The sequence below is a fragment of the Catenulispora rubra genome (assembly GCF_015356825.1).
In the GTDB taxonomy this organism is placed as follows: Bacteria; Actinomycetota; Actinomycetes; order Streptomycetales; family Catenulisporaceae; genus Catenulispora; species Catenulispora rubra.
Genome location: NZ_JAACYW010000078.1, coordinates 1 through 40,675, shown reverse-complemented (window position 1 = coordinate 40,675; position 40,675 = coordinate 1). Strand labels below are relative to the sequence as shown.

Below are 40,675 nucleotides of genomic sequence, written 5' to 3'. Positions count from 1 at the left end.
GATACATCTGGACTGCGCGTTCCCGCAACTCCGGCGGGTACTTCCTCGGCGGTGCCATCGGATCGGTTCCTCTCACGGGATCAATCACCACATGATCTTGAACCTCCGGCAACTCGGGGGACACTCAGAACAACGACCGGCCCACCGGACAAGACGAGTCCTGCATGACCGATCAGGTTCGCGATGAACCGGCGGGATGCGTCCTGGACTTGGCGAGCGACCAGGCTCATCGCTCTGCGTGCCAGGTTAGCCCGGGGCCGTCACACCGAGACCGACGTGCTGACGTATCAGAGCGGCGCCGGTGCGGCACGGACGGATCGCGTCCGCGAGATGAGCATGAAACCAGTGTTCTGATGTCACTCATTTCCAGCTCGCGCCAGCTGAAGGTCGTGCTCAGGGTACAGCTGAAAAATAGCCTGCCGCCACGCGCCTGTTCGGAGGTCGGGAGCCATCCACTGAAATATCTGTAACCACTATGACTATTACCCATGGGCCGCTACTGTGAGTTGGAAAACGAAACCCACTGGGAGGCGGACGTGGTACACACCTCTGATCAAAGCGGTCAGCCCAGGCGACGGACGCTGCCGTCGAAGTTGGCCGAGCACCCCTCGGTCCAGGCCGTTCTCGCGCGACGTGACGCTGAGGAAGCCGCGTCGAATCCGCCGGCCGTCATCGACGCAGCTTGGCTGCGCGAGCTGTGCCTGCGTGCCGGTGCCGACGACGCCGCCGCGGTGAGCCTGGACCACCCGGATCTCGCGGGAGAGCGGGCATACGCGATCGAGGCCATGCCGGGCAGCCGAACCCTGATCTCGCTCGTCGTGCGGATGAACCGGGAGAGCTATCGCTCCACGGCGCGCAGTGTGGCCAACCACGAGTTCCATCTGGCCGACGACGAGGTCAATCACGCCGCACGGATGATAGCTCAAGGTCTTGAGGACGCCGGGTACCGCGCCTTGAACCCGGCTGCGGGCTTTCCACAGGAGATGGACCGCTTTCCCGGCCGCATCTGGGTAGTCGCGCACAAGACGGTAGCGGTGGCGGCAGGCCTGGGCGTGATGGGCATCAATCGCAACGTGATCCATCCGAAGTACGGCAACTTCATACTGCTCGCGACCGTACTAGTCGACGCCGAGGTCTCCGACTACGCCGAGCCGCTGGACTACAGCCCTTGCGTGGACTGCAAACTGTGCGTAGCCGCGTGCCCGGTCGGCGCGATCGGCAAGGAGGGGGATTTCGACTTCTTCGCCTGCATGACGCACAACTACCGCGAGTTCATGAGCGGCTTCACTGAGTGGGCGCAGACGGTCGCCGATGCCGAGGACGCCAGCGATTTCAGGGCACAGGTCACGGATTCGGAGAACGCTTCGATGTGGCAGAGCCTGGCGTTCCGTCCCAGTTACAAGTCAGGTTACTGCCTGGCGGTGTGCCCGGCGGGAGAGGATGTCCTCGGGCCGTACCTGGAGGATCGCAAGCAGTATATGGATACTGTGCTCCGCCCCCTACAGGACAAGCAGGAGACGCTTTACGTCCTTCCCGGCTCACACGCCCAGGAGTACGCTCAGCGCCGCTACCCGCACAAGCCGGTGAAGGAAGTGTCAGGGGGCTGGCAGCCTCCCGTCCCGAAGCGCGAAGGCGACAGCTGAGGACTCTTGCAACGTCTGTGGATGCCTCGTGCGCGGCGAGCGAGCCTGGGTCGCTCGCGCCACCGCGGTACCCGCAGGCGGGCTCCGCGGCTCGCGAGTGACCGCACTCGTGATGGAGCATGGCGGCAGGCCCGTCGACGGCCCACTTCGCGCCCGCCCATCAGGCAGATCATCCGGGAACAGTTCGCGCCCCGCCTGGCGAGGTGCTACTCCGGGCGTGGCAGGCGCTGCCAGTAAAGATGTCGTTCGACGACCCGGGCCGCCTTCGGTATATGGAGCCCGCTGGCGAAGACCGTCCGGAGCGCCGCCGCCATCGGGCAGCACTTCCAGCAGCGAAGCGCTCAACTGCACGCGTGGCCGGCGCGCCTCGACGCTCGTATCGAGATCACCGCCTTGTCCTGTGCCTGCAGACGAAGAGCAGACCCGGTCGGTCGAGCTCACGCATCGGCCCGCGGCGGATCGATGAGTACTGAGATGCTCGCGCCGATCGACAGCAGTGCCCGGTCCTCCCGCAGGGACAGCGAGATGACGAATGCGCCCTGGATCATGGCGAGCAGAGCGTCCGCGAGTTCCTCGGCGGAGCGATCCCGCCGGACGTCGCCGCGCTCCTGCCCCTCTTCGAGCACGTCGCGAAGCCGGAGGTGCCAGTCGTGCAGATTGGTGGCGAGTTGTTCGCGAAAGCTCTCGATTTCCACCGACAGCTCGGTCGAGAACTTCCCCGCAAGGCACGCGAGCCTGTAGCCCGACCTTATGAACGTCTGGACCATCTCGTCGTAATACCCGGTGAGCTTCTCACTCGTGGACAGATCCTCCTTGGCCGTCCACGCGCCGAGCAGGTTGACCTGGAACTCTATGTACCGCGCCAACACCGCCTTGCCGAAGGCCTCTTTGGACCCGAAGTGGTAGTAGAACGATCCCTTCGGCACGCCCGACGCCTCCAGGATCGCGTCAACCGTCGTGCCGTGATAGCCGTGCGCATAGAAGAGCTTCATACCCTGCCTGAGCAGGCGTTCCTTATGAGGAATGGGCCCCGTCCGCTGCTCGCTCACCGCTGCTCCTGCCGATCTCGGGGCGCGTCGCACGTTTTTCCCGAAGGCCGAGTCTAACCGCGGACCCCGGGACGGGACGGCCGTTGAAGTTACTTGACGGTACGGTCTAGACGATTTAGTCTACCGTGCACCGGGGTTTACCTCCAGTCAATGAGGACCTAGGGAGAAGCGCGTGAGTGAGATCAAATACGCGGCATCGGGCGATGTCGTAGTGCTGTCCCTCGATAATCCGCCGACGAACCTGTTCGACGACGGGATCGTCGCGGGGCTGCGATCGGGACTTCACCGAGCCCGTGAGGAAGGCGCACGGGCGGTCGTGATTCAGGCCGAGGGGCAGCTGTTCTCGGGTGGTGCGGACATCCACCTGTTCGCCGACCGCTCGACCGTGTCGGCGCGGGAGATGTTCGAAGGCGCCATGAAGGTGATCGCGGACATCGAGGACGCGCCGTTCCCGGTGATCGCCGCGGTGCACGGCCTGTGCCTGGCCGCAGGTCTGGAGATCGCGCTCGCGTCGGATCTGATCATCGCGGCGGAGGGCACGGAGTTCGCCCAGGTCGAAGCCCGCATCGGGGCGACCACGTTCCTGGGCGGCGCCTATCGGCTGGCGGAGCGCTGCGGCTCGGCTCGCGCCCTTGAGATCGTCTTCGGCGGCGAGCAGTACACCGCCGAGACCTTCGAGCGCTGGAACATCATCAACCGCATCGTGCCCGCGGAGAATCTGCGCGAGGAGGCCCTGGCCTGGGCGCAGCGCCTCGCGGCCGGCCCGACCCGGGCGCACGCCGCCAGCAAGCGGATGGTGCAGCACTCGCTCGCGCACGGCCCGCGTGAAGCGGACCGTTTCGTGCTCGATGCCGCCACCCCGCTCTTCGAGTCGCACGACATGCAGTACGCGGTGAAACTCCTGCTGGAGAAGGGCACTCGAAGGTTCTTCGCGGAGTATGACAACGTCGTCTTCGAAGGCAAGTGAGTCTGCCATGTCTTCGAACGGTGCATTTCAGTTCGGGGCGATTCCCGACACTCTGCCGCAGCTGTTCGCGCAGCAGTCAGCTGCCAAGCCGTCTGCCCCGGCGATTTCGTGGAAGCGGTCTGACGGCGCTCAGGCCACGCTGAACTGGGCGGATTACCGAGAGCTCGTCCTCAACGTGGCTGCCGGATTCCTTCGCCTGGGGCTCGAAGCCGGCGACACCGTCGCCATACTCGCTGGGAACCGGGTCGAGCATCTCGCGGCCGACCTTGCGGCGTCGCACTGTGCGGCCGCGTCCGTCAGCGTCTATCAGACTCTCGCGCCGGACCAGCTCAACCACGTCATCGGAGACGCCGCACCACGCATCATCGTCGTGGAACCGGACGCCGTCGGTCGTATCGCAGGACTTGAGTGGGTCATCGAGAACAAGCCGGCGTTGATCACGCTCGGTACCGAGCAGAGCGTGCTGCCCACGGACGAGTCGGGCATCGGCGTTCCGACGTCGTGGGCCGAACTACTGGCCGAGGGCGCAGCGCATTTCGCGCTCCTGCGCGACGAGATCGACAAGCGCATCAGCACGCTGAGACCCGACGATCCGATCACGTACATCTACACCTCGGGCACAACCGGCCCTTCGAAGGGCGTCATCCTTACCCACCGCAATGTGTTGTGGGATGCCATGGCGATGGCGCGTGCAGCCGCGTTCACCTACGAATACCGGGTTGTCGCGGCGCTCCCCATGGCTCACGTGGCCGAGCGTTTGTGGAGTGTCTACGTCGGGATCTGGGTCGGCGGCCACGTCTACTGCTGTCCGGACTCTCGTGAGCTGGTCGACGCTGTCCAGCGGCATCGCCCGAGCTTCTTCATGTCGGTACCCAGGGTTTGGGAGAAGCTGGCCGACGGCGCGCGGATGTTGATGGGCTCACCTGCGTTCGCCGACCGGGCCGAGGAGCTGGCTGAAGATCGGAAGATTCTCGCTGAGGAATGGCGACTGCGTATCGACGACGCGCAGGTGCCGGCGAAAGTGCGCACCTCTGCGGAGCTCGCCCGCGAAGGGATCGTCCGTGAGGTCGGGGCGATGCTCGGGCTCGATCGGGTGCAGCTGGCCTGCGTCGGTGCGGCCCCTATGCGCGAGGACGTCGACGAGTTCCTCGCCTCGATCGGCATCTACATCCACCACGGGTACGGCCTGACCGAAACCGGGGGCGTAGCCGTCTCCGACCGGCTCGGCGGCCAGCGTCGCGGTTCGGTGGGGTTGCCGGCCTACGGCTTCGAGGTGCGTATCGCCGATGACGGCGAGATCCAGCTCAAGGGCCCGTCGAACAGCTCCGGCTACCGCAACCTGGAGCAGGCGACGGCGGAGCTGTACACACCGGACGGCTGGCTGCGCACCGGAGACGTCGGGCATCTCGACGAGGCGGGCCGGTTGTACATCACGGACCGGAAGAAGGAGATCATGGTCAGCGCGGCGGGCAAGAACATCGCCCCGACCGCGGTCGAGTCGCTGGTCTCCGGCCGGGAATTCCTCGACCAGGCGATGATCGTCGGCGAGGGCCGTTCGTACGTCGTCGCCCTTCTCACCATCGATCCCGTTGCGCTCCAGGCGTTCAGTGCTGCCAACGGTATCGAGGAGACCTCGACCGAGGAACTGGTGAGGCACCCCGTGGTGCTGGCTCGCGTGCAATCCATCGTGGATGCGGCGAACGCACGCCTGTCCCGGCCCGAACAGATCAAACACTTCGCCCTGCTCTCGGCGCCCTGGCGCGTCGAGTCGGGCGAGCTCACCCCGACACTCAAGCTGCGCCGCAAGGTGATCACCGAGCTTTGCGCGCAGAAGATCGAGGCCTTATACGCGCGCCCGGCGGCGGCGCGAAGCCAGATAGGAGACGACGACTGATGTTCCCCGACCTCTTTTCCGTCCAGGGCAAGACCGCCTTGGTCACCGGCGGCAGCAGCGGCATCGGCTATATGATCGCCGAAGGACTGGTCCGTGCTGGCGCTCACGTGTACATCTCTTCGCGCAAGGCCGAGGCCTGCGCGGCCGCCGAGAAGGAACTGTCACAGTACGGCGAGGTCACCGCGCTGCCGGCCGATGTGAGCGCCCAGGAGAACGGCCGCGCGCTGATCCGGGAGATCGCCGACCGGGAGTCCGGCAGGCTGCACATCCTGGTCAACAACGCCGGAGCCACCTGGGGCGCGCCGTTCGACGAGTTCCCGGCCAAGGGCTGGGACAAGGTGCTCGACCTGAACGTCAAGGCGCCGTTCTTCCTCGCCCAAGCCGCCCGGCCGCTGCTGGAGGCTGCGTCCGTCGAGGACGACCCTTCCCGGATCATCAACATCGGTTCTGTCGACGGCATCGTCGTACCGGGATTCGGCAACTTCTCCTACGCCGCGTCAAAGGCCGCGATTCACCACGTCACCAGGCACCTCGCGGCAGAACTCTCGCCGAAGATCCTGGTCAACGCGATCGCCCCGGGACCCTTCCCCACCAAGATGATGGAAGCGCCGCTGCAGGAGATCGGAGACAAGCTCATCGCCAAGAGCCCGGTCAAGCGGCTCGGGCGGCCCGAGGACGCTGCCGGCGCGGTCGTCTTCCTCTCGTCGCGTGCGTCGAACTACATCACCGGTGCCGTCCTGCCCCTCGACGGCGGGCTGAGCACAACGATCGCCATCGACCTCGAGGGTGTGTAGCCATGTCCGATTACAAGGCTCCCATCGGGGAGTACGACTTCCTGCTGCGTCACCTGGTCGACGCTGAGCACGTTCTGTCCGTGACCACCGGCGGAGAGGTCAGTGTCGACGACGTGCGCGAGCTGCTCGGGCACGCCGGAACGTTCGCCGCCGAGGTGCTCGACCCGCTCAATGCGATCGGCGATCGCGCAGGCAACCGGCTCCACGAAGGCGACGTCGTCACCGCCCCCGGTTTCGTCGACGCCTACAAGGCTTTCGCCAAGGGTGGGTGGGTAGGCCTCGGGCTGCCGAAAACGATTGGCGGCGAGGGTCTGCCGGCTGTTGCCACCAGTGCGTTCAACGAGATCTGGGGTGCGACGAACATGGCGTTCTCGCTCGGCCCCGGGCTTTCGGTAGGAGCTGCCTACGCGCTCTTCACCGCAGCCTCCGACGAGGTGAAGCAGACATATCTGCCGAAGCTCGTCTCGGGCGAGTGGACCGGCACGATGAACCTCACCGAACCCCAGTCCGGCACCGACCTGGCCGGAATCCGCACGATAGCGCGGCGACGTGAAGACGGCAGTTGGACGGTGAAGGGGCAGAAGATCTTCATCACCTGGGGCGATCACGACCTGACCGACAACATCGTTCATCTCGTCCTCGCTCGCACTGAGGGCGCGCCCGAAGGCTTGGGCGGCCTGTCGCTCTTCGTCGTTCCGAAGTACATCCCCAGTGCGGACGGGGAGTTGCGCGAGCGCAACGCGGTGAAGACCGTCTCGCTTGAACACAAGCTCGGCATCCACGCCAGCCCGACCTGTGTGCTCGAATACGAGGACGCGTCCGGATGGCTGGTCGGCGCCGAGCACCAGGGCCTGATGGCGATGTTCGTGATGATGAACGTCGCTCGGGTGGGTGTCTCGACCCAGGGGCTCGGCGTGGCCGATCGGGCCTTCCAACGCGCAGAGGCGTACGCGGCCGTACGCGTCCAGGGTAAGGTCGCCGGACGCGAGCCCGACGCCCCGATCGCCGAGCACCCCGACGTTCGCCGCCTGCTGATCTCGATGCGCAGCACGATCACCGCCATGCGTGCATTGCTCGTCCAGGTCAGCGCATGGCTCGACCTGGCCATCGCCGAACGTTCCGCGGCGGATCACGAGCTCGCCGAGTTCTTCGTGCCGATCCTGAAGGGTTGGCTGACCGAGAACTCCGTGCAGCTGACCTCGGATGCGATTCAGGTGCACGGCGGCATGGGCTTCATCGAGGAGGCCGGCGCCGCCCAGTACCTGCGGGACGTGCGAATCCTGCCGATCTACGAGGGCACCACCGCGATCCAGGCCAACGACCTGACGCGCCGCAAACTCGCACGCGACGGCGGCGCCGCGGCAATAGCCGCGTACGCGCTGGTCGAGGAATCCATCGCGCCGCTGCGCGGGCATGAGCACCCGGTCGCTCAGCGTACGGCTGACCGTCTTGAACGTGCTCTGGCGTCCGCGAGGTCTGCAACCGAGACGCTCATCCGGCAGGCCGAGGACAACCCTCGCGACATGCTCGCCGGTGGTGTCCCGTACCTGATGCAGTGGGGCATCCTCGCGGGCGGGTGGATGCATGCCCGCATCCTCGCCGCCGTGCTCGATGAACCGGACAACGCCGACACCGCACGCCGCATCATGGACGCCGACTTCTACGGCGCCCATCAGTTGAGCCGGATCCCGTCGCTGACCGAGGCAATCGAAGCCGGAGAGATCACATGAGTACGTTGAGCATCGACGTCTATACCAGCCCGCTGCGCGAGCTGCCGAACGGCGGGTTCTTCTCGCCGACGACATCCACCCTGTTCGTCGGTCCGACCGAGGCCGTGCTCGTGGACACCCAGTTCATGGCTGATGACGTGGCCGAGCTGATCCGGTCGATCGAGGCCTCCAGGAGCAGGCTGACGACGATCTACATCACGCACGCGCACGCCGACCACTACTTCGGCCTCGACCTGCTTCTCGAGCACTTCCCCGAGGCTCGCGCGGTCGCGCTGCCGTCGGTGGCGGCCGCGATCCGGGCCACGCATGAGGAGAACCGCAAGCAGTTTCGCGAGTTCTTCGGCGGCGCCGCACTGGACGACACCGCAGTCCCGGAAGCCCTCGACGGCGACACGATCCCGATCGACGGCGAGGAGCTCAAAGCGATCGAGGTGGGTCAGGCCGACATCTCCCCGACTGCGATCCTCTGGGCCCCCTCGATCGCCGCGGTCGTCGCCGGTGACGCGATCTACAACGGCGTGAACCCGTTCCTCGCGGTCTCCGGCCCCCGGGAATGGCTCAAGTGGATCGAGAGCGTCGAGAAGATCGCGGCGCTGAATCCGCGCATCGTCGTCGCCGGCCACAAGCGGCCGGAGGCTCCGGACAACGATCCGACTCTGACCATCGAGCACACGCACGCCTACATCAAGACGTTCATCGAGGAGCTCGAGGCGAGCAATGACTCCCGGGATCTGGTGGCGCGCATGCAGGCTCACTACCCCGACCACTTGAACCCCAGCGCTCTCGTCCTGTCTGCCGTGACCGCGTGGAAGCGAAAGAAGGCGAATCACCATGGCTGAAGCGGTCATCGTCTCCACCGCACGTTCCCCGATCGGCCGAGCCTACAAGGGCACGATGACCGAGGCGCGCATCGAGGACTTGTCTGTGCAGATGCTCAACGCTGCGCTGGACAAGGTACCCGACCTCGACCCGAAGACCATCGACGACCTGATCCTCGGCTGCGGACAACCGGCCGGCGAGGCGGGCAACAACCTCGCCCGCGTGGTCGCGGTCGCGGCAGGGCTCGACGAGGTGCCCGGCACCACCGTCAACCGCTACTGCTCCTCGAGCCTGCAGACCACTCGAATGGCCTTCCACGCCATCAAGGCGGGCGAGGGCGAGGTGTTCCTGTCGATGGGCGCGGAGACCGTCAGCCGCTTCGGCAACGGATACGCCGACGGCTGGCCGAACGTAGACGTCCGTAGCCCGCTGTTCAGCGAGGCGCTGGCCCGCACCGACCGGCGCGCCGAGAGCGGCGCGGAAGCGTGGCACGACCCTCGCAAGGACGGCCTGCTGCCCGACGTGTTCATTCAGATGGGCCAGACTGCTGAGAACGTCACCCAGCTGACCGGCATCAGCCGCCAGGAGCAGGACGAGTTCGGCGTCCGGTCGCAGAACCTCGCGGAGAAGGCCATCGCGAACGGCTTCTGGGAACGCGACATCACCCCGATCAAGCTGCCAGACGGCACCGTGATCAGCAAGGACGACGGCCCGCGCCCCGGAACCACCTACGAGAAGGTGGCCGCGCTCCCGCCGGTCTTCCGCCCGGACGGAGTGGTCACCGCAGGCAACTCCTGCCCGCTGAACGACGGCGCCGCCGCGCTCGTGATCATGTCCGACACCAAGGCGCGTGAACTCGCACTGACCCCGCTGGCCCGCATCGTGGCCACAGGCGTGACCGGCCTGTCTCCGGAGATCATGGGCCTCGGTCCGATCGGCGCGACTCAGCGCGCGCTGAAGAACGCCGGAATGTCGATCGGCGACATCGACCTCGTCGAGATCAACGAGGCCTTCGCCGTCCAGGTGATCGCGTCCTCCCGCGAGCTCGGCATCCCGATGGACAAGATCAACGTCAACGGCGGTGCCATCGCCGTCGGCCATCCCTTCGGCATGACCGGTGCCCGCATCACCAGCACCCTGATCAACTCTCTCCAGTTCCACGACAAGCAGTTCGGCCTGGAGACAATGTGCGTCGGCGGCGGTCAGGGCATGGCCCTGATCCTCGAGCGGCTGAGCTGAGGAGCACTGCGATGACTGAAGCACCTGTCCCGCGGACCGCGATCGTCACCGGCGCCGCGCGCGGTATCGGCGCCGGAGTCGCCGAGCGACTGGCCGCCGACGGATTCCAGGTCGCCGTGATCGACCTGGACGAGGCCGCCTGCAAGCCCGTCGTCGAGCGCATCGAGGCCGCCGGCGGGCGCGCCCTCGCCATCGGCGCCGACGTCTCCGACGAGCAGGCTGTCGAGGCCGCCGTCGCGCGCATCGCCGAAGAACTCGGTGCGCCGACCGTGTTGGTCAACAACGCCGGCGTGCTCCGCGACAACCTGCTGTTCAAGATGAGTGTGTCCGACTGGGACACGGTGATGAACGTGCACCTGCGCGGCGCATTCCTGGTCAGCAAGGCTGCCCAGAAGTACATGACCGAGGCCGGCTGGGGCCGGATCGTGAACACCTCCAGTGAATCCGCCCTCGGCAACCGCGGCCAGGCCAACTACTCCGCCGCCAAGGCCGGTCTGCAGGGGTTCACCAAGACCCTCGCCATCGAACTCGGCAAGTTCGGCGTCACGGTCAACGCGGTCGCTCCGGGCTTCATCGCCACGGACATGACCGCTGCGACCGCCGAACGCATGGGCATCGGTTTCGAGGAACTCAAGGACGGCGCGGCGCAGATGATCCCGGTGCGCCGGGTCGGCACGCCCGCCGACGTGGCCGCGGTCGTCTCGTTCTTCGTGCGCGAGGATGCCTCGTTCGTCAGCGGCCAGATCGTGTACGTTGCCGGCGGACCGAAGGGCTGAGAACCGTGAGCACCAAGACATACACAGGGCTGGACGAGATCGAGAAGGCCGTCGGCACCGTCATCGGCGTCAGCGGCTGGCATACGATCACGCAGGACCACATTGACCGGTTCGCCGATGTGACCGGCGACGACCAGTGGATCCACGTCGACGTCGAGCGCGCCAAGCAGGGCCCGTACGGCAACACCGTCGCACACGGATACCTCGTGCTCTCCCTGGTCCCGATGCTGATGTACGAGGCCGCACAATTCGAGGGCCTCCAGGCCGGGATCAACTACGGCAGCAACAAGGTCCGCTACCCGGCCCCGACGCCGGTCGACTCGAGGGTACGAGGCGAGATCTTCCTCGCCGACTTCAAGCGCACAGACCTTGGCGCTCAGGTCACGTTCCGCGTGACCATCACCCGCGAGGGCGGCGACAAGCCGGTCTGCGTGGCCGAGGCCGTCTCAATCTTGATCGGATGACGCGATGACCGAGTTCGAATACACAACGCTCAACGTCCGCCGAGAGGGCGCGGTCCTGGTCATCGGCCTGAACCGGCCCAACAAGCGCAACGCATTCGACCCGACGATGCTGAACGAACTCGCCGCCGCCTACGGCGCATTCGATCGAGACGAGTCGCTGCGTGCTGCGGTGCTCTACGGAGAAGGCAAGCAATTCACCTCGGGGCTCGACCTGCTGGCTGTCGCGCCGGCCCTGCAGCAGGGCACGTCGCTGGTGTCGGACAGCGGCATCAACCCCTGGCAGGTCGAAGGCACCCGCCTGTCGAAGCCGCTGGTCGCGGCGATCAACGGGTCGTGCCTGACCCTCGGGATCGAGCTCGCGCTCGCCGCCGACATCGTCGTCGCCGAGGAATCCGCCTCCTTCGCGCAACTCGAAGTCTCCCGCGCGATCTTCCCCTTCGGCGGCGCTACCCTGCGCTTCCCGAAGGCGGTCGGCTGGGGAAACGCGATGCGCTGGATGTTGACCGCGGAGCCGTTCGACGCGTCCGAGGCGCTGCGCATCGGCCTGGTTCAGGAGATCGTACCCGATGGGACACACGTCGAGCGCGCCATCCAGATCGCCCAGCTGATCGCGCGCCAGGCACCGCTCGGCATCCAGGCTACGCTGGCGAATGCGCGCCTGGCTGAGCGGGAAAGCGAGGCGGCTGCGGAAGCCGAGCTCATCCCGACCGTTCAGAAGCTGCTCGCCAGCGACGACGCACGGATCGGACTGGAAGCCTTCATCAACCGCACCAGCGCCGACTTCGTCGGCCACTGAGGCCGCGGCCGTCGTGGTCGCGTGCGCGCGCTCGACCGCGGTCGCGGCGAGGCCGCGCGCCTGGTCGCAGTGACCTCGTACTCGTCCGCGATCACAAGGGAGTGCGCGGCGAGGCCGAAGCAGCGCCCCTGATACCGGCACCGCCCGCACGCACTCCCTCTGCGGGGCACAGACCTAGGGTTGCCCAGCCAGCCCGACGCGCCCGAGCTCATCGAACTGCGAACACGCATCATCTTCCAGTGCCTTGTCGCCGACTACCGGGCGCTCAACGCGTTCGAGTTCGCCTACAACTCGGAACTCAGCGGCCTCGAACTGGCCCTGGGCGCCTGGGCCCAAAAGCCTCCGCGCGGGTCTGGATGGGCCGCTCCAACACCGCGATGCCAAGACAGGGACGGCCGGCCCTGATCCGGGCGGACCTATCGTCTCTTCTGCCCCGATCGGGTGCGCCGCTCAATCGCGGAGAGATGACTTGAGCAAGATCGGGGTCATGTCCGCGCCATCGATCGCCTTGCCACAGTGGGTGCAGGCGGTCTCGATTTCCAGCTCATGACCGCAGCTGTGCCGGACCTGCATCGCGGGCTGGTCGACTACGTATTTGTCTCCCCACGCACGCAATGTCGCCATGACCGGAAGCAGATCGCGGCCGGCCGCGGTCAGGTGGTATTCGAAGCGCGGCGGGTGCTCGTTGTACAGGCGCCGCTCGATCACTCCGGCCTCTTCGAGGTTGCGCAGCCGGCTGGTCAGGATGTCGCGTGACGCGCCGGTGTACGCCGCGATCTTGGCGAAGGTGTGGACGCCGTAGCCCATCTCGCGGATCGCCAGGAGCGACCAGCGCTCGCCCAAGATGTCGAGAGCGGCGGCCACCGAGCAGGGGCGCGGGCGCAGAGGCTGCTCGCGCATGAGGCTCATCGACGCGCTATCCGCGTCCAGGCGAGCCTGCGCCGACCCACTGGCCGCGGGTCGAGCGAAGGGTTCCCCCGTCGTGGCTGTTTCCCGCGTCGCTGTCGTGTTCGGCTCGCGTGCTGCCTCCATGCTCCGTCTCCTCGATCCGAGTCAGTTGGGTAACACTACCAACTAATGCTAGCATCCTGAAAGTGAGTAGGAAAAGACAACTCGCTCGACTGGGAGAAGCTTCATGACAATCCAGGACAGGTCTGTCGGCCGTCCGGAGCCGCAGCCCGCGATCGTGGCCGCCGCCGGCGCCGCCGAGGAGCAGCGCTTCCATCCGCATCCGACGCTCGTGCTGCTGCTGGGCAGCTTCGGTGTGTTCTTGGTGTTCCTAGACGGAACGATCGTGAACATCGCCTTCGAGACGATCAGCCACAGCTTCCACACCACCACCGGCCGCCTTTCCTGGGTGCTGAACGCTTACAGCCTGGTGTTCGCGGCGATGCTCATCCCGGCCGGACGGATCGCCGACCGGTATGGGCGCAAGCGCATGTTCATTACCGGGCTTGCTGGATTCGCCGTAATGAGCGCGTTGTGCGGCATCGCCGGGGACCCCAATGTGCTGATCGCCGGGCGAGCCCTGCAGGCGGCTTTCGCAGCCCTGGTCGTGCCGACGTCCCTGGCTTTGATCCTGCCCGAATTCCCGGGCATCCGCCGTCACGTGGCAGTCGGCACCTGGGGGGCGATGGGCGCGGCGGCGGCCGCCACGGGCCCGACGATCGGCGCGCTGCTGATCGAGTACGCCTCCTGGCGCTGGATCTTCCTGGTCAACGTGCCGATCGCGGCGCTGGTCATCGTCTTCGGCTCGCGCATCCTGCACGAGGCGCGCGAGCCGAAGTCCTCAGGCATGCCCGACCCGCTCGGCATCCTCCTGGTCGCCGCCATACCTGCGGCGCTGAGCTACTCGATCGTCGAGGGACCCACCCGAGGCTGGTCCGATCCGGCGATCGTCGTCGGCTTCGTGCTCGCTGCGGTTCTTCTTCCGCTCTTCCTGTGGCGGACCGCGCGGGCCTCCGATCCGGTGATGGACCTCGGCCTCTTCCGCGACCGGCAGTTCAGCTTGGTCAACGTGGCCACCACGCTGTTCGCGACCGCGTTTTACGGGATGCTGCTGAGCAACGTCGTCTTCCTGCAGACCGTCTGGCACTACTCTGTGCTGCGCGCCGCGCTGGCCAGCGCTCCCGGGCCCATACTGGTGGCGCTGCTGGCCCGTACCACCAGCAAACTCGCCGGACGGATCGGGCACCGGCCAGTATTGATCACGGGCGCCGTCCTGTGGGCATCGGGTGCCGTCGGCTACGCGCTGTGGACCGGCACAAAGCCGGAGTGGTGGGCTCACTGGCTGATATTCAACCTGTTGGTCGGCCTGGGCATCAGCATGTCGTTGCCGGTCCAGTCCGCCGCGTCCGTCTCGACGCTTCCGCCCGCCCGCTACGCCCTGGGCTCGGCCATTAACACGAGCTTCCGACAGCTCGGCGCCGTCCTCGGCATCAGCTTGTTCGTCGCGGTCCTCGGCACCCCGGCGCCCAGCAAGGTGCTGCAGTCCTTCCAGCACGGCTGGTGGCTGTTCGCCGCCCTGAGCCTGGCTAGCGGTGCGATACTGCTGCTCCCGGGTTTCAGGCGGAAGGATTCGTCGGCCACTCCGTCGGCCTCCGGCCGCCGCTGACCGCAAAGGATCCGGTCAGCGCGGCGTGCGGGAGAGAAAACCTCAGCCGCGCTGAATAAGCCGAGTCAGTTGTTCCCATCGTGCGCGGACTCACGCGACAGGTCGGCCGCCAGCTTCAACTCGAGGCTGCCGCGGCCGACCGTTTCTCCGCACACGATGCATCGCAGAGCGGCCAAGACAGAGCGGCCAAGACAGTGCCGCCGCAGCCAGCGTGCAGCGTCAGGCGGGGCGGCCCGTCGGGTCCGCGGTGGTACCGATGGCCTCACCCCATAAATGTGATTGGCAAGGGTGTCAGCTCTGGCCCCGTATCGGTGAGTATGTACTCGAGCCACCCGGGGCGTTCCGGGTCCGGTCGGCGGGCGAGGATCCCCTCGTCGCACAACCTGCACAGCCAGGTGGCGAACACCTCGATGGCGATACCCAGGCTCTTCTGGAAGTCGCCGAACCACCGCAGTCCGACGACGGCACCGCGCATGATCCGCAGCGTGCAGCGCTCGCCCATCACTTCCATGAAAGTCCACCCGACCGGCGAGGCCGGAAGCGGCACGACCGGACTGCGGTTGGAGCACGTCTATCGCGTTCGGGCGATCATGCACCGCGAGGACGCGCACTCGCTCGCGCCCGCCGAGGCCGGTGCCGAGGCTTCGCCGAGTGGCGGAAAACGTGCGGCCTATTTACCGACCGGCCCGGTTCGAATCGACCACCACGAGATCGCCTCCGCGATATCGGGAGCGCTTGGCATGCCGGCGCGCTACGAGCCGATCAGCGTCGAAGAGTTCTCTGCGGAGATGCTCGAGCGCGAAGCCCTCGAGCATCTCCTCCAGCACCTCGGCATTCTCACCGTCGACTACTGCAACGGCGTGGTCGCACGCCCCGGCCTCGCCGGGCGCGTGGCCCTGATCACCGCAGCGACCGGCGGCATCGGCCTGCAGATCGCGACGAGACTCGCCACGGCCAGGGCCGAGCTGATCATCTCGGCGCGGAACCCGGCCAGGACCGAAGCGGTCGTCAAGGCGATCATCTCAGCCGTCCCCGGTACCTAAGTGGAGGCCCCGCACCTCCACGTCGCCTCACGCCGGTTGACCGAACAGTTCGCCGCTGACCTGCTCCGCCGCCCCGCACGCATCCACACGGAAGCCGTTCAGGTCGACTACGGACGGCGCGGCGGCCCGCATTCTTCGCAGGGTGAGTCAGGATCTGGCCGGTCTGACGTTCTCAAGGCTCTCTTAAGAGCTCTGCGGCCGCTAAGCCGCCGCCACACGGGCGTTGTGCGTGCGGAGCGCGAAAGCGGCAGCCTCGATGCGCGGGACGGAGACCTTCAGCTCACGCGCCCGGACAATCAAGTCACCGAGCACCGCCTCGACCTCCGTGACCTGACCAGCGAGCAGGCTGCGCGAGAGCGAGGAGGTGATGGGAGCGCCGCTCGCCGTGGCCATCGCTTTAGTCACGGCCAGGCCCTCCTCGCTCACCGGGAATCCGGCCGCATGCGCCACGGATGACGTCTCGGCGAGAACGTCCTCGGCGAACGCGACGCCGTCGGCAACCGCTGCGGCCTCGCCGATCGTGCCGCGGGCGAGGGAAGTGATAGCGCCAATGGTGGCGATGAAGACCCACTTCAACCACATCGCCGCTGTTATGTCCGCGGGGACGGTGACCGTGAAACCGGGGATCGAGAGGGCTTCGACGATCGCCTTGACGCGCTCGGTCGAGGCGCCGGACAGCTCGCCGACCTCGATGCCGCCACCCGGAAACAGCTGACGGATCGCGCCGTCCCCATCGAGCTGCGCGCCGATCGTCAGCGTGGCGCCGACCACGGCCGGGCCGAAAGCTCGGGTGAGCGTGTCGCTGTGATTGATGCCGTTGAGGAACGGCAACACGACGGTGTCCGGGCCGACGGCGGCCTTGAAGTCTTCGATGGCCGCGGGCAGCGCCTGCCCTTTCACACTGACCAGCACCAGGTCGTAGGCCGACTGGGGCAACGGCGCCGTCACCACGCGGACGTCGATGACCTCCGTACGATCTCTGTCGACGATGCGCAGGCCGTCCCGGCTCAGCTCAGCGGCTCGGCGGGACCGGACCAGGAAGTCCACCTCGCGGCCGGCCTCGGTCAGCCGACCGCCGACGAACCCGCCGACGGCTCCTGCGCCGACCATCAGAATCCTCATGTACGTACGTCTCCGTCGTCGTCTGGGTTCGGCCGCGTTCGGCCTCCGATAAAAGGTGGTTGAATTATACTACCATCTGGTTGAAAACATCTACCACTTGCATCCGGGCGCCGGCCGTGGGGTTCAATAGCCCTACTGAAGCGTTGAGCTGGAGTTTTGCTGCGCTGTCGTATTCGTTGATACCGCTCCACCTCACCGGTGGCCTCGTCGATCTCAGCAGTCCCGGACCAGCGTCAGATCTCGGGGTCCTGCATGGGTCCGACCCACCGCCCAAGATCGGCGTCCCAGCGGGGCCACAGGCAGGACCGGGCTTCCGGGGCAACGGCTGCCGCCAGCTGCACCCGCAGGGCGCGGCTCATACGGCTGGCCTTCACGACGCCGTTCCAAAGCGGGACGGGAGAGCCGAGTGGGGCACCCGGCACACCAGCCCGGTGCCGGAGGCGGCACGATGCGGACGCTACACTCCGGGTGCGGCGGCGAACTGAACGTCGCCGGCACGTGCGACACCTGCGGGAAGACCGTCGGGCGTGAAGACGAAGCCTGGCTCCTGCCGTGGCTGTCCCAGGAACCGGTCCGGCTGGCGATGCCCACCGGGTAGCGACCCGGCGGCCGATCGGCCGCCGAGCACGCCACCGGTCTCCCCTGGGCGGCAAAGCCAGCCAGAACTACCGCGCCGCTCTCCGGCCCTGACCAGGTCACTCGTCGACACCGACGGGTTCGATGAGTGCGGACGCGGTGGTGAGCGCAAGTCCGTGCAGCCCGTCGACCCCGATACCCGCCGGGCCCTGACGCCGTCGTGAGGCACATCGAAGTGGACCGGCGAGCAGGCCGGGACCGACGCCGACCGAGGTCACCAGCACCCGGTCCACGCGCGGGCCCAACTTGACTTCACACTCCGAATGATCCCGCGCGGCTCTTCGCATCCTGACACCGGGCTAGCCAGAGTTTCCAATGATCGTGCTCCTCGCTCAGCGTTTCAGCTGGTCAGTGATTCGCGGGAGCGTTTTTCGTCTAAGCCCTAACGCGGTTGGCGCCCAGCGCCAGAGGTCGAAGATGTCGTGGCGTCGGGGCTGGTCGCTGACGAGTTCGGTCTGGAGCGCGATGTCATCGGGTACGGCGCTTTACGCCAGTCCGAGGGCAACGCCGAGCCAGGCGCCTCGGTGTCTGAGCACCGACCGAGCCGGCATCCAAGATCACGCCACTATCGTGCGGCTACTCGTGAGCAGAGCAATAGCCCAAGGTTGCAGCCGCGCATCTACCCTGAGCACACCATCGCCAGAAACGAAATACTCTGTCAGGTGGCCACGCTCGGCGCTCGCGCGGATCGCGGCGACGTCGGCGATTGACGGGTTGCGGCTCCGGCCGCGACGGGTCCACTCCGCCATCGCCCAGCCGTTTTCGGCGTCGACTACCTCGATCGAATAGCGTGTGCCGGGGATCAGCCCCGCAATCCGCAGCCGCATCGCGTGCGGCTCCCCTGTAGCCAAAGTGCGGTCGGCAACCGCACGCGTGTCGAACGACGCGGGAACGCTCAGCGCGACCTCGTGCGGGTAGTGAACGGCCAACGCCGCGATGTCGGTACCACGACGCGTCACCACGAGGCCCTCCTCGCGGTGGACAAGCCGGTCGCCCAGCGCGTGCAACATGCGATAGGCGTGCATCGTCGGTTTGGGTATACCGTCCTGGCTGAGCATTCCGAACCCGCCGTGAAACGGATCGCGGCCGCCTCCCTCCTCCTCGAAGACGTCGGTGAAGGTCCAGTAGGCGAGGCTGTCGACGAGACCGATGGATGCGAGCACCGAGCGGACCACGAACGCGGCAGCTTGCGGATAGTCGTGGGTGAAGTCCCGCGAACTGGAACTCGAGCTCCACTCGGTGAGGTGGATCTCGGCGTCCGGGTACGGGCCGGTCTCGACGATCTCACGCACCCGCCGCAGATCGGTCGGGGTGGCTTCGACACCGCGGGTGAGCTTGTGGCCGTTACCGTGTCCGTCCAGCGCCCAGTCAGTCGGATAGGGATGGCACGAAACGAAGTCGACCGGCAGCCGGTTCTCGACGCAGAACTGCAGGAACTCCTCCAGCCACACCGGCTGCCAGTCGAGAGAGTCGAGTGTTGAAGCCGTGAGCACCGTCTCGTGCTGGGTGGTGTCCTCGGTTTCGCCGTCGAAGCGTGCATCGGGCACGAAGTTGCTCGTCGCCGGACCACCGACCCGGAGCTCGGCGTCCACTGACTTCACCGCCTCTACCGTCACCCGATACAGCTCGAAGTACTCACTGCGCGTACCGCGGAAGAACGGGCTGAGGTTCGGCTCGTTCCACACCTCGAAGTACCAAGCGCGCACCTCGTCGATCCCATAGCGCCCCACCCAGTGCTCCACGGTGGCGCGTACGAGTGCGGCCCACTTCGCGTAGTCGGTCGGTGGTGCTCCGTTGGCACCCCACCAGAAGACGGTCGCGGTCTCGCGGGCGAGCTCCGGCGGGGAGAAGCCGAACTCGACGAACGGCCGCATCCCAGTGGCGAGGATCGCGTCGAATAGAAGGTCGATGTAGTGGAAGGACGGTGCCACGACACCGTCGATTTCGCGGTAGACGAACATGTCGCCGTGGAACAGGCCGTGAAAGCGGACGTAGTCGAAGCCGCCCAACCGGTGTGCAGAGGCCAGGTGCCCCTGCCAGTCGGCACGCAACCCTTCATTGGCGCGGCCGGCGCCGACGACACGGCTCCAGTAATGGTCAAGCGGCACGTGCGGTGCGCTGGCGAGATCAAGCTCTAGTTCCACATTCAGCTCCCTGGCCGCAGACGCAGCGAGTGCATGCCGCCGTCGACATGCAGTACGACGCAAGTGGTCGACCCGCTGAGAGGACTAGCCAGGAAAGCGATCGCAGCGGCGATCTCCTCGGCGCTCACCAGTCGGCCGTGGGGCTGGCGGGCCTCGAGAGCAGCGCGCTCAGCAACCGGATCACTCGCCGAGTCGAGCAACTGCGCCACCCAAGGGGGGCCAGCCGTACCCGGAGCGACCGCGTTGACGCGGATTCCCTCGCGCAGGTGGTCGGCCGCCAGGGCGAGGGTCAGCGCGTGCACCGCACCCTTGCTCGCTGAATACAGCGCCCGCTGAGGCAGGCCCGCCGTCGCCGCAATCGACGAGGTGTTGACGATCGCCGCGTGCGCGGAGGCCCGCAGGCTCGGCAGGGCCGCCCGCGTGACCCGGGCAATCCCGAGCACGTTGACGTCAAGGACGCGGAGCCACTCGGCGTCGGGATTCGCAGCGACGTCGCCTTGCGCGCCGACGCCGGCGTTGTTGACCAGGATGTCGATCCCGCCGAGCGCGTCGGCGACCGCGGCGACCGCGGTGTCGACCGACTCTGCGCCGGCCACGTCGCAGCGCACCGCCACCGCGCGCAGTCCGTCGAATTCCGGCGCCATCGCTCAGACCTCCGCGCCGCGGCCGGCTCGGCGCACTATGCGGTGACGCTGCCGTCCGAGTCCCTGGATCTCGACCTCCACCGTGTCGCCGTCGGCGAGGTAGGGGAACCTGCCGGACAAGGCCACGCCCTCGGGCGTGCCCGTGATGACGAGGTCGCCCGGCTCCTGCTCCATGTACTGGCTCAGATCGTGGATCAGCTCCCCGACGCCGAAGATCATGTCGCGCGTCGAGGAATCCTGCCGTGCCTGGCCGTTGACGAGGCTGCGCAGCCGCAGGTCGCGGTGATCGAGCTCGTCGGGCGTCACGAGCACGGGACCGGTCGGCGTGAACCCTCGCAGCGACTTGCCCTTGCTCCACTGGCCGCCGGAGATCTCCAACTGGTAAGTGCGCTCGGAGAGGTCGTCGACGAGCACAAACCCGGCGACGCGGGTCAGCGCCTCCTGCGGAGAGTCCAGGTACGCGGCGGTCGCGCCGATGACCACCCCGAGCTCGACCTCCCAGTCCGTCTTGACCGATTCCTCCGGGATCTCCACGTCGTCGTCGGGACCCCCGACCGTGTTCGGCCTCTTCAGGAAGACCACCGGATGCTCAGGGGGTTGCGCTCCCGACTCCGCCACGTGCGCGACGTAGTTGAGGCCGATGCAGATGACCGCGCCGGGGCGAGCGATGGGTGCAGCGACCCGCCGGCCCGCGATGTCGATGAGTGGCAGGCTTCCGGCGGCAAGCGCCGCGCGGACCCGGTCCGGTCCCCCGTCCCAGAACGCTCCGTCGATGTCCGCAGCGACCGGCCGCAGGTCGTGGTGGGCGCCGCCATGCTCGACGACGGGGATCTCGTTGCCGGGCGCGCCTATGCGCATGAGTCTCATGGGTCTCCAGGTGGTTCGGGGTCATGCGGGGATGAGGCCGAGGGCGACGAGCTCGCTCCACAGGCCGTCCAGCGGAAGTGGGTCCAGCGCCATACGCGCGTTCGCGCGGATCTGCCCGGCGTCGTCGGCACCGACGACGACGCACGCCACCAGCGGATCGCGGGCCGCGTAGGCGAGCGCCGCATGCGGCAGCGTCGTTCCCGCCGCGGTCGCGGCATCGGCGAGCCGGCGCGCGCGGGCCAGCAACTCCTGGGGAGCGGCGCCGTACTCATACCGTGCGTCCGACGTGGGATGGTCCCGCGCGAGCATCCCGCTGTTGAACACGCCGGCGTTGAGCACTGAGATGCCGACCGCGCGCGCGGCGGGGATCACCTCCGTGAGAGCGGGCTGCTCGAGGAGGGTGTAGCGACCGGCGATCATGAGCGCGTCCAGCTCGGTGCGAGCCGCGAAGGCGGCGAGCGCCCCGAGGTCGCCGGTGCCGACGCCGATGGCGTCGACGACGCCCTCCTCGCGCAGTCGCACCAGCGCCGGGAGCCCGGTGTTGAGCGCCTCGTCGAGATGTTCCTGCGGGTCGTGCAGGAGCGCCACGTCGAGCCTGTCGAGGTCCAGCCTCAGCAGCGACTCCTCGACGCTGCGGCGGATGCCGGCTTCGCTGAAGTCCCACTGTCGGACCAGCCGGCCGTCGCGGCCGGCCCTGAGCAACCGACCGACCTTGGAGCTGATCACGTAGTCGGTCCGCGCCCGCGGGCGCAGCGCGGCGCCGAGGCGTCGCTCGGCCAGGCCGAGCCCGTAGTGCGGAGCGGTGTCGAAGTAGCGGATGCCGGCGTCCCAGGCCGCGTCGACGATGGACGTCGCACGGTCCTGGTCCAGGCTCTGGTAGAGGTCGCCGAGCTGGGCCGTTCCGAGGCCTAGCGCCGTCACGCGGACCCCCGACGAGCCAAGTTCGCGCGATTTCACGAGGCCAGCCCGTAGCTGTCCACGGCCGTTCCGGCGAGCACCTCGCGCCGCTCGGTTTCCGACAGCGCGTCCAGGAGCGCGACCAGGGCGCCGAGTTCGGCCTCGAGCGGTGCGCGCAGGCTCGACACCGGCCAGTCAGAGCCGATCATGAGCCGGTCGGGCCCCATCGTGTCAAGTGCGATGTCCAGCCTGGCCGGGGTGACGCCGTCCCCGGACAGCTTCATCCGCACGTTCGGGTATGGAGTCAGGGCGCGCATCCGCGCCGGCCAAGACGCCCCGGCCCCGTCCGGGTCGCCGAGATGGTCGACGACGATCGTCAAGTCCGGGTGGTCGGCGGCGCAGGCGAGGACGTCGTCGAGATCGCGGCCGGCGACGAGCAGTTCGAGCGCCAGCCCCGAGGCGGCGTAGCGGGCGATCCCCGCACGCACCCGGGGCCGGCGCAGCCACCCGCGTTCCTCGGAGACCACGGAGTGGCGGATGCCGACGAGCCCGGCGAGGTCTGCGCCGCCGATGTCGCCGGCGAGGTCCGCCCAGCCGACGACTCCGCGGACGAGCGGGGTCCGCGCACACGCCGCGACCAGGCGGGCCGTCTCGACTCCGGACTGCTCGGCTGTGACCACGACGATCCCGTCGACGCCGCACCGCGCAGCGGTGGCGGCGTATTCCGCGATCCCGACCGGCCGCCGGATCGCGGCGGTGCGATCGCCGGCCAGCCAGGGCGCGTCGGCGACCTCGGCGCCCCAGACGTGGACGTGGCTGTCGATCATCGCGCGGGCAGCTCCACCTGGCTGTCGCGCCACTGTTCGTACTCGGCGCGGCTGTTCGGGCTGAGCGGGTAGTAGTCGGACAACCGGGCGCCCTGCTCGAGCCGCATGCGGCTGAAGGACTCCCAGTCTTCGTGGTCCTCGGCGTCCTGGACGAGTTCCAGCGCCTTGCCGGCCGGGACGATGACGGCTCCGTCGTCGTCGGCGACGACCACGTCGCCGGGCAGGCAGAGTACGCCGCCCGCGGCGACCGGCACGTCGTACGCCCAGGGGAACAGCTCGGTCTGGGACGCGTAGTGGGGGGTGGTGCCGGTGCACCAGATCGGGACGCCCAGCTGGCGGACCCGGGCGGCATCGCGGATCCGGCCGTCGACGACGATCCCGGCGCCGCCGCGGCGTTTGAAGTAGCGCACGAGCATGTCGCCGAAGCAGCCGGTGAAGGGGCTGCCCCACGCCTGCACGACCAGCACGTCGCCGGGCTGCACCGTCTCCAGAACCGCCCAGAGGGCCGTGTCGCGCTCGACGTACTCTTGGCCCAGACCGCTGGCGACGTCCTCACGCTGCGGCATGAACTGCAGCGTGAGAGCCGATCCGACGACACGGCTGCCGGTCTCCAGCGCGACCGGCCCCCGGATCGCCGTCCGGGTGACGCCCATGCCGTGGAGTTTCGCGCAGGCGGTCGCGGCGCTGATCGGGTGCATGCGGGCGATGATGTCGGCGTCTGCCCGGGTGAAGGGCTCGCCCCGCACCGGCAGCGGCCACACCGTCGAGGTCGAGTTCTCGGTTTCCATCAGTTGTCTCCCCGGTTTCCAGTGCGAGTGAAGTTGGTGTGGGCCGGCGTGTGGGCGCGCCGAGTGATCTGGAGTCGCATCGAAATGCGGTGCAGCGGCGGAAGCGAGACCACGAGCCGGGATGTCCCGATCGGGGTGCTCGCCGGACGTGTCCCCGGGTCGGGGATCCTGTAGTCGCGCGAGTCGTCGGGATCGCCGGTGTCCGTCTCGTCGAAGTCGGCCCGGTCGATGCGGTCCTCGCCGAAAGCTCCGGCCTGGACCACGACCTCCCGCGGGGAGCCCGCGTCGAGGTTGACGAGTTCGAGGCGCACACCCTCGGCGTCGGCCTCGCGGACCAGCGCGGCCACCCCGTCGGGCAGGCCGGGACGGCCGCGCAGCCCGTCGCCGAACGTGACCCGGGCCAGGGCGAGACCGCCGTTGTAGAGCGCGGGCGGCGCGCCGGTGACGAGGTGGGTGAGCACCTCGGTGACGACCGGATTGAGCCGCTGCCACCAGTGGATGTCATCGTCCGGAGGCCCGTACGGCGTCGCCCGCATCAGGGCCAGGCGCCTGGCCACCTGGCCGAGCGCGAGCCGGAGGCCGTCCTCGGGGTAGCCGGGATTGCGGCCGAGCAGGAACGACACCCACGGTGCCTCGTGCCCCTGCTCCTCCTTGTCGTGGAACCACTTCGTCTCGCGCCAGTCGAAGCCGGCGTCCTTCTCCAGCGATTCCAGCCGCCCCAGATCGCTCCGCGCCGACGTCAGCCACCACAGCCACACCGGGTAGATGAGCGGGACCGGGTGCAGGTCGAACCAGCCGTCAGTGCCGTGGCGGTAGGGGACGACCCGTACCGGTGTGCCGGGCGGGACGCCCATCTTCTGCGCCCAGCCCCAGTCCAGGACCTCGGCCGCGTCGGTACGCACGACGCCCCGGGCGATGACGGTGTCCAGGGGGACCCGCGCGAGGTCGAGTCCGGCGACGCCTCCGGTCACCAGGGTCTCGTTGACCGCGGCGATCATGGCGGCGGCCTCGACCGAATGGAGCCCGTGCGGCCAGGCCCAGCCGTAGTGGCCGCCATACCAGCGGCCCTGGTGGAGCTCGCCGACGGTCCCGGAGGGTCCGACGTTGTCAGGGATCAGGCCTTCGTTCGCGGCGGCGCGTTCGCGCCAGGCGTCGACATACTCGAGGACCCATTCCCCGAGCTGGGGGTCGTGGTCGTAGAGCCACGCGTTGGTCACCAGCGAGGTGGCGGCGAGGTTGATCGCGGTGTCGCCCCGGCCGAGGCGCTCCTGCATGGCGTCGCCCATGCGCTGCGCGTTCTCCTCCGAGAACAAGTCCTCCCATTCGGTGATGCCGGGGACGTCGTCGAGCGGCAGCCCGTAGGGCTTCATACCGGTCTGACGCGCGCTGTACCGCGTCCACTCGGTGCCGAGCCCGGGCCGCGGGCCGCCCGATCCGGTGTGCGGCGCCACGATGATCCGTGCGGCGGGGTCGTAGTTGCCCCGAGCCGGGTCAGCGTAAAGGCGCGCGAACCGCAGCGCCCGCTCGCGAAAAGCTGCGTCGTCCGGATCGGCGGCGCACAGGGCGTAGAAGAAATTCAGTGACTCGCCCTGGTGGAACCAGTCGTAACCGACCTCGTACTCGTCGCGGACAAAGCCGAACTCAGTCATCTGCGCGGTCACGCCGGCCCAGTGCTTCTTGGCCGCCGGGAGGAGGTCGTCGGCTCCGCCGAGCCGATAGAGCAAGGGCCAGTTGAAGAACGGCTCGTAAAAGTCGTCGACGCCGTCCCGGTGATGCATGCGCCCGCCGTACGTCAAGCGCCCGTCGGGACCGCAGTATGTCGCCTCGAACTCGCGCCACGCCTCATCAAGGAGAGCGAACAGGCGGCGTTCGAGGACCGCCCATAGCGGGGTCTCCCGGACCGGCACCGTCGCCTCGATGCGCGGCGGGGTGTCCCCGGCATCGTCCATCGTGCTCATCCCTTGATCGCCCCCGAGGTCAGGCCACCGATGATGCGCCGCTGCATGAGCACGTAGAACACGATCACGGGCGCCGTGGCGAGCAGCATGTTGGGATACACCACCGTGTAGTCGGTGGACAGGCGGCTGATGGCCGCGTACACCCCGGTCGTGACGGTGTAGACACCGGACTGTGGGCCGAGGATGAACTGCGGGTTCACGAAGTCTGTCCACACTCCGACCGAGTTCAGGACCATCGCGGTCGCCACGACGGGGCGCATGAGCGGGAAGATCACGCGCCAGAAGGTGCCGTAGCGGCTCGCGCCGTCGATCTTCGCGGCCTCGTCCAGCTCCCGGGGCACCGTCTGCACGAACGCAACGAACAGGAACACCGTGGTGGGGACCGTCAGGGTCGTCTCGAACAGCAGGAAGCCCGGAATCGTCCCCATCAGCCCCAGCACCTTGAGCACGTAGATCACCGGGATGACCAGGGTCTGGCTCGGGATGAACAGGCCGGCCAGCAGCACGAGCATGACGATCCGGTGGTACCGCCTGGTCCCGCGGGCGATGGCGTACGACGCGGGGCCGACAACCAGCAGGTTCAGGACATTGATCGCCACGACGAACAGCAGCGTCACGCCATACGCGGCGACGACGTTGAAGTCCGGCGAGGTCAGCGCGCTGCCGACGTACTTCAGCGAGAACCCGTGCGTGGGCCAGCCGAAGGGCTCGGTCGTGATGTCGTGCTGCGATTTGAAGGCGTTGGTCACCATCAAGAACAGCGGACCGACCATGGCCAGGACCAGGACCAGAACGGCGAGGACGCGTCCCACAACGCGGGCGCTCACGCGGCCACCGCCTGTTCGGCGCGCCGGCGGGCCGCGGTGATCCCGACCGTCGCGGCGATGATGGCGACCATCAGCACGATCGACTGGGCCGCGCCATAGCCGAGCTGGGTGTTGTCGAACGACGAGGTGAGGATGTTGTACACGAAGCTCTGCGTCTGCCCCGCGGGGCCGCCCGCGGTCAGGGCGAGGATCAGCTCGTAGACCCGCAGCAACCCGATGACGACCAGGACCACGTTCACGGTCACGGTCGGAGCGAGCATGGGGAGCTTGACGCGCCAGAACGTCTGCCACGCCGAGGCGCCGTCGATCTTCGCGGCCTCGACGACCATGTCCGGCACCGTCTGCAGGCCGGCCAGGTACAGCACCACGTTCACGCCGAAGCTGGACCACACGATCACGCAGATCACCGTCGCGGTCGCCCACGTCGGGTCCGACAGGAACGGGAGCGCGTGCCGCGCACCGAGGACGGCGTTCACCGCTCCGTTCGTGCCCAGGATGGAGGACCACAGGAAGCCCAGGATGACCGCGCCGACGACGTAGGGGTAGAACACGAGCACGCGCAGCAGGGCGTTGAGCCGTGTGTTGCGGTTCAGCAGCAGCGCGACCCCCAGCCCCAGCACGTTGCACGCGACGGTGCCGACGACCGTGATGAGCAGTGTCACGAACGCCGCGTGCCGGACGGCCGGGTCATGCGTGAGGCGGATGTAGTTGTGGAACCCGACCATGTGCGGCGGCGTCGTGAAGCCGTCCCAGTCGGTGAAGCTGAGGTATCCCGCAATCCCGATAGGCACGACGATGAGGCCGAGGACGAGGATCAGCGGCGGGGCCATCATCGCCAGGTCCGTCAGCGTCTCGCGGCGCCGCGCGCGGCCGCGTCCGCCAGGCCGCGGCCGCGCGCCGACCGCCGTGGAGGCGGCGGCCGACGCGACGGTCACATCTTTACTGATCGGCATTGGCGTCCCACCACGAGTCAAGCGCCGCGGTCGCCTGATCAGCCGTCTTACCCGTGTAGAGCGACTGCACGATCGTGTCGAGCTGGTTGCCGAAGCCGGTATTCACCCCCGGTCCGCCGGTGCCGCCGACCGTTCCGGGCGAACTGTCGACGATCTGGCCGACGGCCCCGTCCAGCGTGCTGCCCGGGTAGCTGTACCCCGGCCGGAAATTGCCCTCCGACTTGAGCGATGCCAGGACCGTCGTCTTGTCGCTCACCAGGTACTGCACGAGGGCGAGGTCCAGGGCCTGCTTCTTGGAGGACTTCAGGATCGAGTAGGGCTGGGCCGGGCCGCCCATCTGCTTCGGCGTGGAGCCGTCGACCGTCGGCGTGGGGAACACCCCCACCTCGAACGGCAGGTTCTTCGCCGAGTCGACGCTCGCGTCGAACCAGTTGCCCATGACGTACATCCCCGACTTGCCGGCGAGGAAGTTGTCGATGGAGTCCTGGTACTTCTCACCCAGCGAGTTCTTCGGGATCGCCCCGCTGGCGATCCACCCCGCGTAGGCCTTGAGATAGGTGGCGTAGGGGCTGTTCGCGAAGGTCGCCTTCTTAGCGTTGCGCTCGGTGTACCAGTTCGAGTCGCCGCCGAGGAGGGCCGGGTTGGCCATCATCGCGAACTGCGCCCCGGTAACCCACTCCCCCGCCGTCTGCAGCCCGGTGTATCCGGCCGCCTGCAGTTTGCCGAGGTCTGCCGTGAATTCGTCCAGCGACTTCGGCGGGTCGGCGATCCCGGCCTTCTGGAACGCCGTCTTGTTGTAGTAGACGAGCGACTGGTTCTGTTCCCCAGTGGCGACCTGCCAGATCTTGCCGCCCACCTTGGTGGCGTCCGACAGCGGGGTCTGCGTGACCCACGGGGCATCGGGGAACGCCGTCATCTGCGGAGCGACCACCAGGTCGAGGTTGCTCGCGACGATGTCGGGGGCCGAGCCCGACACGAGCTCCTGCTGGAGCGTGGACTGGACGTCCTTGCCGGAGGGCGACTCTATGGTGACCGTGACGCCGGGGTGGCTCTGGACGAACGGGGCCACCAGGCCCTCGTAGTACGACTTGGTCAGCACCGGGGTGATATTGGCCAGGATACGGATGTTGCCGGTCAAACCACCGCCGCTCGAAGAAGGCGAGGCACTGGAAGAAGCCGAGGACGAGCACCCGGCCAGAGCCAGGGCGGAAACGGCGACGAGTCCGGCTGCGACAGCGATGTTCGCCGTGCGCGCACTGCGATTCACGAGTCCTCCTGAACGGGAATCAAAATCGGCTATCGATAGTCGATGGCGAGATGTTAACCGGGCCCCCGACCTGTGTCAACGCGTCGTTTCCGGGCCCTCATGACAGCGCGCCGGAGGCGTGGGCGTGGAACGCCGCGCCCGCGACCTCCGGATCGCCGGCCTCCAGGGCGGCGATCAGGTCGCCGTGCCATTGGACCAGCTTGGACCGGTCCCCGGAGAAGGCGGGATCGCTGATCGCGTGCTGGCTGATCAGCAGTGGCTCCAACGTGTCCCAGACTCGTCCGAGCACCGCCCCGTCGGCGATCACCATGACACGGTGGTGGAAACGCATGTCCAGGCAGCGGAACTCGGCCCACTCCCCCGCAGCGACGGCCTGGCCCATGAGCGCCACGATCTCCCGGAGCTCGGCCAGGTCCCCGGGGGTCAGGTGCTCGACCGCGGCGCGGGCGCCGATGCCCTCCAACGCCGCGCGCAGCTGCCTGGCGATGCCGAAGTCCTCCTCGGAGAGCTCGGTGACGTGGCTGCCGCGGCGCGGCTCGGAGGTCACCAGGCCGGCGTGCGCGAGTCGGCGCACCGCGTCCCGGACCGGCGCCTGACTGATGCTGAGGCTGCGGGCGATCTCGGACTCGACGACCCGGGACCCCGGCGGGCGGGACCCGTCGAGGATGGCCGCGCGGATCAAGTCGTAGACGCGGTCCGAGAGCAGTTGCTTGGAGATCTCTGGGGGCATACTGGACTCCTGTTTAAATCGATAATCGACAACCCTATCCGCTCAAAGGGGAAGCCCCTATGCCTGATCCACGAGACGACCGGTCGGAGACCCTCGCGTGGCGCACGCGCCTGCTGCCGGGGATGGAACAGGAGTACACCCGGGTCCACCGCCGCATCCCGGAGCCGGTCGCGGACGCCCTCCGCGCGGCGGGCGTCGTACGGTGGCGGATCTGGCGCGACGGGATCACGTTGTTCCACGCGATCGAGACCACCGACGGGATGGCGGAGATGGGCCGGCGGATGGCACTGCGCGGGGCCGTGGACCCGGAGTGGGACGAGCTCATCGCCACGATGGTCGACGCCGCCGAGGGGAGTTACGGCTCGTTGCCGCTGGTCTGGGGCATGGACGCGCGACGGCAGTTCGACGGCGGCTCGACGGCGGGGAGTGATTGACGGTGCTCCGCGGCGGGCGCTATCTTGCACGCTAATCGATTACCGATTGGAGTCCAATGTCGCACCGCTCGCACCGATCCAGATCCCGGGGCGCCGTTCTGGCCGCCGCGGCCGTCCTGTTCCCGCTCGGCTCAGGCCTCGCCGGGTTTGCCCACGCTGCGGCAGGCCCGCACGGACACACGTACTACGTCGCTCCCTGGGGCCTGGCCCATTCCCCGGGGATGCCCTTCACGACGATCGGGCAGTGCTCGGCCGTGATGGGCCCGGGTGACACCTGCGTCATCGAGTCCGGCACCTACCACGAGACGATCGCCCCCGCCCGCAGCGGGACCGCCGCCGCGCCGATCACGTACACGGCCGCGCCCGGCGCGCAGGTCGTGGTCGACGGCGCCGATCCCGTAACCGGATGGAGCGCAGTCTCCGGCACCGACCTGACCGCTCTGGAAGGCCGGGACTCGTTCCTGGCCGGCTCGGCGTTCGCCGGCGCGGTCGCGACGGGCCAGGTCTACCAGTCCCAGGTCGCGGTCGATCCGAGCCTGAGCGGCAACCAGGTGTTCTGGAACGGCCAGGCGCAGGTCGAGGCCCAGTGGCCTTACCCGGGGACCGACCCGAGCGTCCCGGTGATGGCCTCCGCCCAGTCCGGCACCACCGACAGCCTCTCCGACTCCGCCCTGACGCAGCCCTCCGGCTTCTGGAACGGGGCACTGCTGACCGCGCACAACTGGTTCGTCAGCGAGACGGGCACGGTCACGAACTCGCAGGTCGGCAGCATCACCGCCGCGGGCCTGCCGTCCTGCGTCGGGCTGAGCCCGAACCAGAGCACGAACTACTCCCTCAGCGGTAAGCTCGAACTGCTCGGGCAGCCGGGCGAATGGTTCTACCAGAGCTCCAGCCACACTCTGTACTTCGACTCCCCCAACGGCTCGAAGCCGTCGGATACCTCCGTGGAGGTGAAGCAGCGCGCCGTCGCGATCGACCTCAGCGGCCGCTCGAACATCTCCGTCGTGGACCTGGGAATCCGGGGCGCCACCGCCCGGACCTCCGCCGGCTCGATCGGCGATGTCCTGAACGGACTGGTCGCCCACGACATCTCCTCGGACCGGCAGCTGAATCCCGACCCGAACATGGTGACCGCGCCCGACGGCTGCGCCGTGCTGACCGCGGGCGAGACCACGTCCGGCATCCTGCTGCAGGGCAGCGGGAACGTGATCAGCAACAGCCTGATCGACGGCAGCACCGGCAACGGGGTGGCGATGTCCGGCAGCGGCAACACGGTGACGAACACCACGATCCTGCACGTGGACACCCTGGGCAGCTACGCGGCGGGCATCAACGTGCTGGGCTCGCACCAAACCATCACCCACAACACGATCGAGGGCTCCGGCCGCAGCGATATCAACATCGACAACAAGGTCGCCGGAAGCACTGCGGCGGGCCACGACATCTCCTACAACGACTTGTCTGGCTACGGCAACCTGGTGGTCGACGGCGGCGCGGTCTACGTGTGCTGCTCAGTGAACCTGGCGGGAACCGTGATCCACCACAACCAGCTGCACGACCCGTCGCCGTTCGCGCGGTCGGCGCCGGCCCCGGGCGTCTACCTCGACAACAGCACCTACAACGCGACCGTGTACGACAACGCCGCCTGGAACCGCACCACCTACGGCGCCGTCCTGATCAACCCCAACGGACAGAGCACCTCGGGCAACCGGATCTACAACAACACCTCCGGCACGGATACCAACGTCGCCAGCACCTTCGGCGGCACCTTCTCCGACACCGATATCATCAACAACATCGGCGTCACGGGAGCCGATCCGGGAATCACGAATTCGAACAACTTCACCCCGGTCAGCGCCGCACAGTTCACCAACCCCGCTGCGGACGACTTCACGCTCACAGCGGGCTCACCGGCCCGCAACGCCGGAGTGGTCTGGGCGCCGGCGACGAACGGCTTCACCGACCCCGCACCGAGCCTGGGCGCTTATCAGTACGGCGCACCGAAGTGGGTCGGCGGCGCCTCGCGAGTCGGCGAGCAGGTCCAGGCTGAGGCGTTCACCTCCAGCAGCGGCATCAGCCCGCATGCCGCCGGCACGGGCACCGTCATCGGCAGCTTCGACGGCGGCGACTGGGTCGGCTACGACAACGTCGACTTCGGCACCGATGCGAACCTGTTCACCGCCTTCGCCGGAGTCGACGACCCCTACGCGAACAAGGGGATCGAGATCCATCTCGACTCCGTCACCGGCCCGCTGATCGGCGTGCTCTACCCTGCGGGCACAGGCGGTTTCGACACTCTGTCCCTCCAGTCGACGTCGATCACCCCGACGAGTGGAACCCACAGCGTCTACCTGGTCGCCCCGGGATCGCAGCCCGGGTTCGGCAACATCGACTACTTCGCGTTCACGCACGCGGGCTCGCAGCCCCCGACCGCCGGCTCGGCAACCGGCGCGCTTCAGCCCCCGGGGACCACGTCGGCACCGTAGTGGCCAGGCCGCTCCCCCGGCCCGCCCGCGGATAGGAGGCATCGAATTCGAGCGCGTCGACGTGCCGGCCGGGTCTTCGACCCGGCCGGCACTCCTCACTTCCTCGCAGAACCACCCGCACCCGGCTACCACCGCCCCGGAGTCCTCCCATGGTCCAGCGCCAGTTCCCGAAACCGGACGAGATCTTCGCCCTGATCGAGTTCATGAAGCCGGAGCGGGACGCGAGGAAACGTCGGCTGGGCGCGGCCCTGACGATCCACGACCTGCGGGCCGCCGCCAAACGCCGCACGCCGAAGGCGGTGTTCGACTACACCGACGGTGCGGCCGAGTATGAGCTGTCCCTCGCCCGCGCACGCCAGGCGTTCGAGGACGTGGAGTTCCACCCCGGCATCCTCAGGGACGTTTCGCATGTGGACACCACGACGCAGGTTCTGGGCGGGGTGTCGGCGTTGCCGTTCGGAATCGCACCGACTGGTTTCACTCGGTTGATGCAGACCGAGGGCGAACGCGCCGGCGCGGCGGGCATCCCGTTCACACTCTCGACGCTGGGCACGACGTCGATCGAGGATGTCAAGGCGGCGAACCCAGCGGGGCGGAAGTGGTTCCAGCTCTACGTTATGCGGGAGCGGGAATTCTCCTACAGCCTGACCCGCCGGGCGGCGCAGGCCGGTTACGACACCCTGTTCTTCACGGTCGACTCTCCGGTCGCCGGTGCGCGTTTGAGGGACAAGCGCAACGGGTTCTCGATTCCGCCCCAGCTGGGCCTGGGCACGGTCCTGAACGCGATCCCGCGCCCCTGGTGGTGGTGGGACTTCCTGAGCAGGCCGAAGCTGGAGTTCGCGTCGCTGTCCTCCACAGGCGGCACTGTCGGCGAACTACTCGACGCCGCGATGGACCCGTCCATCGGCTACGAGGACCTGCGGATCATCCGCGAGATGTGGCCGGGCAAGATCGTCGTCAAGGGCGTGCAGACCGTCGCGGACTCCATGAGGCTCGCCAACCTCGGCGTGGACGGCATTTTGCTCTCCACCCACGGCGGCCACCAGCTGGACCGGGCACCTGTCCCGTTCTACCTGCTCCCGGAGGTGGTGCGCGAGGTCGGGAAGGACGTCGAGGTGCTAGTCGACACCGGCATCATGACCGGCGCCGACATCGTGGCCTCGATCGCGCTCGGCGCGAAGTTCACCCTCATCGGCCGCGCCTAGCTGTACGTGCTGACGGCCGGGGGCCGCGCAGGTGTGGACCATGCCATCGCGATCCTCACCTCGGAGGTCGTGCGCACCATGAAGTTGCTCGGCGTCCACACCATCGATGAGCTCGAAGCCAGGCATGTCACGCAGCTACGCCGCCTCCTGCCAATCCCACAAGACGCGGACTGAGTTGCTACCTCAAATGCTGGTAGTAGGCCGCGCAGATCGGTCAAGGCGGCCCGGATCTTCCGCCCGAACCCGGCGCCCGGGCGTCCGACGTCAAGGTCGTCACGCACCCAGGCATGCTCGAACAGCACCTGGTGACACGGGTCAGGGATCAGGCAGCCGCGCCAAGCCTCGCAGCGCTGGCGCTCGGCGTTCGGCGTTCGGCGTTCGGCGTTCGGCAGCCCCACCGAGTCAACGACGAGTTCGCGACTTCGCAGCAGGCTCTCTTCGAAGAGCACACGTCACGGTCATCACGACCGGCGTCGCATCGAGCCACCCCTAACCAGGCCCTGTGCAAGCGGCGATCAGGTACCCTCGCCGCCGGAGGCGTGGCGGTGGAAAGCCGCAGCCGCCCGGCCCTTGTTCCCGCTGGCCAAGGCCTCGACCAAAGCCTGGTGACTCTCTGCCATCTCTGTCCAGCTACCGGTGAAACCCGGGTCGCCGACCACACGCAGGCTCAGCAGACTCGACTCCATCACGGCCCACAACCGCGGCAGATAACTGTTGCCGCCCAGTTCGATCACCGCGCGGTGGAAGGCCATGTCATGGCTGCGGAACGCCGCGAGGTCGGTCTCGCGCGCGGCACTACGCATTCCCTCCACCAGTTCTTCAAGCGTCCGTCGCGCTTCAGCGTCGAAGTTCTCGACTGCGTCGCGTGCCGCGCTCTCCTCAAGCAGCGCACGTACCTCACGGGCATCCTGCGCCTCGGCCTCGGAGATCTTTGCGACGTAGCTTCCGCGCCGAGGTACTGCGGTGACCAGCCCCTCGAAGGCGAGCCGTTTGATGGCCTCACGCACCGGCGCCTGGCTGACCCCCAGTTGCCGAGCGATCTCGGACTCGACAATCCGGGCCCCCGGCTGCAGCGAGCCGTCCAAGATCATGCCTCGCACCATGGCGTAGACCTGGTCAGACAGCAGCGTTTTGGGCAGCGCCTCGGTGAAGTTGGCCGACACTGTACTCCTCCCTATTCATCGACTAACGATATCGAGTAGTACACGAAAGGTCTGTACCACATCGTCAGTCCAGATCAATCGATAGACGATTATACGTGCCACGCTGGCCCGCCGACTCGGAAACAGACGCCTGCATGGCCCTGCACCACCGAGGCGGAAGCCAGATCAGCCCCGCCAATCCTGCAACCGCAGCTCATGCGCCCTGTGATGATCTTCGTCTTCGCCATCGAAGATCCACCATGTTGAATCGACTGGTCAGGGTACTGGTGTGGCAGGGTTCGTGGGTTCTCGTGCTGGTCGGGGCTGGCGTCTTCGGCGTAGATCATCCGTCAGCGGCCGACTTCGCGGCTCGTCGGGACGAGTAGTGCCCGCAGCAGGTTGGTGGCGCGGGCGGAGTCGGTGCGGAGCTTCGGATGTCAACGCCGCATGTCGCCGGATGTGAGCAGGGCCGTGATCTCGGTGATTGTGTCCGGGGACTTCTTGAAGTAACGACGCAGGTTCTCCGGCTTACGGTGCCGGGACTCGGCCATCACCAGCGGCAGCGACGCGCCAGGCAAGATGGGCCCCGGTGCCCCGTCAGCTGATAGGCGATAGGTCCAGGTCCCCGGTAGCGGCGGTTCAGCGGTTCGTCTCGCGCGCAAAAAACTGGGTGGCCTTGCGCAGAATCTCCTTCTCCTCCTCCAACACCCGCACCCGGCGGCGCAGCACCGCCAACTCGGTCCGCTCGGCCGCATCCAGCCCGCCGGCAGCCGCCGACACCCGGTGCTTCTCGGCCGCCACCACCCAGTTGCGCAACGTCTCCGGAACCAGGCCCAGCTCACGAGCCACATCAGCGACCCTGCGCGGCGGGATCGAGTCCAACACCAGCTTCACAGCGTCATCCCGGAACTCCGGGGAGTACTTCGATAGCCGTCCCATACGCGTCATTCACCTCTCCAAGCGGATCCACCTCGGATCCAAGTATCAAGGTGTCTACAACTCGGGGGTCAGCCCACTGCTCCACCGTGGCGTCGCGGGGGTCCCAGGGACTCACCAACTGCTAAGAGGATCCACCGGCACCTCCTCCCCCTGGCCTCAGCTCCAGTCGAAAGTCAGCAGCGCGAGCCGGTCAACGGGTTCGAAGAACAGCAGAATCGAGTCGGCGCCGCTGCGCCGGTAGTGCCAGCCCGGCACCGACGCCACGAATCGGAACGGATTCCCGGCCGGGCTCACCGGCCACGCGATCTGGTCGTCGTACTCGATATCGAACAGATCGGGCTGAACCCAATTGCCGTGCGCATCCGCCTCGCCACCGAGCTGCTCCAGGAAGGCCACAGCATCAGCCCCGTCGAACCGCGGAGAGCCGTCCTCCCGGCGCATGAGCAGGATGCCGTCACGGCGGAAGGCGTCCCGGTGCGCCAGGTAACTGCGTTCCTCGGTCTCGCAGTGCTCGTGGAGCTGCATACGGAACCCGGGCCATGGATCGGGCAGTTCCTCGGGCGTTGTCGCCCGCGCAAAGTAGCGCCAGTCGCCGAGCAGACGGTAGCGGTCGTCCTCCATCGAGAACCCGAGCCAGTTGGGTTTCTGCAGGGGCGAGTGGAAGGTTTCCGTGTGGTCGCCGAGGTAGCCCTCGGTCGGCTCCAACGGGCTCACCACGTGGATCCATCCATGCCAGGCCGGATCCACCCCGGCGAGATCGATCGAGATCAACGGGTGCAAATGCCTCGCCAGTTCGGCCTGGTCGGCGACGAACACCTCCGCGGGCCCGGGGTAGACCCGCAACCCCGCCCCGGCCGTCATGACGTCTTCCTGCACCGTGAACCTCCACCGCTGTCCTCCCGGTGATCGGCCGAGGCCGCCGGGCATGTATATCGATCGAGGGACAGTCAACCTTCCCCGTCGGACACTCGTCGGGTCAGCAGTCACGACCATCACAAGTCGCAGCAGTCCCACGGCCCATCGAATTGCGACATAGGTGCGCCAACCTGCTTGGCACCACCTGTGACTACTGGAGCACGCCTCAACCCCGCAGGTCAGTAAGGCTTGGATCTTCAAGAATCTGCCGCAGCTCCTTGCGGGGGATCCGCAGAATGGACGCCGCGTCCTCGACGGCACCGAACTCAACCACTTCGAATGCTGCCAAACTTCGCCCGATGATGGGCTCGGCCGGGGACTGTCGCATCCGGCCATTTGGGTGAACCCGCGACCGCCTCCGACACGTCGGGCGTACTGATTCCGATTTTCATGATCGAATTCGATTCGCTCAGCGCAGCCTGCACCGAGGGACCAGGTCTGTTTTCGTGGGAGGAACACGTATGTCCAAGCCGATTTCTCGGAGCCGGCGCAGGGCGCTCCGGCTGGGCCCGACTGCGCTCGCCGCCGCCGTGTTTCCTGCCAGCGCGTTCGCTGCCGCTGCTGAGACCCCCAACCCAGGTATGTGGCGATCGGGGATTCTTATGCCGCCGGTGTCGGGGTGTTCCCGCCGGTCCCGGGCGACGAGAGCTGCGTTCGCTCAGGGGCCGACTACGCGCACCTGCTCGCGTGGCGGGAGGCGTGGGACCTGACCGACACCACGTGCAGCGGCGCAACGCTCATCAAGGGCGTGTGGCCCGGAACCGGATCCCCGGGCCGGGGAGGGTTCTGGGAGTCCGCCGACCCCGGCAAGATCCCGGCGATGATCGACGAGGTCACACCGGAGACCAAGTACATGACGTTCCAGATGGGCGGCAACGACAGCGGGCTGAGCATCACCTTCATCGACTGTGCCAACGACCAGACCGGCGTGCCGAACCCGGGCAACGACACTCACCCCTGCCAGGACCGGCACAACGCCGGCAACCCCCGCTACCCGATCGACTTCGGCGTGATGAGCGGCGCCATCAAGAGCGCCCTGGTTGAGATCCACGACAGGGCCACGAAGGCCAAGGTGCTGGTCCTGGGCTACCCGGCGATCCTGCCCGAAGACAGCACCGCGTGCGCCGACAACGAGAACCCAAAGCCCCGCGACACCGGCGTCGGCCCGGTCACCCAGGCCGACATCACCTGGCTGCGCGACCAGCTCAAGCAGATGAACACCTCCATCAAGAACACCGCCGAAGCTCTCGCCGCCGCCGACCCGAGCTTCCAGGTGGCCTACACCGACACCTACTCACCGTTCGAAGGCCACGACGCCTGCCAGACCAGAGGCAAGCGGGTCTTCGGCGTCGACGCCCCGATCTACCTCCCAGACGACCTCGCACGCTGGGCCGCAGGACACCCCAACGCCATCGGCCACTACCAGATCGCCGGACTCCTCCAGCAAACCTTCCCCACCGCCTTCCCCCAGTCCTAGAACGAGCTGAACCCGAGCCGCGGCCCCGGAAGCTGATCTGCATTCAGAGCTCCGGGGCCGACTCTTATACGCGGCTACTGGTTCACCCTGACCACGCCCGAACCCAATGACGGTTCCAGCCCACGCCCGCCGGCACCACGACCGCACTCGTCTGGCGCGCTCCGCGTGACGCTACGTCTCATTACGATCTACGACTGCCTGGTTCGTTGAGACAGGACACTTCTGAACAGGCAGCTCACTTTGATAGCGCTCTTGATGCCGAATATCGAGGCAAAGTGCCACCTGTCGCGTCACGTCGCAAGTTCTGCTGTGCGCTTTCGCGATAGATGGCACTGCCGCGAGCCTGTGACCTCGCTGAGAGCCTCGAACCTTTCACGGCGCTTGGCACCGATCTTTCAACGTCCTTGGCACCGAGCGGTCGACCAACGCGGCTGCCGTTAACGAGACCCGAACGAGCCACAAGGTAAGGCTTCCGCCCAGTCAAGCGGTGTATGCGTTCTGCGCTGGGGCGCCCTGCGCCGGGGCAGCGTGCGTCAAATCTGGATCCGCACCGTGTCACCCTGGCCGTCGATCATCACGATGCCGCTGATCACGAAGTCGTCCGGGTCGTCGGCGTTGGTCAGACGCAGCGCGTAAGAGGTCTGGAACTCCGTGCCGGCCGCCTCCCCGGGCTGGATCTCCACGTCGACATGTGCGGGCTGCCCTTCATCGACGGTGATCTCCCTCGTGTCAGGCGTGATCTGCACCAGCCCGAATCCATCCGGGTTCAGGTAGCCGCCGGCCGCTTCCATGAGGATGGTGTCGGTCAGTTCGATGGGCGGGCCGGGCTCATCACCCCGGTTCTCGTCTCGGATCAGCTCTATGGTTTCTTCGACGAGGTTGCGCACATGTGCGATCAGGCTGAGGTTGCCGTCCTGGCCCGGTGTGAGCAGTTCCGCCTTCAGGCGCGGGTCCTTGGAGGCGTACACCTTGTGTTTCGTCCCCTTCCGCCCGAAGGCACCGTTGGCGGTGATGGCCGCGCCGGGCGCCAGCGGTACCTCGATCTTATTGAGCATGGCTGAGGTCTCCGTGACCCCGTAGGACGTCCTGGTCACGACAAGCAGTCCAGATTCCTGCCCGTCCTCGTCGGTGAAGTAGTGACGGCCCTGCCCGCTGAACCGGGAAACACTCGCCGGCCAGGAGTCGCGCGACACGATCAGGCCAGAGGCCTTGGTCGTGGTCCCGAAGGGGGGCATAGGATGTCGCTGCCTGTGCAGACGAGCGAGAATTCTCCTGACCAATCCCATGTCCTGGTGCACGGCGAACGTGGCCGACCCGCCGTATCCTGATCCTGCGAGCGGCTCCGCCCGCATCTTGACCTTCTTGCCAACGAGCACTGGTGTTTGGTCGACAACCGTGCGGATGTTTGCGGAATCGCACCAGTGCAGCAGGGCCGTGCGGACCGAACGGTCGAGCGCCGAGGGGTCACCAGCCGCCGGGCGTGCTTTGGCGGCGTTGGCGGCGTCATCGAGAGCCTTTGCCTTCGACACCACACGCCTTTTTTGCTCCAGGAGATGAGCTTTAGCAGCGGCCTGCTTGGCGGGGTCGAAAAGGCGTGGGTCGTCGGGATCCGGTGTCATCGCTGGGCCCGGCGGACGAGAAAGCTCTCCGTGGCGAGTAGCGCACGTCTCCGCTGTATTCTCATGTCCTTAGCATCGAGCTGCCGTCCAGTGCACGCAATCCGGGGGTCCCCCGCACCCGCCGCCGATCAGGCTGTGGGAGCCGGACTTCCAGTCGCAGCCCACAGGCCGCGGCCATAAGAACGCCCAGGTCAAGGCTGTTCGCAAAGGGTTCCCCTTCCGGACGCCAGCACGCAAGAGCGGCGTCCGTACCTTGGTACCTCGCATGCTCCGAACGGCACGAAAGCTCTACTTTGTGGCTCGTTCGGGTCTCATTAGCGGCAGGCCAACGCAATCCGTGCTACCTACATCGATGACGCCGCTCGCCACGGCGTCATTCGTCTGGCGATGCCTGCACGACATGGCCGCAAGGCGTAAACGTCATAGTCCACATCTCGAACTTGGGCCGTATCTGCCGTTCGCTCGCGATGCCCTGGTCGCAGACAGGACACTCAGGGGGCGCGGCGTCACGCATCCTCCGAGCTTCTGTGAATTCATCCCAAAGCCTTCGAAACTCGCCACGAGGAAGGTGGTTGATCGTCATGGGGTCAGCGGAACACGAGCCGTCGCTGACGTCGACTAAGCGGCATCACATCGCGCCCGTGTGGACGATCTCCGTCCCACGCATCTACGTGCCAACCACCGAGAAACGACGCCGCCTATCGCGAAAGCACACATCTGCTCGGTGAGGGCGCCGTAGTGCACGGACAGCAAGGATCGAACGCATACTCTGCATATCTGCTTGAGTGCAGTTGGCTCGTGGTGCAGATGATGTGGAGTGACTTCGCGGGTCAGGCTGTGAGTTGGTATTGCTGCTGGTAGCGGGCTGTGTGGTTACGTTGGTGTTCTTGCTTGACGTGGTAGCGCCAGTAGTCCTCGAAGTCTCCGTTGGAGATCAGGGCCCGGAGTTTGAGGACGGCTTCGGCGCCGG

Annotated in this window: 36 protein-coding genes and 1 pseudogene; 17 read left to right on the top strand and 20 right to left on the bottom strand. The window is 67.3% G+C overall.

The genetic code is table 11. The features are described from left to right. Positions 1-488 precede the first annotated feature (488 nt). Entirely contained in the window at positions 489-1,643 is a 1,155-nt protein-coding gene (locus tag GWK61_RS22255; protein ID WP_194910995.1) for a 4Fe-4S binding protein, read from the top strand. Positions 1,644-2,080: 437 nt separating this feature from the next. Here GWK61_RS22255 and GWK61_RS22250 read toward each other — a convergent pair whose 3' ends face one another. After that, positions 2,081-2,692, bottom strand: a complete 612-nt coding sequence (locus GWK61_RS22250; RefSeq protein ID WP_323747697.1) for a TetR/AcrR family transcriptional regulator — start codon at positions 2,690-2,692, stop codon at positions 2,081-2,083. Positions 2,693-2,864: 172 nt separating this feature from the next. Between GWK61_RS22250 and GWK61_RS22245 the strand changes: the two genes are divergently transcribed. From GWK61_RS22245 to GWK61_RS22205, 9 genes are read left to right on the top strand one after another with little or no spacing between them, the layout of a single operon-like run. Beyond that, a complete protein-coding gene (locus GWK61_RS22245; protein WP_194910993.1) occupies positions 2,865-3,659 on the top strand; it encodes an enoyl-CoA hydratase/isomerase family protein in 795 nt (264 codons plus the stop codon). Between the two features lie 7 nt (positions 3,660-3,666). After that, positions 3,667-5,553, top strand: coding sequence for an AMP-dependent synthetase/ligase (locus tag GWK61_RS22240; RefSeq protein WP_194910991.1), 1,887 nt, complete (start codon positions 3,667-3,669; stop codon positions 5,551-5,553). After that, complete coding sequence (locus GWK61_RS22235) at positions 5,553-6,347, top strand: SDR family oxidoreductase (protein WP_194910990.1); 795 nt, start codon at positions 5,553-5,555, stop codon at positions 6,345-6,347. The genes GWK61_RS22240 and GWK61_RS22235 overlap by 1 nt, the downstream gene beginning before the upstream one ends. A 2-nt stretch (positions 6,348-6,349) precedes the next feature. Continuing rightward, entirely contained in the window at positions 6,350-8,077 is a 1,728-nt protein-coding gene (locus GWK61_RS22230; protein ID WP_194910988.1) for an acyl-CoA dehydrogenase family protein, read from the top strand. Then, positions 8,074-8,916 carry an MBL fold metallo-hydrolase gene (locus tag GWK61_RS22225; RefSeq protein ID WP_194910987.1) on the top strand — a complete coding sequence of 281 codons (843 nt, stop codon included), beginning with the start codon at positions 8,074-8,076 and terminating at the stop codon, positions 8,914-8,916. The genes GWK61_RS22230 and GWK61_RS22225 overlap by 4 nt, the downstream gene beginning before the upstream one ends. Beyond that, positions 8,909-10,135, top strand: coding sequence for an acetyl-CoA C-acetyltransferase (locus tag GWK61_RS22220; protein ID WP_194910986.1), 1,227 nt, complete (start codon positions 8,909-8,911; stop codon positions 10,133-10,135). Before GWK61_RS22225 ends, GWK61_RS22220 begins: the two co-directional genes overlap by 8 nt. 11 nt (positions 10,136-10,146) lie before the next feature. After that, a complete protein-coding gene (gene fabG, locus GWK61_RS22215; RefSeq protein ID WP_194910985.1) occupies positions 10,147-10,911 on the top strand; it encodes a 3-oxoacyl-ACP reductase FabG in 765 nt (254 codons plus the stop codon). A 5-nt stretch (positions 10,912-10,916) separates the two neighbouring features. Continuing rightward, on the top strand, positions 10,917-11,375 hold the full coding sequence (locus GWK61_RS22210) for a MaoC family dehydratase (protein ID WP_194910984.1): 459 nt from the start codon (positions 10,917-10,919) through the stop codon (positions 11,373-11,375). Between the two features lie 4 nt (positions 11,376-11,379). Continuing rightward, a complete protein-coding gene (locus tag GWK61_RS22205; protein ID WP_194910983.1) occupies positions 11,380-12,171 on the top strand; it encodes a crotonase/enoyl-CoA hydratase family protein in 792 nt (263 codons plus the stop codon). 450 nt (positions 12,172-12,621) lie between these two features. Here GWK61_RS22205 and GWK61_RS22200 read toward each other — a convergent pair whose 3' ends face one another. Next, positions 12,622-13,203 carry a winged helix-turn-helix transcriptional regulator gene (locus GWK61_RS22200; protein WP_228562731.1) on the bottom strand — a complete coding sequence of 194 codons (582 nt, stop codon included), beginning with the start codon at positions 13,201-13,203 and terminating at the stop codon, positions 12,622-12,624. A 103-nt stretch (positions 13,204-13,306) separates the two neighbouring features. On the opposite strand from GWK61_RS22200, the gene GWK61_RS22195 reads away from it, so the two are divergent. After that, positions 13,307-14,785 (top strand): MFS transporter, encoded by a 1,479-nt coding sequence (locus tag GWK61_RS22195; RefSeq protein WP_194910981.1) that lies wholly within the window; start codon positions 13,307-13,309, stop codon positions 14,783-14,785. Positions 14,786-15,047: 262 nt separating this feature from the next. On the opposite strand, the gene GWK61_RS22190 is transcribed toward GWK61_RS22195, so the two are convergent. Continuing rightward, positions 15,048-15,260 (bottom strand): winged helix-turn-helix transcriptional regulator, encoded by a 213-nt coding sequence (locus tag GWK61_RS22190; protein ID WP_194910979.1) that lies wholly within the window; start codon positions 15,258-15,260, stop codon positions 15,048-15,050. Between GWK61_RS22190 and GWK61_RS22185 the strand changes: the two genes are divergently transcribed. Beyond that, on the top strand, positions 15,259-15,828 hold the full coding sequence (locus GWK61_RS22185) for an SDR family NAD(P)-dependent oxidoreductase (RefSeq protein WP_194910978.1): 570 nt from the start codon (positions 15,259-15,261) through the stop codon (positions 15,826-15,828). The genes GWK61_RS22190 and GWK61_RS22185 overlap by 2 nt on opposite strands. A 201-nt stretch (positions 15,829-16,029) precedes the next feature. Here the strand turns inward: GWK61_RS22185 and GWK61_RS22180 are convergent, their stop codons facing one another. Beyond that, the gene (locus GWK61_RS22180; protein WP_228562737.1) at positions 16,030-16,938 is read right to left on the bottom strand and encodes a ketopantoate reductase family protein; all 909 of its coding nucleotides are present in this window, start codon (positions 16,936-16,938) and stop codon (positions 16,030-16,032) included. A 460-nt stretch (positions 16,939-17,398) separates the two neighbouring features. Between GWK61_RS22180 and GWK61_RS22175 the strand changes: the two genes are divergently transcribed. Next, positions 17,399-17,548 (top strand): hypothetical protein, encoded by a 150-nt coding sequence (locus tag GWK61_RS22175; protein WP_194910976.1) that lies wholly within the window; start codon positions 17,399-17,401, stop codon positions 17,546-17,548. A gap of 595 nt (positions 17,549-18,143) precedes the next feature. On the opposite strand, the gene GWK61_RS22170 is transcribed toward GWK61_RS22175, so the two are convergent. The 11 genes from GWK61_RS22170 to GWK61_RS22120 all read right to left on the bottom strand — a co-directional run bounded on the left by GWK61_RS22170 (position 18,144) and on the right by GWK61_RS22120 (position 29,488). After that, on the bottom strand, positions 18,144-19,730 hold the full coding sequence (locus GWK61_RS22170) for a GH39 family glycosyl hydrolase (RefSeq protein ID WP_323747696.1): 1,587 nt from the start codon (positions 19,728-19,730) through the stop codon (positions 18,144-18,146). A 2-nt stretch (positions 19,731-19,732) separates the two neighbouring features. Further along, entirely contained in the window at positions 19,733-20,374 is a 642-nt protein-coding gene (locus tag GWK61_RS22165) for an SDR family NAD(P)-dependent oxidoreductase (protein ID WP_194910975.1), read from the bottom strand. 3 nt (positions 20,375-20,377) lie between these two features. Beyond that, entirely contained in the window at positions 20,378-21,241 is an 864-nt protein-coding gene (locus GWK61_RS22160; RefSeq protein ID WP_194910974.1) for a fumarylacetoacetate hydrolase family protein, read from the bottom strand. Between the two features lie 21 nt (positions 21,242-21,262). Continuing rightward, the gene (locus tag GWK61_RS22155; RefSeq protein WP_323747695.1) at positions 21,263-22,162 is read right to left on the bottom strand and encodes an aldo/keto reductase; all 900 of its coding nucleotides are present in this window, start codon (positions 22,160-22,162) and stop codon (positions 21,263-21,265) included. A 32-nt stretch (positions 22,163-22,194) separates the two neighbouring features. Continuing rightward, entirely contained in the window at positions 22,195-22,965 is a 771-nt protein-coding gene (locus GWK61_RS22150) for an amidohydrolase family protein (protein WP_194910972.1), read from the bottom strand. Further along, positions 22,962-23,753 (bottom strand): RraA family protein, encoded by a 792-nt coding sequence (locus GWK61_RS22145; protein ID WP_194910971.1) that lies wholly within the window; start codon positions 23,751-23,753, stop codon positions 22,962-22,964. Before GWK61_RS22145 ends, GWK61_RS22150 begins: the two co-directional genes overlap by 4 nt. After that, complete coding sequence (locus tag GWK61_RS22140; protein ID WP_194910969.1) at positions 23,753-25,711, bottom strand: DUF8034 domain-containing protein; 1,959 nt, start codon at positions 25,709-25,711, stop codon at positions 23,753-23,755. Before GWK61_RS22140 ends, GWK61_RS22145 begins: the two co-directional genes overlap by 1 nt. Continuing rightward, positions 25,708-26,538 carry a carbohydrate ABC transporter permease gene (locus tag GWK61_RS22135; RefSeq protein ID WP_323747694.1) on the bottom strand — a complete coding sequence of 277 codons (831 nt, stop codon included), beginning with the start codon at positions 26,536-26,538 and terminating at the stop codon, positions 25,708-25,710. The genes GWK61_RS22140 and GWK61_RS22135 overlap by 4 nt, the downstream gene beginning before the upstream one ends. Further along, positions 26,535-27,491 (bottom strand): carbohydrate ABC transporter permease, encoded by a 957-nt coding sequence (locus tag GWK61_RS22130; protein ID WP_194910967.1) that lies wholly within the window; start codon positions 27,489-27,491, stop codon positions 26,535-26,537. The genes GWK61_RS22135 and GWK61_RS22130 overlap by 4 nt, the downstream gene beginning before the upstream one ends. Continuing rightward, the gene (locus tag GWK61_RS22125) at positions 27,478-28,758 is read right to left on the bottom strand and encodes an ABC transporter substrate-binding protein (RefSeq protein ID WP_194910965.1); all 1,281 of its coding nucleotides are present in this window, start codon (positions 28,756-28,758) and stop codon (positions 27,478-27,480) included. Before GWK61_RS22125 ends, GWK61_RS22130 begins: the two co-directional genes overlap by 14 nt. Before the next feature lie 97 nt (positions 28,759-28,855). After that, positions 28,856-29,488, bottom strand: coding sequence for a GntR family transcriptional regulator (locus tag GWK61_RS22120; RefSeq protein WP_194910963.1), 633 nt, complete (start codon positions 29,486-29,488; stop codon positions 28,856-28,858). Between the two features lie 59 nt (positions 29,489-29,547). Between GWK61_RS22120 and GWK61_RS22115 the strand changes: the two genes are divergently transcribed. The 3 genes and pseudogenes from GWK61_RS22115 (at position 29,548) to GWK61_RS22105 (ending at position 33,787) form a co-directional block, all read left to right on the top strand. Then, the gene (locus GWK61_RS22115) at positions 29,548-29,922 is read left to right on the top strand and encodes an L-rhamnose mutarotase (RefSeq protein ID WP_194910962.1); all 375 of its coding nucleotides are present in this window, start codon (positions 29,548-29,550) and stop codon (positions 29,920-29,922) included. Between the two features lie 221 nt (positions 29,923-30,143). Beyond that, on the top strand, positions 30,144-32,408 hold the full coding sequence (locus tag GWK61_RS22110) for a carbohydrate-binding protein (RefSeq protein WP_228562729.1): 2,265 nt from the start codon (positions 30,144-30,146) through the stop codon (positions 32,406-32,408). 149 nt (positions 32,409-32,557) lie between these two features. After that, positions 32,558-33,787, top strand: a pseudogene (locus GWK61_RS22105) (alpha-hydroxy acid oxidase). Positions 33,788-34,128: 341 nt separating this feature from the next. Here GWK61_RS22105 and GWK61_RS22100 read toward each other — a convergent pair. The 4 genes from GWK61_RS22100 to GWK61_RS22085 form a co-directional block, all read right to left on the bottom strand. Next, positions 34,129-34,776, bottom strand: a complete 648-nt coding sequence (locus tag GWK61_RS22100; protein WP_194910960.1) for a GntR family transcriptional regulator — start codon at positions 34,774-34,776, stop codon at positions 34,129-34,131. A gap of 416 nt (positions 34,777-35,192) precedes the next feature. After that, positions 35,193-35,333: a hypothetical protein gene (locus GWK61_RS22095; RefSeq protein ID WP_194910959.1), complete on the bottom strand. Its 141-nt coding sequence runs from the start codon at positions 35,331-35,333 to the stop codon at positions 35,193-35,195. A 61-nt stretch (positions 35,334-35,394) separates the two neighbouring features. Further along, positions 35,395-35,694 (bottom strand): transposase, encoded by a 300-nt coding sequence (locus GWK61_RS22090; RefSeq protein WP_194910958.1) that lies wholly within the window; start codon positions 35,692-35,694, stop codon positions 35,395-35,397. Positions 35,695-35,850: 156 nt separating this feature from the next. Continuing rightward, positions 35,851-36,510, bottom strand: a complete 660-nt coding sequence (locus GWK61_RS22085) for a hypothetical protein (protein ID WP_228562728.1) — start codon at positions 36,508-36,510, stop codon at positions 35,851-35,853. 682 nt (positions 36,511-37,192) lie between these two features. Here GWK61_RS22085 and GWK61_RS22080 point away from each other — a divergent pair. Further along, positions 37,193-38,086, top strand: coding sequence for an SGNH/GDSL hydrolase family protein (locus GWK61_RS22080; RefSeq protein ID WP_194910957.1), 894 nt, complete (start codon positions 37,193-37,195; stop codon positions 38,084-38,086). Positions 38,087-38,619: 533 nt separating this feature from the next. On the opposite strand, the gene GWK61_RS22075 is transcribed toward GWK61_RS22080, so the two are convergent. After that, positions 38,620-39,705 carry a hypothetical protein gene (locus GWK61_RS22075; protein WP_194910955.1) on the bottom strand — a complete coding sequence of 362 codons (1,086 nt, stop codon included), beginning with the start codon at positions 39,703-39,705 and terminating at the stop codon, positions 38,620-38,622. Between the last annotated feature and the right edge of the window lie 970 nt (positions 39,706-40,675).

Coding starts and splice junctions, on each gene's coding strand:
- GWK61_RS22255 (WP_194910995.1), top strand. CDS start 489: ATGGGCCGCTACTGTGAGTTGGAAAACGAAACCCACTGGGAGGCGGAC.
- GWK61_RS22240 (WP_194910991.1), top strand. CDS start 3,667: ATGTCTTCGAACGGTGCATTTCAGTTCGGGGCGATTCCCGACACTCTG.
- GWK61_RS22235 (WP_194910990.1), top strand. CDS start 5,553: ATGTTCCCCGACCTCTTTTCCGTCCAGGGCAAGACCGCCTTGGTCACC.
- GWK61_RS22230 (WP_194910988.1), top strand. CDS start 6,350: ATGTCCGATTACAAGGCTCCCATCGGGGAGTACGACTTCCTGCTGCGT.
- GWK61_RS22225 (WP_194910987.1), top strand. CDS start 8,074: ATGAGTACGTTGAGCATCGACGTCTATACCAGCCCGCTGCGCGAGCTG.
- GWK61_RS22220 (WP_194910986.1), top strand. CDS start 8,909: ATGGCTGAAGCGGTCATCGTCTCCACCGCACGTTCCCCGATCGGCCGA.
- fabG (WP_194910985.1), top strand. CDS start 10,147: ATGACTGAAGCACCTGTCCCGCGGACCGCGATCGTCACCGGCGCCGCG.
- GWK61_RS22205 (WP_194910983.1), top strand. CDS start 11,380: ATGACCGAGTTCGAATACACAACGCTCAACGTCCGCCGAGAGGGCGCG.
- GWK61_RS22200 (WP_228562731.1), bottom strand. CDS start 13,203: ATGGAGGCAGCACGCGAGCCGAACACGACAGCGACGCGGGAAACAGCC.
- GWK61_RS22195 (WP_194910981.1), top strand. CDS start 13,307: ATGACAATCCAGGACAGGTCTGTCGGCCGTCCGGAGCCGCAGCCCGCG.
- GWK61_RS22185 (WP_194910978.1), top strand. CDS start 15,259: ATGATCCGCAGCGTGCAGCGCTCGCCCATCACTTCCATGAAAGTCCAC.
- GWK61_RS22190 (WP_194910979.1), bottom strand. CDS start 15,260: ATGCGCGGTGCCGTCGTCGGACTGCGGTGGTTCGGCGACTTCCAGAAG.
- GWK61_RS22180 (WP_228562737.1), bottom strand. CDS start 16,938: ATGGTCGGCGCAGGAGCCGTCGGCGGGTTCGTCGGCGGTCGGCTGACC.
- GWK61_RS22175 (WP_194910976.1), top strand. CDS start 17,399: ATGCGGACGCTACACTCCGGGTGCGGCGGCGAACTGAACGTCGCCGGC.
- GWK61_RS22165 (WP_194910975.1), bottom strand. CDS start 20,374: ATGGCGCCGGAATTCGACGGACTGCGCGCGGTGGCGGTGCGCTGCGAC.
- GWK61_RS22160 (WP_194910974.1), bottom strand. CDS start 21,241: ATGAGACTCATGCGCATAGGCGCGCCCGGCAACGAGATCCCCGTCGTC.
- GWK61_RS22150 (WP_194910972.1), bottom strand. CDS start 22,965: ATGATCGACAGCCACGTCCACGTCTGGGGCGCCGAGGTCGCCGACGCG.
- GWK61_RS22145 (WP_194910971.1), bottom strand. CDS start 23,753: ATGGAAACCGAGAACTCGACCTCGACGGTGTGGCCGCTGCCGGTGCGG.
- GWK61_RS22140 (WP_194910969.1), bottom strand. CDS start 25,711: ATGAGCACGATGGACGATGCCGGGGACACCCCGCCGCGCATCGAGGCG.
- GWK61_RS22130 (WP_194910967.1), bottom strand. CDS start 27,491: ATGCCGATCAGTAAAGATGTGACCGTCGCGTCGGCCGCCGCCTCCACG.
- GWK61_RS22120 (WP_194910963.1), bottom strand. CDS start 29,488: ATGCCCCCAGAGATCTCCAAGCAACTGCTCTCGGACCGCGTCTACGAC.
- GWK61_RS22115 (WP_194910962.1), top strand. CDS start 29,548: ATGCCTGATCCACGAGACGACCGGTCGGAGACCCTCGCGTGGCGCACG.
- GWK61_RS22110 (WP_228562729.1), top strand. CDS start 30,144: ATGCCCTTCACGACGATCGGGCAGTGCTCGGCCGTGATGGGCCCGGGT.
- GWK61_RS22090 (WP_194910958.1), bottom strand. CDS start 35,694: ATGGGACGGCTATCGAAGTACTCCCCGGAGTTCCGGGATGACGCTGTG.
- GWK61_RS22075 (WP_194910955.1), bottom strand. CDS start 39,705: ATGACACCGGATCCCGACGACCCACGCCTTTTCGACCCCGCCAAGCAG.